This window comes from Paenibacillus sp. NAIST15-1, from assembly GCF_001894745.1.
Classification (GTDB): Bacteria; Bacillota; Bacilli; order Paenibacillales; family Paenibacillaceae; genus Paenibacillus_B; species Paenibacillus_B suaedae.
Map to the genome: position 1 here is coordinate 1 of NZ_BBYF01000016.1, position 57,671 is coordinate 57,671.

General features: G+C 47.7%; 54 protein-coding genes and 2 pseudogenes (1 of these 56 running past the window's edge). 35 read left to right on the forward strand and 21 right to left on the reverse strand.

Features of this window, described 5'->3' with window-relative positions; translation table 11 throughout:
• The 3 genes and pseudogenes from PBN151_RS32575 to PBN151_RS23875 form a co-directional block, all read left to right on the forward strand.
• Nucleotides 1-130: pseudogene (locus tag PBN151_RS32575) on the forward strand (ABC transporter permease); the annotation flags it as partial.
• Nucleotides 97-1,104, forward strand: coding sequence for an ABC transporter ATP-binding protein (locus PBN151_RS23870; RefSeq protein ID WP_072730994.1), 1,008 nt, complete (start codon nt 97-99; stop codon nt 1,102-1,104). The pseudogene PBN151_RS32575 and the gene PBN151_RS23870, both read left to right, overlap by 34 nt.
• Nucleotides 1,101-2,099 (forward strand): ABC transporter ATP-binding protein, encoded by a 999-nt coding sequence (locus PBN151_RS23875; protein ID WP_072730995.1) that lies wholly within the window; start codon nt 1,101-1,103, stop codon nt 2,097-2,099. Before PBN151_RS23870 ends, PBN151_RS23875 begins: the two co-directional genes overlap by 4 nt.
• 162 nt (nt 2,100-2,261) lie before the next feature.
• Here PBN151_RS23875 and PBN151_RS23880 read toward each other — a convergent pair whose 3' ends face one another.
• Entirely contained in the window at nt 2,262-2,600 is a 339-nt protein-coding gene (locus PBN151_RS23880) for a L,D-transpeptidase (RefSeq protein ID WP_072730996.1), read from the reverse strand.
• A 536-nt stretch (nt 2,601-3,136) separates the two neighbouring features.
• Here PBN151_RS23880 and PBN151_RS23885 point away from each other — a divergent pair.
• From PBN151_RS23885 to PBN151_RS23910, 5 genes are all read left to right on the forward strand, one after another.
• Nucleotides 3,137-3,838 (forward strand): response regulator transcription factor, encoded by a 702-nt coding sequence (locus PBN151_RS23885; protein WP_028533538.1) that lies wholly within the window; start codon nt 3,137-3,139, stop codon nt 3,836-3,838.
• The gene (locus tag PBN151_RS23890) at nt 3,802-5,271 is read left to right on the forward strand and encodes a sensor histidine kinase (protein ID WP_227775024.1); all 1,470 of its coding nucleotides are present in this window, start codon (nt 3,802-3,804) and stop codon (nt 5,269-5,271) included. The genes PBN151_RS23885 and PBN151_RS23890 overlap by 37 nt, the downstream gene beginning before the upstream one ends.
• Nucleotides 5,272-5,404: 133 nt before the next feature.
• Entirely contained in the window at nt 5,405-6,379 is a 975-nt protein-coding gene (locus tag PBN151_RS23895) for a diaminopimelate dehydrogenase (protein ID WP_072730998.1), read from the forward strand.
• Between the two features lie 286 nt (nt 6,380-6,665).
• A protein-coding gene (locus PBN151_RS23905; protein WP_139295416.1) for an IS3 family transposase occupies nt 6,666-7,783 on the forward strand; the annotation gives its coding sequence in 2 pieces (ribosomal slippage) (nt 6,666-6,912 and nt 6,912-7,783; 1,119 coding nt in all).
• Nucleotides 7,784-8,975: 1,192 nt separating this feature from the next.
• Entirely contained in the window at nt 8,976-9,737 is a 762-nt protein-coding gene (locus tag PBN151_RS23910; protein WP_072731000.1) for a hypothetical protein, read from the forward strand.
• A gap of 1,347 nt (nt 9,738-11,084) precedes the next feature.
• Here the strand turns inward: PBN151_RS23910 and PBN151_RS23920 are convergent.
• From PBN151_RS23920 to msrA, 3 genes are all read right to left on the reverse strand, one after another.
• Nucleotides 11,085-11,399: a hypothetical protein gene (locus PBN151_RS23920; protein ID WP_072731002.1), complete on the reverse strand. Its 315-nt coding sequence runs from the start codon at nt 11,397-11,399 to the stop codon at nt 11,085-11,087.
• The gene (locus PBN151_RS32580; RefSeq protein ID WP_083545316.1) at nt 11,384-11,728 is read right to left on the reverse strand and encodes an SMI1/KNR4 family protein; all 345 of its coding nucleotides are present in this window, start codon (nt 11,726-11,728) and stop codon (nt 11,384-11,386) included. Before PBN151_RS32580 ends, PBN151_RS23920 begins: the two co-directional genes overlap by 16 nt.
• Before the next feature lie 273 nt (nt 11,729-12,001).
• A complete protein-coding gene (msrA, locus tag PBN151_RS23930; protein WP_072731003.1) occupies nt 12,002-12,595 on the reverse strand; it encodes a peptide-methionine (S)-S-oxide reductase MsrA in 594 nt (197 codons plus the stop codon).
• Nucleotides 12,596-12,700: 105 nt separating this feature from the next.
• On the opposite strand from msrA, the gene PBN151_RS23935 reads away from it, so the two are divergent.
• Nucleotides 12,701-13,474 (forward strand): AAA family ATPase, encoded by a 774-nt coding sequence (locus PBN151_RS23935; RefSeq protein WP_072731004.1) that lies wholly within the window; start codon nt 12,701-12,703, stop codon nt 13,472-13,474.
• Between the two features lie 161 nt (nt 13,475-13,635).
• The gene (locus PBN151_RS23940; protein WP_072731005.1) at nt 13,636-14,148 is read left to right on the forward strand and encodes a dihydrofolate reductase family protein; all 513 of its coding nucleotides are present in this window, start codon (nt 13,636-13,638) and stop codon (nt 14,146-14,148) included.
• A gap of 146 nt (nt 14,149-14,294) precedes the next feature.
• On the opposite strand, the gene PBN151_RS23945 is transcribed toward PBN151_RS23940, so the two are convergent.
• The gene (locus tag PBN151_RS23945) at nt 14,295-15,374 is read right to left on the reverse strand and encodes a M42 family metallopeptidase (RefSeq protein ID WP_021256256.1); all 1,080 of its coding nucleotides are present in this window, start codon (nt 15,372-15,374) and stop codon (nt 14,295-14,297) included.
• Between the two features lie 198 nt (nt 15,375-15,572).
• On the opposite strand from PBN151_RS23945, the pseudogene PBN151_RS30845 reads away from it, so the two are divergent.
• A pseudogene (locus PBN151_RS30845) lies at nt 15,573-15,680 on the forward strand (cation:proton antiporter); the annotation flags it as partial.
• Nucleotides 15,681-16,052: 372 nt separating this feature from the next.
• Here PBN151_RS30845 and PBN151_RS23950 read toward each other — a convergent pair.
• Entirely contained in the window at nt 16,053-17,771 is a 1,719-nt protein-coding gene (locus PBN151_RS23950; protein WP_072731006.1) for a phospho-sugar mutase, read from the reverse strand.
• A gap of 475 nt (nt 17,772-18,246) precedes the next feature.
• On the opposite strand from PBN151_RS23950, the gene PBN151_RS23955 reads away from it, so the two are divergent.
• Nucleotides 18,247-18,918, forward strand: coding sequence for an N-acetylmuramoyl-L-alanine amidase family protein (locus PBN151_RS23955; RefSeq protein ID WP_227775026.1), 672 nt, complete (start codon nt 18,247-18,249; stop codon nt 18,916-18,918).
• A 129-nt stretch (nt 18,919-19,047) separates the two neighbouring features.
• Here PBN151_RS23955 and PBN151_RS23960 read toward each other — a convergent pair whose 3' ends face one another.
• The 3 genes from PBN151_RS23960 to PBN151_RS23970 form a co-directional block, all read right to left on the reverse strand.
• Nucleotides 19,048-19,767, reverse strand: a complete 720-nt coding sequence (locus PBN151_RS23960) for a pirin family protein (protein WP_083545305.1) — start codon at nt 19,765-19,767, stop codon at nt 19,048-19,050.
• Nucleotides 19,768-19,891: 124 nt separating this feature from the next.
• A complete protein-coding gene (locus tag PBN151_RS23965; RefSeq protein ID WP_175560787.1) occupies nt 19,892-20,290 on the reverse strand; it encodes a DoxX family protein in 399 nt (132 codons plus the stop codon).
• A gap of 129 nt (nt 20,291-20,419) precedes the next feature.
• Nucleotides 20,420-20,884, reverse strand: a complete 465-nt coding sequence (locus PBN151_RS23970) for a MarR family winged helix-turn-helix transcriptional regulator (protein WP_072731007.1) — start codon at nt 20,882-20,884, stop codon at nt 20,420-20,422.
• A 200-nt stretch (nt 20,885-21,084) separates the two neighbouring features.
• On the opposite strand from PBN151_RS23970, the gene PBN151_RS23975 reads away from it, so the two are divergent.
• The 5 genes from PBN151_RS23975 (at nt 21,085) to PBN151_RS32365 (ending at nt 25,595) form a co-directional block, all read left to right on the forward strand.
• Nucleotides 21,085-22,620 (forward strand): spore germination protein, encoded by a 1,536-nt coding sequence (locus tag PBN151_RS23975; RefSeq protein WP_072731008.1) that lies wholly within the window; start codon nt 21,085-21,087, stop codon nt 22,618-22,620.
• 95 nt (nt 22,621-22,715) lie between these two features.
• Nucleotides 22,716-23,906, forward strand: coding sequence for a Ger(x)C family spore germination protein (locus PBN151_RS23980; protein ID WP_072731009.1), 1,191 nt, complete (start codon nt 22,716-22,718; stop codon nt 23,904-23,906).
• Entirely contained in the window at nt 23,906-24,145 is a 240-nt protein-coding gene (locus PBN151_RS23985; RefSeq protein WP_072731010.1) for a hypothetical protein, read from the forward strand. Before PBN151_RS23980 ends, PBN151_RS23985 begins: the two co-directional genes overlap by 1 nt.
• A gap of 29 nt (nt 24,146-24,174) precedes the next feature.
• Nucleotides 24,175-25,278: a GerAB/ArcD/ProY family transporter gene (locus tag PBN151_RS23990; RefSeq protein WP_072731011.1), complete on the forward strand. Its 1,104-nt coding sequence runs from the start codon at nt 24,175-24,177 to the stop codon at nt 25,276-25,278.
• A 185-nt stretch (nt 25,279-25,463) separates the two neighbouring features.
• Nucleotides 25,464-25,595 (forward strand): hypothetical protein, encoded by a 132-nt coding sequence (locus tag PBN151_RS32365; RefSeq protein ID WP_265332130.1) that lies wholly within the window; start codon nt 25,464-25,466, stop codon nt 25,593-25,595.
• A gap of 126 nt (nt 25,596-25,721) precedes the next feature.
• On the opposite strand, the gene PBN151_RS23995 is transcribed toward PBN151_RS32365, so the two are convergent.
• Entirely contained in the window at nt 25,722-27,440 is a 1,719-nt protein-coding gene (locus PBN151_RS23995; protein ID WP_227775028.1) for a response regulator, read from the reverse strand.
• A 1-nt stretch (nt 27,441) separates the two neighbouring features.
• On the reverse strand, nt 27,442-29,301 hold the full coding sequence (locus PBN151_RS24000) for a cache domain-containing sensor histidine kinase (protein ID WP_072731012.1): 1,860 nt from the start codon (nt 29,299-29,301) through the stop codon (nt 27,442-27,444).
• Nucleotides 29,302-29,468: 167 nt separating this feature from the next.
• Between PBN151_RS24000 and PBN151_RS24005 the strand changes: the two genes are divergently transcribed.
• The 8 genes from PBN151_RS24005 to PBN151_RS24035 all read left to right on the forward strand — a co-directional run bounded on the left by PBN151_RS24005 (nt 29,469) and on the right by PBN151_RS24035 (nt 38,519).
• The gene (locus PBN151_RS24005; protein WP_072731013.1) at nt 29,469-30,350 is read left to right on the forward strand and encodes a carbohydrate ABC transporter permease; all 882 of its coding nucleotides are present in this window, start codon (nt 29,469-29,471) and stop codon (nt 30,348-30,350) included.
• Entirely contained in the window at nt 30,350-31,186 is an 837-nt protein-coding gene (locus PBN151_RS24010; RefSeq protein ID WP_021256242.1) for a carbohydrate ABC transporter permease, read from the forward strand. Before PBN151_RS24005 ends, PBN151_RS24010 begins: the two co-directional genes overlap by 1 nt.
• A gap of 60 nt (nt 31,187-31,246) precedes the next feature.
• The gene (locus PBN151_RS31495; RefSeq protein ID WP_175560788.1) at nt 31,247-31,408 is read left to right on the forward strand and encodes a hypothetical protein; all 162 of its coding nucleotides are present in this window, start codon (nt 31,247-31,249) and stop codon (nt 31,406-31,408) included.
• A gap of 34 nt (nt 31,409-31,442) precedes the next feature.
• Nucleotides 31,443-32,741, forward strand: a complete 1,299-nt coding sequence (locus tag PBN151_RS24015) for an ABC transporter substrate-binding protein (protein WP_072731014.1) — start codon at nt 31,443-31,445, stop codon at nt 32,739-32,741.
• A gap of 267 nt (nt 32,742-33,008) precedes the next feature.
• Complete coding sequence (locus PBN151_RS24020; protein ID WP_072731015.1) at nt 33,009-35,351, forward strand: glycoside hydrolase; 2,343 nt, start codon at nt 33,009-33,011, stop codon at nt 35,349-35,351.
• Nucleotides 35,352-35,503: 152 nt separating this feature from the next.
• Nucleotides 35,504-35,917 carry a DNA alkylation repair protein gene (locus PBN151_RS24025; protein ID WP_227775031.1) on the forward strand — a complete coding sequence of 138 codons (414 nt, stop codon included), beginning with the start codon at nt 35,504-35,506 and terminating at the stop codon, nt 35,915-35,917.
• Nucleotides 35,918-36,128: 211 nt separating this feature from the next.
• Nucleotides 36,129-37,517, forward strand: a complete 1,389-nt coding sequence (locus tag PBN151_RS24030) for a dicarboxylate/amino acid:cation symporter (RefSeq protein WP_083545307.1) — start codon at nt 36,129-36,131, stop codon at nt 37,515-37,517.
• A 144-nt stretch (nt 37,518-37,661) separates the two neighbouring features.
• Nucleotides 37,662-38,519 (forward strand): M15 family metallopeptidase, encoded by an 858-nt coding sequence (locus PBN151_RS24035; protein ID WP_072731018.1) that lies wholly within the window; start codon nt 37,662-37,664, stop codon nt 38,517-38,519.
• A gap of 90 nt (nt 38,520-38,609) precedes the next feature.
• Here PBN151_RS24035 and tlp read toward each other — a convergent pair whose 3' ends face one another.
• The 3 genes from tlp to PBN151_RS24050 form a co-directional block, all read right to left on the reverse strand.
• Nucleotides 38,610-38,834: a small acid-soluble spore protein Tlp gene (tlp, locus tag PBN151_RS24040; RefSeq protein WP_021256236.1), complete on the reverse strand. Its 225-nt coding sequence runs from the start codon at nt 38,832-38,834 to the stop codon at nt 38,610-38,612.
• Nucleotides 38,835-38,998: 164 nt separating this feature from the next.
• Nucleotides 38,999-39,682 carry a GTP pyrophosphokinase gene (locus tag PBN151_RS24045; RefSeq protein ID WP_021261278.1) on the reverse strand — a complete coding sequence of 228 codons (684 nt, stop codon included), beginning with the start codon at nt 39,680-39,682 and terminating at the stop codon, nt 38,999-39,001.
• 141 nt (nt 39,683-39,823) lie between these two features.
• Nucleotides 39,824-42,112 (reverse strand): ATP-dependent helicase, encoded by a 2,289-nt coding sequence (locus PBN151_RS24050; protein WP_072731019.1) that lies wholly within the window; start codon nt 42,110-42,112, stop codon nt 39,824-39,826.
• Between the two features lie 246 nt (nt 42,113-42,358).
• On the opposite strand from PBN151_RS24050, the gene PBN151_RS24060 reads away from it, so the two are divergent.
• The 3 genes from PBN151_RS24060 (at nt 42,359) to PBN151_RS24070 (ending at nt 44,670) form a co-directional block, all read left to right on the forward strand.
• Nucleotides 42,359-43,117, forward strand: coding sequence for a hypothetical protein (locus PBN151_RS24060; RefSeq protein WP_072731021.1), 759 nt, complete (start codon nt 42,359-42,361; stop codon nt 43,115-43,117).
• 220 nt (nt 43,118-43,337) lie between these two features.
• A complete protein-coding gene (locus PBN151_RS24065) occupies nt 43,338-44,120 on the forward strand; it encodes a TrmB family transcriptional regulator (protein ID WP_021256232.1) in 783 nt (260 codons plus the stop codon).
• 238 nt (nt 44,121-44,358) lie between these two features.
• The gene (locus tag PBN151_RS24070; protein WP_072731022.1) at nt 44,359-44,670 is read left to right on the forward strand and encodes a dipeptidyl aminopeptidase; all 312 of its coding nucleotides are present in this window, start codon (nt 44,359-44,361) and stop codon (nt 44,668-44,670) included.
• A gap of 133 nt (nt 44,671-44,803) precedes the next feature.
• Here the strand turns inward: PBN151_RS24070 and mscL are convergent, their stop codons facing one another.
• Both mscL and PBN151_RS24080 read right to left on the reverse strand, forming a co-directional pair.
• Complete coding sequence (mscL, locus tag PBN151_RS24075; protein ID WP_021256230.1) at nt 44,804-45,283, reverse strand: large conductance mechanosensitive channel protein MscL; 480 nt, start codon at nt 45,281-45,283, stop codon at nt 44,804-44,806.
• Between the two features lie 74 nt (nt 45,284-45,357).
• Nucleotides 45,358-46,281: a diacylglycerol/lipid kinase family protein gene (locus PBN151_RS24080; RefSeq protein WP_072731080.1), complete on the reverse strand. Its 924-nt coding sequence runs from the start codon at nt 46,279-46,281 to the stop codon at nt 45,358-45,360.
• 307 nt (nt 46,282-46,588) lie between these two features.
• On the opposite strand from PBN151_RS24080, the gene PBN151_RS24085 reads away from it, so the two are divergent.
• Nucleotides 46,589-47,371, forward strand: a complete 783-nt coding sequence (locus PBN151_RS24085) for a sporulation protein (RefSeq protein ID WP_072731023.1) — start codon at nt 46,589-46,591, stop codon at nt 47,369-47,371.
• Nucleotides 47,372-47,517: 146 nt separating this feature from the next.
• Here PBN151_RS24085 and PBN151_RS24090 read toward each other — a convergent pair whose 3' ends face one another.
• The 4 genes from PBN151_RS24090 to PBN151_RS24105 form a co-directional block, all read right to left on the reverse strand.
• Nucleotides 47,518-47,802, reverse strand: coding sequence for a hypothetical protein (locus PBN151_RS24090; RefSeq protein ID WP_021256227.1), 285 nt, complete (start codon nt 47,800-47,802; stop codon nt 47,518-47,520).
• Nucleotides 47,803-47,993: 191 nt separating this feature from the next.
• The gene (locus tag PBN151_RS24095) at nt 47,994-48,599 is read right to left on the reverse strand and encodes a TVP38/TMEM64 family protein (RefSeq protein WP_021256226.1); all 606 of its coding nucleotides are present in this window, start codon (nt 48,597-48,599) and stop codon (nt 47,994-47,996) included.
• A gap of 182 nt (nt 48,600-48,781) precedes the next feature.
• Nucleotides 48,782-49,957, reverse strand: coding sequence for an MFS transporter (locus PBN151_RS24100; RefSeq protein WP_083545309.1), 1,176 nt, complete (start codon nt 49,955-49,957; stop codon nt 48,782-48,784).
• Between the two features lie 78 nt (nt 49,958-50,035).
• A complete protein-coding gene (locus PBN151_RS24105) occupies nt 50,036-51,064 on the reverse strand; it encodes a serine hydrolase domain-containing protein (protein WP_072731024.1) in 1,029 nt (342 codons plus the stop codon).
• A 256-nt stretch (nt 51,065-51,320) separates the two neighbouring features.
• Here PBN151_RS24105 and PBN151_RS24110 point away from each other — a divergent pair, with 256 nt between their 5' ends.
• Together PBN151_RS24110 and map are read left to right on the forward strand one after the other, a co-directional pair.
• Entirely contained in the window at nt 51,321-51,509 is a 189-nt protein-coding gene (locus PBN151_RS24110; RefSeq protein ID WP_021256223.1) for a hypothetical protein, read from the forward strand.
• A 219-nt stretch (nt 51,510-51,728) separates the two neighbouring features.
• Nucleotides 51,729-52,523 carry a type I methionyl aminopeptidase gene (gene map, locus PBN151_RS24115; RefSeq protein ID WP_072731025.1) on the forward strand — a complete coding sequence of 265 codons (795 nt, stop codon included), beginning with the start codon at nt 51,729-51,731 and terminating at the stop codon, nt 52,521-52,523.
• Between the two features lie 138 nt (nt 52,524-52,661).
• Here map and PBN151_RS24120 read toward each other — a convergent pair whose 3' ends face one another.
• The gene (locus PBN151_RS24120) at nt 52,662-53,420 is read right to left on the reverse strand and encodes a hypothetical protein (protein WP_072731026.1); all 759 of its coding nucleotides are present in this window, start codon (nt 53,418-53,420) and stop codon (nt 52,662-52,664) included.
• A 542-nt stretch (nt 53,421-53,962) separates the two neighbouring features.
• Here PBN151_RS24120 and coxB point away from each other — a divergent pair.
• The 4 genes from coxB to PBN151_RS24140 form a co-directional block, all read left to right on the forward strand.
• On the forward strand, nt 53,963-55,036 hold the full coding sequence (gene coxB, locus PBN151_RS24125) for a cytochrome c oxidase subunit II (RefSeq protein WP_072731027.1): 1,074 nt from the start codon (nt 53,963-53,965) through the stop codon (nt 55,034-55,036).
• 64 nt (nt 55,037-55,100) lie between these two features.
• Nucleotides 55,101-56,951 carry a cytochrome c oxidase subunit I gene (gene ctaD, locus PBN151_RS24130; protein ID WP_072731082.1) on the forward strand — a complete coding sequence of 617 codons (1,851 nt, stop codon included), beginning with the start codon at nt 55,101-55,103 and terminating at the stop codon, nt 56,949-56,951.
• Nucleotides 56,948-57,568, forward strand: coding sequence for a cytochrome (ubi)quinol oxidase subunit III (locus PBN151_RS24135; RefSeq protein ID WP_021256218.1), 621 nt, complete (start codon nt 56,948-56,950; stop codon nt 57,566-57,568). The genes ctaD and PBN151_RS24135 overlap by 4 nt, the downstream gene beginning before the upstream one ends.
• Before the next feature lie 4 nt (nt 57,569-57,572).
• Nucleotides 57,573-57,671, forward strand: the start of a protein-coding gene (locus PBN151_RS24140; RefSeq protein ID WP_021256217.1) for a cytochrome C oxidase subunit IV family protein. It continues 222 nt past the right edge of the window; 99 of the gene's 321 nt are visible here — the first part of the coding sequence; its start codon is at nt 57,573-57,575; its stop codon lies beyond the right edge, outside the window.

Below are 57,671 nucleotides of genomic sequence, written 5' to 3' on the forward strand. Positions count from 1 at the left end.
TATTGTCGTGTTGGCGGTCAATTTTATTGGAGACGGCATCCGAGATGCATTTGATCCACGCAAGAAAGAGAAAATTCCACGTAGGAGGTTGCGGCAATGGCGGGAAAACTTCTCGAAGTCCGAAATCTGACAACAGGCTTTGTGACGGCGCAGGGCATTGCGAAGGCAACAGATCGAATATCCCTTAGCGTGGAGAAGGGTAAAACGCTCTGTATTGTAGGTGAATCCGGCAGTGGTAAGAGTGTCGCTTCTCTTTCGATTATGCGATTGATCGACTATGCAGGAGGAACCATTTTCGAAGGCAGCATTCGTTTTAATGGCGAGGATCTGTCAACCAAATCGCAAAAGGAAATGATCAACGTTCGTGGGGAAAAGATTTCGATGATCTTCCAAGATCCGATGTCGGCGCTTAATCCGGTGTTTACGATAGGCGATCAAATTGCGGAAAGCTTGCAGCTTCATGAGAAGATAAGCAAGAAGGAATCTTGGGAGCGGGCAATTGACATGCTGCGCATGGTAGGAATCCCGGATCCAGAGATGCGTGCGAAGCAATATCCGCACGAGATGTCCGGCGGCATGCGGCAGCGGGTCGTTATCGCGATGGCACTCGTCTGCAAGCCAGAGCTGCTCATTGCAGATGAGCCGACGACTGCGCTCGATGTAACCGTGCAGGCGCAAATTCTCGATCTGCTGCAGCGTCTTCAGCAGGAGCTCGGCATGGCGATTGTGCTGATTACCCATGATATGGGCGTAGCTGCGGAGATGGCTGACCGTATCGCGGTAATGTATGCCGGCAAGATCGTGGAGGAAGGAAGCGTAGCAGAAATATTTGACCATCCCTCCCATCCTTATACGATTGGTCTCTTGCAGTCGATTCCAGGCTTGGAAGGAGCAAGAGGCGAGGAACTCTATACGATTCCAGGAACCATTCCCGGAATTAACAACTTGCCTTCGGGCTGCCGCTTCAATCCACGCTGTGCGAAGGTGGAGGACAAATGCCGACATCACGAGCCTGCACTAGGGGAAATCCGGAGCAATCATCAGGTAGCCTGTTGGCTGTTCCACGGCGATAATGACGGACAAACCGAGGTGAAGCGCGCATGATGCAACAATCATTGATCGAAGTTCGCAACCTGAAGAAGTATTTCCCGATCAAGACGGGTCTCCTCAACCGGGTAGTTGGCCATGTGAAAGCAGTAGATGATGTTACCTTTAGCATTAATCAAGGGGAAACGTTCGGTCTTGTCGGCGAATCGGGCTGCGGCAAATCAACGCTCGGTAGAGCCATTCTCCAATTACAGAAGCCAACAAGCGGAGCTGTCTTTTTCGATGGGAAGCAGATTCAGAATATGAATACGAAGCAACTGCGACGGCTGCGGCAGGATATGCAAATTATATTCCAAGATCCGTTCGGTTCCTTGAATCCACGTATACACATCCGAGATATTATCGGAGAGCCGCTGCGTGTTCACCATAAGGCGTCACCGAGCGAAATCGATAAGCGTGTAGTGGAATTGATGGAGCTGGTCGGACTGGATCCAGTCCGACGCAACCGTTATCCACATGAGTTCTCTGGTGGTCAGCGCCAACGGATAGGCATCGCTCGAGCGATTGCGCTTAATCCGAGCTTTATCGTAGCAGATGAAGCCGTATCGGCATTGGATGTGTCGGTCCAATCCCAAGTGCTGAACCTGCTCATGAAGCTGCAGAAGGAATTGGGATTGACCTTCCTCTTTATCGCGCATGGGCTGAATGTCGTACGTCATATTTCTGATCGTATCGGGGTCATGTATTTAGGCAAATTAGTCGAAGTGGCCCGTACGGAGGATTTGTTCGCGAATCCTAAGCATCCTTATACCGCGGCGCTGCTGTCCGCGATTCCTAGACCGAATCCGCATTATAAGAAGGAGCGAATTGTCCTGCAGGGAGATGTGCCATCTCCGGCGAACCCTCCTTCGGGGTGCCGCTTCCATCCGCGATGTGCCTTCGCTCAAGAGAAGTGCCGGCTCGTAGCGCCGGAGCTGGAGACGGTTGGCGCAGACCGGCAAGTGGCTTGCCACTTCCCATTGGAGGTAGCTCCAGCATCAATCTTGGCATAATAGAATATACCCATAAAGGCCAGCCCAGTGTACCGGGTGTCATTACGGCATTATGGGGGACTTTTATAATGCTTCTTTCTTGCTGCGATATGAGAACACGCTTCTCTGCAGCAGGAAAGAGGCTTTATTCTTTTTTCGATGCCCGATTTAATCCTGTCAATGTTATGGACGTATGGTCACTCTTGTATGGATGGGGACAAGAGCTGCCAATTGGAGAACATCCTCATTGTACATGCGGATACAGCCGTGAGATACGTAGTGCCCAATGGAGGAAGGATCATTCGTTCCGTGAATGCCGTAATGGGGCTTCGACAAGCCCATCCAGAAGACGCCAAATGGGCCGCCCGGGTTCGGCTCTTTGTTAATGATCGTATATTCCCCTGTAGGGGTTTGGGTTAACATCTTGCCGACGCCCACAGGATATTCCCTTACAACGACATCTCCGTCCAGTAGGTATAACCTGCGATCAGACAGATCGACAATAATTAGATATTGTGGCATACGCCCAACTCCTCTTGATCAGCATATGCGATAGCAGGAATGGGGGTTCATTGAATGAATAAGCGTACAGTGGAAGTGCCTATCGGCGGTTCACAGTACGCTTATTCTGATTCATGTCGTCTTATTCTATCGAACTCATTGCTCTATTGAATCCATTGCATTATTGAACGATCCTGGCTTATTTGCCCTGTGTGAGAGAGTTGCATTAGACTAGATATGATGACTGTTATAAGAAAATCATAACGTAGAAGTGCAAAATTGCAACTAAGCGGGGGCAACGGTGTTTAACAGAGTAACTATTAATGCGGATCGTATTTCATAATGATCATATTTAACAATGATCATAATCAATAGAGCTCATAATCTATAGGGATCATAATTAATAGAGATCATAGTTAATAGAGATCATAGTTTGCGGAGGAAATTGAGATAGAAAGCGGCGATAAAGTAACGTGGCAATCCTCACTCCATTTACATAGTCGAAGAGAAGGAAATCATACAGGATTGAAATTTTGTCACCAAAGGGGAACAAAGGCATGGAACGGGCTAACATATTGCTGGTCGATGATGAGGAAGAAATGACGGTGTTCGTACGTGATTCATTGGAGGATGACGGGTATTCGGTACGCACGGCACACAATGCGGATCAGGCGCAGCGGCTTATTACGGAACAGTCGCCCGACCTAATTGTACTCGACGTTATGATGCCTGGCACGGATGGAGTGGAATGGTGTAAGCAGGTTCGAGAAGCGGTTGCTTGCCCGATTCTATTTGTCAGTGCGAGGGTGAGTGAAGCAGATCGTATATACGGTCTAGCGGCAGGGGGCGATGATTATATTAGCAAGCCATTTAGCATGCGTGAGCTGAAGGCGCGCATTGAAGCGCATCTTCGAAGAGAACGACGCTATGTGCGGCAGCAGGATAATCATGAGCAAGTACTCATATTTGGAGCATTTACAGTGGATGTGAAGGGGATGGAGCTTCGTTATGAAGGCAAGCGATTGCCGTTAACAAGCCGGGAGTTCGCGATCGTAGAACTGCTTGCTCTCCATCCGGGACAGGTATTTGCACGCGAGCATATTTACGAACAGGTATGGGGTATGGACGCCCTTGGAGATGATACGACAGTTACGGAGCATGTGAAGAATATTCGGGCGAAGATGGCAGCAGTTCACACGCCATCGCGCTGGATTGAAACCGTATGGGGCATCGGCTACAAATGGAAGGTGCAGGAATGAGCATGCACTCCTTTAAACGTCAGTTTATTACATACTTTGTATGGGTAATCGGTACGAGTCTGGCACTGACGATTGTTGTATGGGGAGCCTTCATATGGATGCAATCGTATGACGACGGCGTGTTCAGACCTGCCAATTACTATGAGAAGCAGATTCCGCCCATACGCAAGTTAGTAGAATCAGAAGGGGAACGCTTGCTGGATAAGGGAAATCAATCGCTCATCGAACGATTAGTAGATGAGAAGGGGATACGTTACGCAGTTGTTGATCGAACAGGTCAATATAGATATGGATCGCTGCCTGATCCGAACATACGTGGTGGGCGCGAACTGATTTCCCTACTCAATGCAAGCGGGATGACGGGAATGGGGCGTGCTCGCAACGTATTGCCTGTCGTCAATCAGTCAGGCGAACTGCAGGGAGCTGTAGTCATCAACTACACACTTTCTGTTGGCGTTACTGTGCGATCGAAGCTAGGCCCTTACTTCGGACTGTTAGTCATCGCGGTCTTATTTTCACCTTTTCTATTTGTCATTCTATTTGCATGGCTGTTCGGTCGAAGGTTCGGCCGCAAGCTGAGCCGCCCCATCGAGGAATTAATAGAGGGCACGAGACGGGTTCAGCAGCGGGATCTGGATTTTAGCTTCTCCTATGAAGGTACTTCAGAAATGGCTCAACTCATGAAGGCATTCGACGAGATGAGGCGGGAGCTATATTTGTCTCTGCAACGCGAGTGGAAGTTGGAGCAGCGGCGGCGCGAGATGGTAGCTGCACTCGCACATGATCTGCGTACCCCGCTCGCAATCGTGCAAGGTCATGTAGAGGGTTTGCTGGATGGTGGAATGAATCGTCCAGATCGTCTGCAGCGATATTTGACGACGATTGATAAGAATACAAAGCGGGCCATTCGCCTCGTGCAGGAAATGAATCAGGTGTCGGAAATGGAGTCACCGCAGTTCCGTTTGAACCGAAAGCCAGTAGAGATGAATCGATTTATGGAAGAGATCGCACAGGATATGCAGCAGTTGTGCGCAGAACAGCAGATTGAATTCCATTGCATCCCACCTGCAGATCAACAAGCAGAGGGAGCGCTGCTTCTCGATGGGGATCGTCTGAGACAGCTTATGGACAATCTGCTCGCTAATAGCTTACGCTTCACACCTTCAGGCGGCACAATTACGTGGAAGGCGGAATGGAAAGCGCATGAGCTGGAGATGTCGATTACAGATACGGGAACTGGATTCCCAGCACATATGCTGGATTCCGTATTTGATAAGTTCGTTCAAGGCGACGCATCACGTTCGCAATATCAAGGGCATGCCGGACTTGGGTTGTATATGGCGAAGCTCATTATGCGTAAGCATGGGGGAGGCATTCAAGCAGCGAATACGCCTGGGGCACGTATCACACTCAGTTTCCCATTACGTAGATAGCAAAAGAGTTGACAGCTGAAGAGCAGTAGCAACAGAATGCAACAAGTATAGCGAATAATCTATGTCATTTTGTGCAAATCTACTTTATATATTATACTAGTCCATGATTTTAGAAATAGAGAGGAGCAACCTCATGTCATCTATTCGTATAGGTATTGTAGGTTACGGTAACTTAGGCAAGGGCGTAGAGAAATCGATCCGCCAAAATTCAGATATGGAGCTCGTTGGCATTTTCACACGTCGCAGCCCAGAATCCATACAAGCAGAGGTTCCTGTCTTTTCACTCAATGATGCGGAATCTTACAAAGATAAAGTAGATGTAATGATTTTGTGCGGAGGTTCTGCAACGGATCTTCCAGAGCAAGGTCCTGAGCTTGCACGTATGTTCAACACGGTGGATAGCTTTGATACACATGCACGTATTCCTGAATATTTCGCATCTGTCGATGAAGCTGCTCAAGGAAACGGACATGTTGCAGTTATCTCGACAGGTTGGGATCCAGGCTTGTTCTCCTTGAACCGCTTGTTGTTCGAATCTGTTCTTCCAGAGGGCAATGAATACACATTCTGGGGACGTGGCGTGAGCCAAGGTCACTCCGATGCAATTCGCCGTGTAGAGGGCGTTAAGAACGGTGTACAATACACAATTCCTTCCGAGGAAGCTGTTGCGAAGGTACGTCAAGGGGAGAACCCTGAATTGTCCACTCGCGAGAAGCACCTGCGTGAATGCTTCGTTGTTGCTGAAGAAGGCGCGGACAAGGCTCGCATCGAGCAAGAAATCAAGTCCATGCCGAACTACTTCGCGGATTACGACACAATCGTGAACTTCATCAGCGAAGAAGAGCTGAAGGCGAACCACTCTGCCATGCCTCATGGCGGTCTTGTATTCCGCAGCGGCGTGACAGGTGAAGGCACATCGCAAATTATGGAGTTCGGCTTGAATCTGGGCAGCAACCCTGAATTCACAGCAAGCGTACTCGTTGCTTATGCTCGTGCTGTATCTCGTCTGGCGAAGCGCGGCGAATCCGGTGCTCGCACGGTATTTGATATTCCATTTGGCTTGTTGTCTCCGAAGTCTCCGGAGCAGCTTCGCAAGGAGTTATTATAATATCGTAGCCTAGAGCAAAAATGCTTTAAGGTGCAATAGTCTGGAAATATTTCAGGAAATAGACCGTTACCTAGAGCGAGGGGACGGTCTATTTGTTTTGTGTACATGTACGGACAAATTCGATGCTAAATATCAGAAAAGCGAGTATCCTAGACTAAATTATAGGGGGAAACATACGGTTACACCTCATAAGAACGTGTCTGATGACTAGATCGGCTACACTTAGTTGGACAGAAAAATTAAGGGCTAGTAGAATTAACACATCATAACAAGGAGCGGATCTACTATGCCAAGAATAAGACGAACATTTACAGATGATTTCAAGAAACAGATGGTTCAGCTATACGAGAATGGGAAATCAAGAGCAGACATTGTAAGTGAGTATGAGTTGAGTGCATCTGCATTGGATCGCTGGATTAAACAAGCCCACCAAACAGGTTCCTTCTCAGAGAAGGACAACCGCTCTCCAGAAGAAAATGAACTTATTGCATTACGGAAAGAAAACCAACGACTCAAAATGGAGAATGACATTCTAAAGCAAGCAGCGCTGATCATGGGACGAAAGTAAGTGTCATCCATCAAAATCGCGACAAATACTCGGTATCAGCAATGTGTGACGTCCTGCAAATAACTAGAAGTACGTACTATTATGAAGCAAAAAACTCCAGTAATGAAGATGGTATTACGAAGCTAATCGTTGAAATCTTCCAGAAGAACCGAAATGCATATGGTACAAGAAAGATTAAAGCAAAGCTTCACGAACGTGGACTTATCGTATCAAGACGTCGAATTGGCCGCATTATGAAGGAACAAGGCCTTGTTTCTACATACACCGTGGCTCAATACAAACCTCACAAAACAACATGCAACGAATCGCAACAGGTAAATGAACTGAACCGCAAGTTCCAGCAATCTGAAGCTAAGCGCGTCGTTGTAAGCGATCTAACGTATGTCAAAGTCAAAAACAGATGGCACTACATCTGTGTATTAGTTGACCTCTTTAATCGAGAGATCATTGGCTCAAGTGCAGGGCCGAAAAAGGACGCAGCTTTAGTCACACGAGCCTTTGCTTCTGTGCAAGGAAATCTAAGTCAAATTCAATTATTCCATACCGATCGTGGTAGTGAATTTAAGAACAAGTTGATTGATGAGACACTTGCTACGTTAAAGATCGGTCGTTCCTTAAGCATGAAAGGGTGCCCTTATGATAACGCAGTTGCAGAAGCTACGTTTAAAATTATGAAGACGGAATTCATAAATCAGATGAACTTCCAAAGTTTACATCGCCTAGAATTGGAGCTATATGACTACGTTAATTGGTTCAACAAACATCGCATCCATGGAACCTTAGGCTATATGAGTCCAGTAGATTACAGAAGATTATCCCTTAAAAAAGCTGTCTGATTTAGTGTTGACAATCCATGACATTAAAGTTAGTGTCAACAAAACAATTTATGCTAATGGCTTTGCCCTTTGTTATCGAGGGGTGAGGCCATTAGTTGTTTTAAGGGGTATCGGATCCAAAGGATGATTTATCGGGGTACAGGGGGGGATTTCTGGAGGTGATGAAGTTGTCTAAGCGAAGTGAAAGAAAAAAATTGCAAAGCAAATACATTAAGACAGTAAGAGGACAAGGTGTAGGAGAAGAACTATCAGCCGTTTATTCAAGCACATGACAATAAAATTACTTCAGGAGTTAACTCGACACAAAGGGTGGAAGACTGAACGAATTCATCATACTCTGTCCGAGTATGAGAGGATATATATATTACTGTGAATGGCTTGATGGGGTCATTGATATTCGTGTACGGTGTTTTTTTTACTATTCAAGAGTCCTGAATTTATTAAAATCAGCTAGACGGTTTGATTTCGATAGCATTATTAGAGCATTGAGGAGTAACGGTGTTGATGAAAGTAGTTTCCAATATATATTTAAGGTTTGGAGACACAGTAATTTCAATTATGTACTGAAAAAAGAGGAAGGCATAAGTTGGAGTCCAATAAGGATAGTAATGGTCAAAGCCTGATAAACAATAATTTTTAGGTGTTATATTTGATCAGGTTATAAATATCATCTACCCATCTTTATTAAATATCTGACTCAAAATTAGTTCAGTATGCTAAGTTTCATTTTGATAAGTTGAAAGAGCAGATTCAAGATGTGACTTTTATTCGCCCAATAATCGTCCGTAGACTGTTCTATACCGAGAGAAGTGAATGTTTGAGTAGTTATTCCTGATATTGATCCATGTGACATCCATATTATCCTTAGGGAAAAGGTCAGGCAATAATTACCGCAATGAGTGCCCTCTTGAAATAATACAGGGTGCCATCAGTTTCGAATATACATAAGAGATTCTTGGAATCGGGAACGGCTGCCCGCATATCCCAAAACTAAGAGTATTTGCCCCATTTCGAAAGAATCTAGTCCGATCCCTCATATTATCCAGGAAAATATAACCATATAATTTACAAATTGATAGATAAATGGTATTATTACCCATGTAAAAAAATACTTTCCTTGAAGGAGATGATATACGCGCTCTTGTGTAAATTTTTTTGTGGTTTTCGATTTATCTAATAGGAGGAAATACAAATGGCAAAGCGAATTCTAAGTATTATGGCTATACTTTCATTAGTGGTTTCTTTGAATACATCTTCAACATTTGCTGCGGATAATTCAGGAGACAACGCTAGCGATAATGTAGCTCAAGTAATGAATGTTGAGGGAAAAAATGAAGTGAGTCAACAATTTGTTGACTATATCGGTAAAGTTTTCAAGGATCTCGATGGAGTTAAAGTAGTAGATCCAAATGGAGTTAATGTGACAAAGGATTTTATCGAGAGTAATAAGAGTCATTTTTATAGTGGGGACTATAAAGAAATTAAACAAGCTATTCTTGACAAAAAATTATCTTTAACTTATGTAGAACAAATACAAGATACTCTTGGTACTGGAGAATCTAGTAAAAGTGCTACTTTAGCTAGTGGTGAGAGTGTGACAAAAAAATTTTACCATATGGCTTCAGACTCAAAAGGACATTTTACAAAAGAGTGGGTTGTTACTCTCAGTGGCAGCTTCTCTTATGGAAATGATTTCCGGATTACTTCAGTAAACGGGCCATACGCTGATCTTTCCGCAAATTTTGGATGGGGCATTTCCACCTCTCTTTCTAACATCAATACTGGTAACTCATATTCTGGCACAAGAGCAAGTTTTAATATTAGCTACAATATGACGGCTACAGTAGGAATCCCTGTTTGGGGTCCTTATACTTACGGCGTCAATGTAGATTTTGGAAGCTTTGTAGACTCCTTTGACGCTTATCCTTCAGGAATGCAAAATATAGTTCAATAACTCTAAGTCCCTCCACTGTTTAAGTCTTGACTATTAGGCGTGGCAAGACCCAAACAGTGGGGGACAATGGAGAATGTTCAACTTTTAAAGAGAAAGACTTGGGTGTATCTAAGATTAGAATCCCAAGTTAAATTTCAAAAGGTGACCCATTTACCACAAGGGATCGATTACCTGATGAATAGTGAAAAATAAGCGTCTTTAAAAAAATGAATTCATTTAATAGGAACTAGCTAAAGGGGGCGGGATAATGAATTTTTTCTCTGCAATTCGTAAAAATATATCTTTGTCAAAGACACTATTTATTGCTTACACTATTTTGCTTCTTTTATTTTACTACAGTTTTGGACTGCTAGAATATTATCGATTAAATCATTCGCAAGAGCTTGACTCAGCGATCCATTTTGAAAAATGGGTTTCTACATTCGCTAATCTATTTTCTTTTTTATTTTATATCGCGGTAATAACCTTACATATTGTTTTTCGTAATAACATTAAAGTTTTAATACGTTACTTATTATTAAACATTGCGCTATTTGTAGGAATGACATTCATAAACGTAATTATTTCTCTTGCCACCCCCTTACCTTATGATATATTTGCACAACCATTAATAATTATAATAATATTACTTTCAATTGACTCGTTAATAATGTGGTTTAGGAATAGAGAAATTTCTTGACGGATTATCCTTCGCAGAATATGACGGCTATCCCGGTATCAAAGAGTGTAAACGATATAAAGAACGAAAATTCCGATCTTATTATTGAGGAGGCTCCCAACGATTTCAAATCATCCTCTGAGCCCAATCAAAACGAGGTCAACAATTGATTGAGGGAATAAATTATCAAGTATGTTTTGAATTTTATTAAATTGTTTGAAATTATTAGCTTTCTTAAACTGCGATCAGGTGGCGTTTCCGGAGAAGTACAATTGAGGAATTAGTTCAGAACAATAAATCGATTAGTTTATATGATTGAACCCAATCTCACCAGAAATCGACAAAGTTCCAGATAAGCCTTTATAAAATGACATTCGAATAAGAAATTTTTGTCCTCATACCGTAGAATATTCCCAATGCAAACCCCTAACCCAATACCGCTGACAATTCGATAACATTTGGTTTATCAAACCATGAAGAGATATAAGCCACTGTAGTCCGGATGAACGAGAATTTACGGTTCATGAATATTGATAAAAGGAAATGGTGAGACACAGTGAATGATCGAACCTTTTCCGTTTTCCACCCCCATCCAATGCCCGGTCACCATCATTTAGGCGTTCTGAAAAAGAGTAAAATTTGTCCCTCCCATGTTAATGGCAAGGTTCCCAGCGATAAGAGCTAGTCAATCAAAAGTTTGACTGTGAATGAGAGCCGATATTCTCTTCTTTGCTGAAAATCGCGCAGCTAAATTCTATCTTTTGGCTCCAGTAATGCCCAATCATAATCAACTTGATTTCAGCTTTTGATATGTATAATTTCACTTGTTCGTTATTCTGATTCTTCCACCTTGTATCCCACCTGTTTACGAAGTGGATCAACTTGCCAAGCACGCGATTGATTTCCTGCTTCCACCGTTCATCTAAGCCACTCCACTTGTTAGCAAGATCAGCTTCATCCGCGGAGTGAGAGGGAAGAAGGGGCTCCTTCAGTTCATCGAACAAATGGCCCGTCTTCCATACGATAAAGTACTTCTCCTGATCGTATCCGCAGCGCTCTGTTTGGAAAACTTTTCGATGATTAATGAATAAAAGGTTCCCAGAGAATCGGCAATGACGACCGTTTCCTGTTCATCGCGGCCGGAGTTAATGGCCTGTCCCTTCGTGCCGCTTGGGCCAGGAGCGAGATCAAGCGCGATATAACTGACTGAACCATTGGCATTGATCGGAATCCAGCCGGGACTCCAAGTGACTTCTTGAATATGGTCCTTCTGATACGAGATTGCGTCGAACTCATATTCGGCGGCAATCCCCAGTAGAGGACGATTTCGTATTCAATATATTGCAGAGTCATCCAGTAGAACCCTAGCATCAATAGATGCTCTCCAGGCAGTTCTCCATTATAGAAGCTGTATAATTGCTTGAAATTATCGGGGAGCACGCATCCTGTAATGGTTTCAATGGACTTGGAATCTTCTACTCGTACCCCATCGGCCATTGCTTGGTGTGGTCCCAATTGAGTAAAGTCACGCACAAATTGTTCGGTATCGATCGCTTGTCCCTCCGTTTCTTTTCATATCGAATAAAGATGAATCCGCAGCATGCTTCTATACTTCTATATCTGTTGCTTTCCAATAGTGGGAAATGAATTCATCGCGTCCTGACTTGGAGCGATCCTCCTTATAATGCTCGGGCTCCTTGCGATAGTAGTCTTGATGATAGTCTTCCGCAGGATAGAAGGGTGCAGCATCGCGTATTGGCGTCACGATAGGCTTGTCGAAGCGTTCACTCTCAGCAAGTGCCAGCTTGGATGCCTCAGCTAGTTGGCGCTGTTCCTCATTGTGCACAAAGATAGCCGCCGTATACGATTCACCGCGATCTTGGAATTGGCCGCCGTCATCGGTTGGATCGATTTGCGCCCAGAACAGTTCAAGCATCGTGCTATACGAGATGATGTCTGGATTGTATGTAATTTGCACGGCCTCCAGATGACCGGTCGTCTGCTTTTTTACTTGCTCGTATGTAGGATTCGGGATATGCCCACCCGTATAGCCAGATACGACGCGATAGACGCCATCCCATTGGTCAAATGGCTTCACCATACACCAGAAGCATCCCCCCGCGAATGTTGCGGTAGCGGTTCTATTGTTCTGAACTTCAGACGTGCTGGATGTGGATTGATCGGCAGACGTTGTCATCATAGTTGCCCTCCCTGTTCCTAATCATAGATAATGTGGTTGTACTTCTCGCAGCCTTGTCTAACAGTGTACCGCGAGACGATTCACCTGCCAAGGAGGAATGAGCCTATGAATTCCCTATTTGAATCTTCGCCACTCTATTTGCGGCAAATAACGTTATTGCGTGAACAAGTGCCTTCCTTCCATCAGTATCCCTTTGATCTTACCGCGATTCGTTCTCTCGACCAGCTTGCATTTCGCAAACCTGTTACCTTTATTGTCGGGGAGAACGGTACAGGGAAGTCTACCTTGCTGGAGGGGCTTGCTGTTGCTTGGGGCTTCAATCCGGAAGGCGGATCGATGAATTTTTCATTTTCGACATCTGCAACACACTCTGAACTATATCGCTATCTGCGGCTGTCTCGGGGGGTTCAGCGCCCGAGGGACGGTTTCTTCTTGCGTGCGGAGAGTTATTATAATGTGGCGACAAATATTGAAGAACTGGATGCAATTGTATCTCCAGGCCCGAAAATTAAGGAATCGTTCGGGGGGAAATCACTCCATGAGCAGTCGCACGGGGAGTCATTTCTGAACACGTTCCTGCACCGCTTCGGCGGGCACGGAATGTATATGATGGACGAGCCTGAAGCGGCTCTGTCGCCGCTCCGCCAGATGACGCTCCTTGCACGGATGCACGAGCTTGTGAACAAGCAGTCGCAGTTCATTGTCGCAACTCATTCTCCGATCTTGATGTCCTATCCGAATGCGGAGATCTGGCAGCTCAATGAAGATGGGATTCATCGGGTGGAGTTGGAGGAGACAGATCATTATATCATTACGAAGAGCTTCATGAACGATCGGGAGGCTATGATTCGTACGCTGTTCGAAGCGGATGAGGATTGATTTGTAGAGAGGCATCCATGTGTTGTGTGCGGGATCATCGGGGGGATATAGGGAAGTGAGTGGATAAGAACCGATTCCTGAAGCCGTGAATGAGTATATGTCCATTGCCGTATGCTATGTATAGTGAAGCCTGCTGTAGGTATGGAAAAGGAGATGCAAGAATGGCGTACACTTCGCGTTATCATGTCTATATTGCGATAAGTCTGGACGGCTATGTAGCACGTGACAATGGAGATGTCGATTGGCTGTTCACCGATCAAGACTACGGTTACGAGAATTTCTACCGTTCAGTCGACACGCTTATCATGGGCAGACATACTTATGATCAAGTGCTGACAATCGGTGCCTATCCTTATGAAGGCAAGGAGACCTATGTGCTAACGACAAGCCGCCAAGGCCGCGATGATTACGTTACTTATGTTCCCGATATGGCTTCCTTGTCGGCAAAGCTCGGTGATAAGGAGCGTCAAGTATGGATTGTAGGCGGTGCGCAGATCATCGGCAGAATGCTGGAGGAAGGATGGGTAGACGAACTTCGTCTCTTCATTCACCCTATACTGCTTGGAGGGGGCATCCCTCTATTTCCACAGCATCATACGATGCGTACCTATCATCTGCTTGGCACGCACAGCTATTCTTCGGGGCTCGTAGAACTGCATTATTCCCGTTCATAACAGGGAATGAATCCTTCATTTCTTGGGATTCAGCCTTACAACAAGAGCGCAGACGCTGTTCATGCGAACAGTGTTCTGCGCTCTTGTTGAATCCATCTAAGTACAATCTCGTTTACATATTGCCGATTTTGGTTTAAGAAATAACGTTACGAACGCTCTACAATCGTGTTGTATGTTGTACGGTCAGTATGCTTCACCAGTTGAACAAGCAGTTCTTTGGCTGCGTCGATATCGTCTGTATGAACGATCGAAGCAGGTGTATGGATGTAGCGGCCGCATACGCCGATGACCGTCGAAGGAACACCCTTGTTGCTCAAATGCACTTGGCCAGCATCTGTCCCGCCTGGAGATACAAAGTATTGATACGGAATGCGATATGTATCCGCAATATCTTGGATGAATTCCACGAGACCGCGATGTGTAATCATCGTAGGATCGAGGATGCGAAGCAATGCACCTTTGCCGAGATGGCCGAAGGAATTCACGTCACCCGTCATATCATTCGCTGCGCTGCAATCCAGTGCATAGAAGATATCGGGCTGAATCAAGTTGGCAGATGTACGGGCTCCGCGAAGACCAACCTCTTCTTGAACAGTTGCACCGCAGAACAATGTATTTGGAAGCTTGAATTGCTCACGATGAAGTTCCTTCATCAATTCAATGGCAAGTCCAACACCATAACGATTGTCCCATGCTTTAGCCATAATTTTCTTCGGATTAAGCAATGGAGTGAATTTGCAGACCGGAACGATTTGTTGTCCAGGGCGAACGCCCGCCTGTTCAGCCTCTTCACGGCTGTCTGCACCGATGTCGATGTACATATGCTTCACGTCTACAGGCTTGTTCGCTGTAGCTTCGTCAAGCAGATGCTTCGGAATGGAGCCTACAACACCTGGAAGTGGGCCGTTTGGCGTAATAACTTCAACCTGCTGGGCGAGTACAACTTGTCCCCACCAGCCGCCAAGCGGTTGGAACTTCAACATCCCGTTTGGTGTAATTTGCGTGATCATGAAGCCAACTTCATCGAGATGGCCGGCTACCATAACACGAGGGCCTTGCTCGTCGCCGCGCATAACGCCGAAGACACTGCCGAGTGCATCATGCACGAATTCGTCTGTATATTTGGATAATTCAGTTTTTACCAAGGCACGCAGTTCCCGTTCGAAGCCGGGAGCGGAAGGGAATTCCGTCAGCGTGCGGAATAATTCTAACGTTTCCTGTTGCATGGGATTGCTCCTTTCATCACTAAAGCCTGTTCATCATTTTAGTATGAACCGATTTGATGCAGGATGCAAGCGTGTATCACGAGGAAGATGTCTTGCTGCTGAGGTATGAAATGGAAAGAAAGAGATGAACATTTTCAACACTGTTTCATGATGCCACACTAAGTAAGCGCATGAAGCTAGAGATAAGGAGGAATTGAATTGGATCATCATTCGTTAACATCACTGGTTATCGTACTGATTGTTGCCTTCCTTACGCCAATTGCTCTGCACCGATTCAGGCTGACGATTATTCCGGTCGTCGCTGATTGTTACAGGCTCGGTTGAGTACGTGGAAGAGCTGAAGAGGTAAATTGAGCTTACCGTATAAGGGAAGCATAATGGTGTATCGTGTCAGAGTGTCGCAATGGAGACGTATAAAGGCATACCAAATCGGGGTTACGTAACGGAAAAGAATAAAGGGACGCCAAGGCGAGCAAGGCAACGGATTAGTATATTAGAACACACTGCAAGAATATCTAATCGGAAACGCATACGGATAAAGAAAAACAGCAGCTCCAGAGCACCTGTGCTCCGGAGCTGCTGTTTTTTTGTTCGATGCTGCGTCATGATAACGCCATCCCGCAGAGAAAGCCGAGACGGCGGCGCAAATTACATCTATTTGATAAACAATAATGGATATTAGGATTGCGCTTGAATAAATGCATCAATACGTGACATTACGTCTTCCGATACGCGCTGCAAGCGTGCCGCAGCATCTTCGCCAGTCGAGCCCTTCACGGCGAAGTACATCTTAATCTTCGGTTCCGTTCCGGATGGACGGAGGCAGAACCAGCTGCCATCCTCGAGGTGGAACTTCAGCACATTTTCCTTCGGCAGATCATATAGGCCTTGTGCGAAGTCTTCTGTCAAGGTGATGGCCACACCGCCTGCTATAGAAGGAGCATCTTCACGCCAATTATTCATGATGCCTTGAATGATTGCTACGCCTTCCACACCTTTCAACGTACGTGTTTGCAGGCCTTCGAGATAATGACCATGCTGCGCATACAAATCTTGCAGAACCTCGTACAATGTCTTGCCTTGTGCTTTGTAATAAGCGCCAGCTTCACTGATGAGCATAGCTGCGATAACAGCGTCCTTATCGCGTGCATAGTTGCCTGCTAAATAGCCATAGCTTTCTTCGTAGCCGAAGATGAAGGTATGCTCGCCTGTGCGATCGAATTCTGTCATCTTCTCGCCGATATATTTGAAGCCAGTGAGCGTGTTGAATACCGTCATGCCGAAGGATTGAGCGATTGCTGCACCGAGCTCACTCGTTACGATTGTTTTGATCACAGCTCCATTCGCTGGCAATGTCCCCTTGGTCTTCATCGCGTCCAGCAAATAATGTACCATGATCGCTCCGGACTGATTGCCGGTCAGTACGACATATTCACCGTCCGCATTCTTCACAACAGCACCCATGCGGTCTGCATCCGGGTCTGTACCCATGATGATGTCCGCATCCCAAGATTTAGCCTGCTCAATGGCAATGCTGAATGCCTCACGCTCTTCTGGATTCGGTGACTTCACGGTAGGGAAGCTGCCGTCTGGAAGCTCTTGTTCCGCTACGACGCGAACCTGCTGGAAGCCGATGCGATCCAATACAGCACGTACAGGTTTGTTGCCTGTACCATGAAGCGGTGTGAAGAGTACACGGAATGAATCGCTGGATGCGCGAATGATATCTTCATTTTGGCTGACGGAAGCAACGGCATTTATGTATGCTTCATCCATTTCCTGTCCAAGCCACACGAGGAGTCCTTGTGCTTCTGCTTCCTCACGGGTTAGCTTCTGAATGCTCGCGAATGATGCGATGCCGCGAATTTCAGCAATGACGCGCGATGCTGTATGTGGTGTAATTTGTCCACCATCGTTGCCGTATACTTTGTACCCGTTGTACTCTGGCGGGTTGTGGCTTGCCGTTACCACGATGCCTGCGCTTGCCTTCAGGTTCCGCACAGAGAAAGACAGCTCAGGAGTAGGGCGTAGACTTTCGAATACGTATGCCTTTACGCCATTGCCTGCTAGAACCAAGGCTGCTTCAAGCGCGAACTCTGGAGAGAAGTGGCGAGAGTCGTAAGCAATCGCGACGGAAGGAGCGGCTTCTTCTGACTTCAAGTATTGGGCAAGACCTTGAGTGGCTTTGCCTACTGTATATACATTCATGCGGTTGCTGCCCGCGCCAATAACGCCGCGCAAGCCACCTGTACCAAATTCCAAGTCTTTATAGAAACGGTCTGTAATTTCTCGTTCGTTGTCAGCAATCTGCTGCAATTCTGCCTTCGTCGCCTCATCAATGTGTGCATCGTTCAACCACGCATCGTAGGCTTGTTGTGCATGCAGTGCAGTGTCCATTCGTGAAATCCTCCTTCAAAAGAATCATTTACCTGACGGTTACTTTCCCTATTGTACTGGATAATGAAGGTTCATGCATGTGTAAAAATCATAGATTCCTTTTTATTCCTAATCATGTAGAGTCTGTTGAACAATGAAACAAATATATGATTTACAAACCAAAATGATGCTTGAAGCAGCTCGTCTGAGGTCAGAAAGCGTGTATCGAAGATGAATATCCCGTTATCTGTGAACAGGCTGCGAACAGACTGCAGGAGGCGCTTCTGTGACCAGATTCAATGCAGTTCGTTCTTGGTAATTGTTGTGTCAATTTTACTAGTATAAGAGGCAGCAATAACAATGAAAGCGCTGCTGTAGCCACTTTCTCCAAGAAAGTGGCTTTTTTCTTTACCCGATCTTTATCTCATCTTGATATGAGGCTAGTAAACTAGTTTCATCAACGAGATCGATAGAGAAGGGAAGAGGTAGTCTACGAATGAAAAGATTGACTATGGTATGTTTATCGGCGCTCCTATTTTTGGGGCTCTCGACTTATGTTTATATGCAGGATGTACACGGTTCGCAGGAAGAGCATGTCCTTCTACGAACACCAGAAGGTGGAGGGCAGCAATTAGTAGGAAAGACGATTGTTCTTGACCCCGGGCATGGGGGACACGATTCAGGCTCGGTTGGCCAGCAGGGCACACTGGAGAAGAATGTGACGCTGCAGACCGTTCAGGCGATTAAGCGCGAACTTCAGCGACGGACAGGCGCACAGGTTGTGGTCACAAGAGAGCAGGACGAGACGGTATCTTTGCAGCAGCGAATTGACGTCGCTGAAGAGAAGTCAGCAGATCTCTATGTGAGCGTTCATTATGATGCTTTCGATACGGGAGAAGCAGAAGGAATGACGACCTACTATTACGATGATAACAATTGGCAGCTTGCCAATACGATGCATGAGCATCTGAAGCAGAGCTTCAATATGCGAGATCGTGGCGTACATGTGGGGGATTATATGGTGCTGCGGGATAATTCAAGACCGTCGATCCTACTTGAGCTTGGATACATCTCCAATCATGATGATGAGAAGCGAATGAAGTCGCAGGCTTTTCAAGAACAAGCGGCTAAAACAATTGTTGATGGAATCATAGACGTGCTGCGTTAATACGGAATGTAAGAGAGCAGGGTACAAATTGAAAAGTAGATATAAAAAGAACAAGGGCTGCACCGCAGTGTATCCCTTGTTCTTTTTATTATATATGAATTGGGAAGGAGGCAAAATAGAGAAAAATGATTAAGGCAAATCGATGACCATCACATGAGTGCCTGGTCTGAAGTGGAACTTCATCGTATCGGCATTCTTGATACGAGCTGCATCACGACGATGTAGTACTTCACCGTCCTCGAAGCCAACTTCGCCTTCCATCACGAATACATACAGGGAGCGGTTCGGTCGTAGTTCGATAGTCACTTCTTCTCTCTCTGGGAATTGGCCCAAGTACATCGTCATGTCTTGATGAATATGGGCAGTTCCAAGCTCTTCTGCGTGATTGGATACGACCGGAAGCAGGCGGTTCTGGATAGATTCCAAGCCGTAAGTATGCGTCTCATAGGATGGGTCGATCCCGAGTCGTTCCGGCATAAACCATAATTGCAGCAATTCAAGCGGCTCAGAGCTGGACGCATTCGCTTCACCATGGTAGATCCCTGTTCCGGCGCTCATGCGTTGAATTTGACCAGGCACAATAATTTCGCGGTTGCCCGTGCTGTCCTGGTGCTCCAGTTCACCTTTCAAGACGACGGTTACGATTTCCATGTTTTTATGGGGATGTAGACCGAAACCAGTACCCGGCGCAATATGGTCATCATTTAGTACACGCAGTTCGCTGAAGTGCATATTTTCTGGGTCATAGTAATCAGCGAAGGAGAAGCTGAAGTATGTCTTCAACCAACCATGGTTGTTATGATAGCGGTCTCCAGCCCGTTGGATGGAACGTTTCATTGTCGTGTTCATTGTAGAGTCCTCCCACTATGGTTCATATTCTGTACGATTAGGTTCGGCAGTTGTATGCCTTGATGAACAGAGTCTTTGATTAATTGCGTTAGTGAACGATTAATAATTGGATAATGCTGAAAAGTTACAGCAGTGCGTCCAGAGACAAGGAGCCTGCGCCAATCAGTGCAACACCGATAGCAGCTGCAATCAGCATCACGTTGTATTCAATCCCGTTCGACGTTACCCAGTAGCCGTTCGCCCCATGGACCTTCACAATTGCTACAAGCATCGTACCGATAATAAACGCTGCACCGAGCCATGTGAGGAAGCCGAGTCCGAACAGCAAACCGCCAGCAAGCTCAGTTAATCCAGCCATCAGTGCCATGAGTGGGCCAGGACGCATTCCGATGGACTCGAACCATCCGCCTGTACCTTTAATTCCGTAGCCGCCAAACCATCCGAACAGCTTCTGTGCTCCGTGTCCCATCATCGTCAATCCAATAACGAGACGAATAATCAATAAACCATAATCTGCCAACATATAGTATTCCTCCTAATAATGTAAGGTAAGAACGTTTCTTCTTACCTATTTAGCTGTTAAAGTACTTGCACCAAGAATCTCGAATTCGAGATATTAGTTCAAAATGAAACCCTTCTCTGATGAAAAGGGCTATTTTGGTGAAGGGACGCTCTGCCCCAATTTTTTCAATAAGCCAATAAGTTGCTCCTTGTCTTCCGAAGACATTCCGTTGACGGCTTCGTGAAGAGCCTCTGCGTGCCTTGGGAATATGTCGCCAATGACGGCTTCTCCTTCAGGTGTCAGTTCAGCGTATATGACGCGACGATCTTTCTCGCAAGGTCTTCGCTGCAGCAGTCCCTTCTTCACGAGCTTGTCGATCACATAGGTCATTGTGCCGCTTGCCAGCAAAATCTTGCCGCCAATCTGCTGGATAGGGGTAGAACCCTTATGATAGAGCAATTCCATGACCGCAAATTCGGACGGATTGAGCTCATAATGCTTCATATCCTGCTGGGCGTAATCCATTAGTGCCCTAGATGCGCGGGATAGGACAACGAACAGCTTCAATGATTGTTGAATCTCGGGATCGAATGCATCCGTACGAGGTCTGGTCATCTGTCATTCACCACCTTTATGGTAAGGAGTTTTGATATCTTGAAAATTAATATCTCTAATTCGAGATAAATATATCATGCCCAAAACTCTTTGTCAACTCATAATTTTCAGTTGAACATGTAATCCTATATTGGGAGAAGACGGAGACTCGGTACAGAGTCAGTATTCAGTGTAGGGAACTTCGAAGGAGGAGGGGTTATATGCCTACAACAGAAGAGCAGCATAACGGAACTGCACAAGCAGGTATGCCGCAAAATGTAGAATGGTCCTCCTATGGAGAGAACAATGTTGTCTTCTTGAAGGATTGCTTTCGGCAGTGTGAAGACATGATTTTTTACACCTTCGAGTTGCAGGGAGGCAAGAAGGCTACCTTATGTTATCTGGATGGGCTGACGGATACGGCGATGCTGGATGAGCATATTATTGAACCGCTAAAGCAGCGTTATCCGGACAAGCCAGACTCCGCTAATGTACTGGCAGAGGATATTCTGCGAACGGTTACGGCTGTGAAGGTGACGCCGACTCATTCAATGGAGGCGGCAATGGAAGCAGTATTAGCAGGCTTAACCTTGCTTATTCCTCACCGTTCATCTGCTGGATTTACGATTGATGCGATCAAGTTCGATCAGCGGGGCGTATCAGAGCCGTCTGCGGAATCGGTGGTACGCGGCCCAAGGGATGGATTCGTAGAAACGTTGCAGACAAACGCAGCATTGCTTCGTCGTCGTGTTCGAACACCGAGGTTGAAGATGGTGTCGCTAAAGCGTGGTGAATTGACTCTCACAGAAATCCGGTACGCCTATATAGAAGGCATTGTGGATCCCCGATTGCTGGAAGAAGTGCGGAAGCGTCTGGAAGGCATGTCCTTGCAAAGCGTGCTGGACAGCGGTTATGTGGAAGAATGCTTGGAGGATATGCCGGCATCTCCATTTCCCCAGTTACTTACTACAGAGCGTCCAGATGTAGCTGCCTCCCATTTACTTGAGGGACGTATCGTCATATTGGTTGATGGGTCGCCAGTTGCCCTCATTGCGCCAGGACTGTGGGCATCGTTCTTGCAATCTCCTGAGGATTACTATGAGCGCCACCACTTCGGCACCATCATCCGCTGGCTGCGCTACATTTGCCTCGTGATTTCATTAATTGGACCCTCTCTTTATGTAGCCATTATCACCTACCATCAGGAGATGATTCCAACTGCTCTCATATTAACGATGGCTAAAGCCCGCAGCCAAGTCCCATTTCCAGCGCTTGTAGAGGCGTTCTTGATGGAGATTATGTTCGAGGCGCTTCGTGAAGCGGGCGCGCGGCTGCCACAGCAGGTTGGTTCTGCAATCAGCATCGTCGGTGCTCTCGTTATTGGTCAAGCCGCAATAACTGCAGGGCTCGTCTCTGCTCCAATGGTTATGGTTGTTGCGATTACAGGGGTATCCTCATTTTTAGTGCCGCATTACAACTTGGGAATCGCTGTGCGGCTGCTGCGCTTTCCTATGATGATCCTCTCGGGCATGCTTGGCATGCTGGGATTAATGATGGGGATCATATTGCTGATGACACATCTGTTTACATTGCGATCGTTCGGTATCCCTTATATGTCAGGAATTGCACCAATGCGCAAAGAAGAGCTCAAGGATATTTTTCTTCGTGTCCCTGTATGGACGGAGAATACCCAAATGGAGCGCGATGTATCTGCGCGAATGGAAGTCGGGGGTAACAGAGGCAGAGGGGGAACCTAGAAGGCAGCTTGATTGGCAGAGAATAAGAAGCGGGATGCTGTCATATCAAGAAAGCCTTTAGGGTTGATTATTCTCATGGAGAATAGAGGTGAAGTATGCGTTGGACTTGGGTGATTCGATATATAGCTAGCATAATTCTTCTCTGTCTGCTGGTACCCCTGCTTGCAAGCTGCTGGGATCGGACTGAAATTGAGCAGCTCTCCATTATTCTTGCTGCCGGATTGGATCAGGACGGGGATGGGGGGATAAAGACGACATTGCAGGTATATGTCCCTAAGGAAGGAGGAGCTTCGGCTACGTCCAGCGGGGGCAAGGAGGGGGGAGGAGGCTCAACGACAGTATTCTCGGCAAATGGGAAAACACTTGGCGAGGCCGTATTTGAGCTGCAAAATAAGATGCCGAGATATATATTTTGGGGACAAACGGAAGTGTACGTAATTAGCAAAAAGCTGGCACAAGAGGGGCTGCTGAAGCATTTCGACTTCTTCCTGCGATATCAGAATCCGCGTGAACATGCGCTTATATTTATTACAGATGGGGAAGCAAGTGATTTTCTCAAGTCGATGCCTCAGCTCCATCAAAACGTTGCAGAGATGTTCAAGGATCTTGGCAAGTCGCGTTCAATATGGGATGTTACGCTGCTTGATTATATGAAGATGATGGCTGGAGATTCATCGATGGGGTTTGCACCGTATGTGGAATGGAAGACGAGCGAACTTGGTGTCCGTGTCCCTTCGATAGATAAGCTGTCAGTCTTCAAAAAGGATCATTATGTTGGCGAAATAGGCGGTAAAGATGTGGTTGGTGTGATGTGGCTGCGTGGGGAGAAGAAGCGTTTAACGGTCTCTTTGTGCAAGGAAGGGGATGGAAAGGACTGTTTGTCGCTTCGAGTTCGCCGCAATACGTTGACATTCGATCCACATTGGGATGGGAAGCAGTTGACAATGCAGATGAAGCTGGTTGCCTTCATGGATATGACGCAAAATAGCACCAAGCTGGACGTATCTGATTCGGATCAAGCGCGTCAAGCGGAAACCCGGATAGAAGCGAACATTGAGCAGCTGATTAAGCAATCTATTAAGACTTCACAGCAGAAGCTGACCGCCGATGTGTTCGATTTCGCAGCACGTGTGCATCGAAAGTATCCTTTACAGTGGAAAGATCAGATCGGGCCAAATTGGGATCATATTTATTCCAACATGAAAACCGAAATTCGCGTACATGCTCTGATCGAGCGGCCAGGAAGCATCACAAGCACCATTGAGCAGAAGGCGGGTGTGCATTAATGGGGAACTATTTTCTAGCGGGGATGAGCCTGCTGTTGATTGTTAATCTAATCTGGGAATGGAAGATTGGTACTTTCTCCAAGCGGAATGTCAGAGAGGAACGGGCGTTTCTTGTGTTGTGGGGTCTCGCCTGGATCGTTGTCATTTCTATAAGCCAGTTCCCGCCGTGGACGTCGCCCCGGCAATGGATTGATTTCGTATACAAGCCGCTGTTGTTATGGCTGAAGCATCCAGCATGATCCTGTAAAAAGAAGGAGTTGGCAAGGGTATGGAACGAGGGCGAATAACTTGGCCGCAGCTGTGCATGCTGACCTATTTGATGGTGTGCGCCACAGCCGTGCTCGTGATTCCAACGGTAGCTTCCCAAATCACGGGTCGAGATGCGTGGATGACATCGATCATCGGCTCAGTGGCGGGGTTTATCACACTGTATATTGCCATGCGTCTAAATCAGTACTACCCCGAGATGACGATGGTCGAATATGCACCCAAACTCATTGGACGCTGGGCTGGTATGATAGCGAATGGAGTGTTTTTATTTTTTCTGCTGCATAGTGTAGGGCTAATCGTAAGGGAATATGGAGAGTTTATCGTTGGGTCGCTGCTCATTCGCACTCCTGAGACGGTCATTAATACAGCCCTTATATTTGTATGCGCCGTAGCAATCCGTGGAGGAATCGAAGTCATCGGTAAATTCGCCTTGCTCATTGCACCTTTATTTATGATTTTATTGCTCTGCATCCCGTTGTTCCTCCTTCCCGAATTGAATGCGACAGAGATGTTCCCGATTTTGAACAATGGATGGAGGCCTGTATTGGAAGGTTCGATTACGCCAGCTACTTGGTTTTTGGAATTTTTGCTGATCGGATTTTTCCTGCCTTATGCAATCGGCAAACGCAGCCGAATAAAATGGAGCTTATCACCGCTAATCCTTACGCTGCTTACTATGGTGCTCTCAAATTTAGTTTGCTTGTTTTTATTTGGCCCGCTGACATCGATGTTTACCTTCCCTGTATTTGTGGCGTCTCGCTATATCAGCCTTGCAGGGTTCTTTGAACATGTGGAATCGATGGTAGTCGTTCTGTGGGTAATGGGGGGCTTCGTGCAAATTGCCGCCTGGTATTACGTGCTTGTACTTGGAACCGCTCAGTGGCTGAGGCTCAAGGATTATCGGCCAATTATTTTTCCGATTGGCGTTCTCATCATCGCGATGAGTTTCTGGATTTCCGATAATTTGCAGGATATGGTGGATTTATTTATGACAACGGAGCCTCTTTTTTCTGCAACTGTGCTGCTCGTGTACCCACTGCTTCTGCTTATCATTGCGTGGTGGAAAAAGAGACGGGCCTTACATAAGGAAACGCGTGATTAATGCCGTAATTTCTAACTAATAAGCGAATGCTTCCCTTTGAGATGGATCGTGCCGCAACTATGTTGAAATTTCGGTGCTGCAACGCAGCAGTCTTAATTGACGATGATGGTGCCAGAGGGTAGAATGACGGTGATTTCGCAAAGTAACCGCTTTCGGGAGGTACCTGACACCTATAAGGAGTGTGCATGATCATTCTTACTACCAAGTCTCGTCATAAGCGCAAATTCTCCGATAGTCGGAAGTATTTGTGGATAGGCACACTGGAGGGAGCTAACGCGGTCGTTACCCTTACTTTGCTGGGCGGCCCTTTCCGCTGATTAGATGCATAGCATAGCTATGCCCCTAGAAAATAGCTGTGTTTTTAAAATAAAAGATGGGGCGTTCTATGAGGGTAGCTTTTCGCTTCTATTCATGGGACGCCCCTGTTCTACAATATAGTACGGTTACGGATTCATTTGCTGCTTGCGATATGTGTTTGGTGACATGCCTTGTGTCTTCTTGAATACTTTACTGAAATATTTCTCATCCTGATACCCAACCATCTCGGCCACCTGAGCGATGCGCAGGTGGGGGTTGAGCAGCAGCCGGAGTGCCTTGTCCATGCGAATATTTGTTATATAGTCAGACAGGTTAATGCCGAGCTGCTGCTTGAATTTGCGAGAGATGTATTCGCGGCTTACATAGAAGCGCTGCGCGATATCCTGCAGCGATACCTCCTCATGATAGTGCTGCTCCACGTACTTGGCGATATCATAAATGATGTGCTGTTCTTCCTTCTTCTGGTGCATCAGCAGGCCGGACAGCTGAGTAAGAGAAGACAGCCAGGCCTGCTCCCAGTCGCTCCATGAGAAATCATCCATACATTCGGGACAATGGAAGTGAACAGACAGCTGATCTGGTGTACCAGCGTGCATCTCCTCAACTGAAGCGGCATCTGGAGCGGCAGCTTGCTCCATCCGCACACGAAAGCCTTCCCACTCCTTCATCCACCCAATAAGCATATCCGGGGTTAGCTGCGACAGCTGCTTCTGTGCTTCGATGAAGGCGTGCACGGCCTGGCGGAGCTGTTCTTTATGCCCGCTTAACAGAGCAAGTCTCCATTCCTCCTCGAAGGAGGCAAGTCGGATCTGCTTGGAGACTCCCGTATGCTGAGGGGGAGAAGCGATTCGCGCGGTCTCATCCGCTAATGATTCCGTTGTAACCTTAGACTTATGGATATGCGTTCTGTGCTTGAGCAAATTGCGGTGCATTAACGCATGCTTGGCTTCGGCATATCCGGCGGAGATTCCTGCGGGTAGGGAGAATGAACTCGATACACCGAAGTGCAGTCGGTGCTTGAAGGTCTGTTCCAGCCCGGCATTCAGTTGATCCAGCACAGCCTCCAGCCGCATGGGAGAATCCCACATGACGATAATAAGCTCGCCTTCCGGGGCGCCATAGCGGAAAGCGGTGCCGCAAGTCGATACGTGATTACGCTGCCCATCCGATGTGTTGGTCTTGCCGTTCAGCAGTTCATCGGCGATATTGACAAGCGAGTAGAATAGCAGCTGTCTATTATCGCCGAATCTACCACGCCAATTGACATGTCCTGCGTGAATTCGAGCTACAGCAAGCCGAGCGCACGTGATGGCTTCGGGGAGATAGAACTCGCGCTGCAATCTGCGCACATTTCCTTCATAGACACAAGGATCGTCCAATAAACCAGACCACAGCTTCTCAGCCAGCATCGGCTTGAATTCGTTGGCTTGCATGCGCTGCTGCTGGCTTGATTGGCGAACGTCCTCTTCTTGCATCCATGCGGCGACCGCCTTGCCGATGGCGTTATTAACTGCATCGGGGTCGATTGGTTTCAATATATAATCCATGCCACCATGCTGCATAGCATGGCGAACGAGTGAGAAATCATCATGCCCGCTGATGGCAATGATCTTGCTTGAAGGAGCATGGCGGCTCATCCACTCCATAAGAGCTGTTCCGCTCATGGTCGGCATCATCATGTCGGTCATGACCAGTTGAGGCTTGTGCTGTTGAATCAGTTCGACAGCCTGCTCACCGTCCGCAGCCTCCATAATCGTATCAATTCCGTGTGTATCCCAATCTACAAGCAATCGGATTGCATCCCGTACGTGCTTCTCATCGTCTACGATTAATGCCTTCATCATGTTAGTTATCACGCTCCAATTCCAGCTCTATCACAATACGAGTGCCTTGTGGATCCTGCTCCTCGACTCTCATCGTAGATTTGCCGTCGGTGAACAGTTGCAGCCGGGCGAGCACATTGACCAGTCCAATGCTGGACGGCGAGCCAGAGGAGGAATCCGAGACGAATTCGTCCCGTGACAAGGTATGGCTTGTTCGTGTGCCCAGCAGCTCTGGATGTACCTCCTTCAGCCTCTCGTTCAGTTCGATTCTACGCATCAAGGTCATGCCTCGACCGTTATCTTCAACGATTAGCTGCAGACAGGGGACAACTATGCCTTGTGCTTGTTCTGTCCGCTCAATATATCTGGTACGAATGGCAAGCTGCCCACTCGGTACGGAACGGTCTATTCCGTGCTTGAAATAGTTTTCGACGAGAGGCTGCAGCGTCATCTTCGGCACTTGAGTGTCCAGCGTTCGTTCGTCAATATCGAATACGGCTTGGAAAGTGTCTTCGAATCGCTGTAATTGCAGCTGCAAATAGGCCTTCACATGTTCGAGCTCTTCTTGCACGTTTGCTGTGCTCTTGTCCGTATACATGCTGTAGCGCATCATCTTACCCAGCGCGGTGACAAGCTTATAAATATGCGGCGCATTATGCTGCAGCGCCAGTGTTCCAATCGATTGCAGCGCATTGTTCATGAAATGCGGGTTAATCTGGGCCTGCAGCGCTTTGAGCTGGTTTGATTTGTTCGCAAGCTCAAGCTGATATTCCCGCAAAATAAGGTTGTTGATCATATCCATCATATTGCGGAATCGCTTCAGGACGACGCCGATCTCATCGTTGCTGACAGGCTGGATATCTACGCGCAAGTTCCCCGTTTGCACTTGGTTGATGTAGCGGACGAGCTGACGTATCGGCTTCGTAATGCGGAACGATACGACGATCGTAGCAATAATGATGACAATCAGTGACAGGGCGATGAGCATCATGTTAATGACTGCGGCCTGATTCGCCTCCTGCAGCAAGTACGATTTCGGTATCTTCTTCACGAGCGTCCAATTCGCCAGCGGCGTCGCAACGCGCTCATGAATGAAAATGGCTCCATCCTGCTCGAAGTGGCCACTTTCTTTCTTGTTGATTTGTTCGCGGTCGTACCAGCTTGCTTCGAGCTGCTGTCCAATGATTTGTCGGTCATCTGCGTAGAAGACGTGTCCGGAGTCATCTAGCAGATAGATGCTTTCCTGCTCCAGCGTGTACAGCTGATCCATAATTTGAGCGAGTGATTCAAGCTTCACATCGACTGACAGCATCCCAATTCGATCGTTGGCCGGGATGCGGTAAATCGGCCGGTGCAAGGTGAATACCTGTACACTCGGGAAGTAGAACGGTGACGAGGAGAACCCGTACGTATGGCTTAAATGTGTAGGCTGCATCTGAATGCCGTTCTTCGCATAGCGGGCTGTATCCTCATAGAGCTTCGCATCGTAGATGCGCCGAGGCACGCTCTGAATGACCAGCGAGGCGCGCTTCGTTTCGGTGCGATAGAAGTACACCTGCCATATTCCGTTCATGGATGATGCCATATTTTGCAGCGTGACATAGGTGTAGGAATCGAACGTGTAATCGTCATAGCCTCTGTCCAGCTGGCGATAAAATTCATAGTCGGTATAGATCGTTAAGGAGGCACGGTTCAAATTGTCCACGAAATTCGCTAAATTCGTCTTCCCTTGGAACATTAGCTGATGGCTCTGCTCAATGGCGCGCTTCTCTAGTGAATCCGTCGTATAGCTGTATGAAATGATCATCGTCGCTACAGTCGGGACGATAGTGGCAATGAGCATAAATAAAATAAGTTTGGTACGGATACTGTTCCAACGCATACATTCGCCCCCTCAGATTCACAGTGTAACGCTTACATTGGGAGGGGGTCAATATATTCCACCTTTTCGTTCAAGACCATCTGTGGTAACCGTTTACATTCGCGTGCATACTGAAAGCAACAAGAACGAATAACCTCTATTATTTCTGTTGAAAAGGAGAGAGTCGGATGTCGCGTAAACGATCATCTCAAGCCCTGCAGCAAGTCTTTTTCATCGGACCTGCGGCATTCTTTTTTACCCTTATCGTCGCAATTCCTTTTGTGCTCGGCATGTACTATTCCTTCACCGATTGGAATGGAGTCGCGGGTACTGTGAAGTGGGTAGGGCTCGATAATTTCATTCAAATATTTGCGAAGGACTCGGATTTCTTCCCAGCATTCTGGTTTACGACACGCTTTACGGTCGTCGGCATTATACTAACGAACTTATTCGGCTTCGCGCTGGCTTACATTTTGACCCGACAACTGAAGCTGCGCAACGTGCTGCGGACGGTATTTTTTATGCCGAATGTCATCGGGGGGCTGCTGCTTGGCTTCATCTGGCAGTTCATTTTCATTAAGGGATTTGCAGCGGTAGGAGAGATGACGGGGATTGAATTTTTCAACCTGCCATGGCTCGGTGACGAGACAACGGCCTTCTGGGGAATCATTATCGTATTTGTCTGGCAGACTGCCGGTTACTTGATGGTTATCTATATTGCAGCAATGATGAATGTGCCCAGAGATGTGCTGGAAGCCGCAGAAATTGACGGGGCAACCCGGGGACAGGTGCTGCGCAACATTATCATCCCGCTGATTATGCCGGCTGTAACGGTATGCTTGTTCTTGGCGATCTCTTGGTCGTTCAAGATGTTCGATCTGAACTTGTCCCTGACGAAGGGCGGCCCGTTCAAATCAACAGAATCGGTTGCGCTTAACATTTACTTAGAAGCATTCCAGAACAATCGATACGGCCTCGGCACAGCGAAGGCGCTCGTATTCTTCTTGATTGTCTCTGCCATTACGCTCATCCAAGTGCGCATCACGAAGAGCAAGGAGGTTGATATGTAATGGAAGCCATTAAATCATACAATATGCGAACCTTTATTTTAGAAGTCCTGATGGTTATTGTGGGGCTTGTCTTCCTTGTCCCGTTCTACTTCTTGCTCGTGAACTCGGTGAAGTCCTTCGGAGATCTGCTGTCCAACGCGGCAAGCTGGCCGGCATCGTTCGAATGGGCGAACTATCAGAAGGCATGGGAAATGACGAAATTCCCGCAAGCATTCACCAATTCATTGCTTATTACGGTAGTAAGCGTTCTGCTCGTAGGCTTAACGAGCGCTATGGCGGCATATCGGATGGTACGCCATAATACGCGCTTCAACCGAACGTTATTCATGCTGTTCGTTGCGGCAATGGTCATCCCGTTTCAATCGATCATGATTCCCCTCGTGAAGGTAACGGGAACGTTGAAGCTAACCGATAGTATGCTAGGGCTGGTTGTATGTTATCTTGGATTTGGCGCGCCGCTGTCGGTATTCCTGTTCCACGGCTTCATCAAATCCGTTCCGCTTGAAATTGAAGAAGCTGCTGTCGTGGATGGTTGTTCACCCTATGGCGTGTTCTGGAAGGTTGTATTTCCGCTGTTGAAGCCGATGTTCGTTACGGTTGCGATTCTGAACAGCTTATGGATCTGGAATGACTACTTGCTGCCTTCACTTATGCTGCAGAGTGCCAGCCTGCGGACGATTCCGCTCGCAACATATGCATTCTTCGGACAGTTCACGAAGCAGTGGGATCTCGCACTGCCAGCACTCGTGCTTGGTATAACGCCGATCGTAATCTTCTTCTTGGCGATGCAAAAGTATATTATCGAAGGGATTACTGCCGGATCGGTCAAAGGGTAATTAGTAAACGAATCGATCAATGAATTCCACCTGATCGGTCAATTCTCTCTCTGTAACCGTTTGCAAAACAAGAGCTATAATCAAGATGCAGCAAGCGATAAGAGCCACTGGCAGTTCACCTTAGCGAATAATGCTTCTGGGATATTGTTGATGGTTCCGACGGATGAGTTGTGGAACATGTGGAAATGGTACAGTGAGAAGATTGGTATAGCAACCGAATGAATGAAAAGGGAAGCAGACAAAGGGAGGTCTTGCAATGAAGCGAGTTGCGAAATGGTCTTTGTTAATGATGTTGGCAGTATCCGTCATGCTGGCGGGCTGCGGATCGAAGGGCGATGGAGGAACAACGAGCTCTGGCGGCGATCAAGGAAAAGGCAATCAAGAAGTAAAGACAGTTAAAATATTTCAGTTCAAAGTCGAAATTGCTGAGGCACTCAACCGCCTAAAGGGCGAGTTCGAGAAGACTCATCCGAATATTAAACTCGATATTCAGACTGTGGGCGGCGGTGCGGATTACGGCGCAGCATTGAAGGCGAAGTTCGCAAGCAACGATGCTCCTGATATATTCAATAATGGCGGCTATCAAGAGATGACTACGTGGTCAGATCATCTAGAAGACTTGTCTGCGGAGCCATGGGTGAAGGATGTCATTCCTCTTGCTAAGGAGCCTATGACGAAGGACGGCAAGCTGTACGGCATGCCGATGAACTTAGAGGGATACGGCTTCATCTACAATAAGGATCTATTCCAGAAGGCAGGCATTACAGAGATGCCGAAGACGCTGACTCAGCTTGAAGACGCAGCGAAGAAGCTTCAGGCAGCGGGCATTACGCCTTTCTCGAATGGTTATCAGGAATGGTGGATTCTCGGCATTCACAACTTGAACGTGCCGTTTGCACAACAAGCAGACCCAAATGCATTTATTAAGGCGCTTAGTGACGGCAGTGCGAAGTTCCAAGGCAACCCGGAATTCGAGAAATGGGTGAAGCTGCTCGATCTGACGGTGAAATACGGAAATAAAAATCCGCTCACTACGGACTACAATACACAAGTAACGCTGTTTGCTAAGGGTGAGACGGCGATGATGCAGCAAGGCAACTGGACACAAGTGCAAATCGACAGCATTGATCCAAAGTTGAACTTGGGTGTACTCCCAATGCCAATCGATGATGATGCAGCGAAGAACGATAAGCTCCTCGTAGGCGTACCGAACAACTGGGTAGTGAACAAGAACTCGAAGGTAAAAGAAGAGGCGAAGACCTTCTTGAACTGGATGGTATCTTCTGATATCGGGAAGGAATACATTGCGAAGCAGTTCAAGTTCATTCCTGCGATGTCGACGATTCAGGCGACAGCGGATGACCTTGGCGACATTGCCGCAGAAGTGGTGAAGTACAGCCAGGACAACAAAGTGCTTAGCTGGAACTGGTTCAAGTATCCGGACGGCGCAACGCAAGAATTTGGCAATGCAATTCAAGCCTATATTGCCGGCAAGTCGGATAAGGACAAAATGTTCGCTGACTTCCAGAAGGCTTGGGATAATCTGAAAAAGTAACAATAAATGCGGCGGCCTCTATCCATGTAGAGGCCGCTTTGCTGTTGCACAGGTTAGCGTTTTCATCACAGGTTTGACTTAAAAGGCAGTCAATTTGGGGCAGGTGATCTCACAATACCTGCATTTCGAGGTTTGTCACACTGGTGTAACAGAGGGACGATATGATGTGGCATGCATTCAATTCGCTACCTTCGTGCCCGAGGGCATACTTCTGTGTTCTATTGATGGTATGGGGGAGTAGCGGTAATGAAGGAGGCATGCACACAGATGAGAAGAGGATTACTAACAACGATTGCAGCAGCTATGGCTGTAAGCATGTTCACAGGCTGCAGTCAACAAGAGGTAGCCAAGGTGGAGGATAGTGCAGTAGCGGTATACAACCCGGTTCAAGCCATACAGGCTGCTTATCGTAAATTCACGTACCAGGTTGACCCGGCAACATTTGATATCGTGATCGAGCATGGCGGCGTTAAGGAACACGCTTCTGTCCCGATCAAGCCACGGAATGTACGTGATATGAAGCAGATGATTGACCGTACAGAATGGACGTATCCGGATGATAAGGTCAAGGTAATTCTACAGAAGAAGGAGGGGTATCTGGACATTCGCATTCAATCGATCGGAGCGGAGCAATTCGCATGGCCGACGGTACAAGCAGACAACTACATGCTGCCGCTATGGGAAGGCAAGCGAATCCCTGCCCAAGATCCGAATTGGAAGAAGTTCCTTCACGAAGAGACGATGACATGGGGCGAGTCCTTCTCGATGAATTTCATGGCGCTCAATAAGAGCAAGTTCGGCCTGCTCTATGTGGTCGAGAATCCCTTTAACAATGAAGTCTCGTTCCATACAGACCCGAGCATTGAGATGGCGTTTACGCATGAGTTCCCATCGATTAATCCAAGCAAAGAATATGGATTCCGTTTATATGTAACGGACAATGATCCGGTAGCTGTTGCGAAACTGTACCGGGAATATGTGAAGGAGCAGCATGACTTCAAGACACTTGCGGAGAAGGCGAAGGACAATCCGGACATTGAGAAGCTATATGGCGCTCCGCATATGTATATGTGGAACAGCCAAGCGCTGGATGAGACGAATATCCATTGGCCTGTCATGAAGAAGAAGCTTAATGAACCGATATGGTCATGGATTGCGAAGCTGGCGGATCAATTTACGGAGGATGGCGGTCAAGAGCTGCGTAATGCACTTGCAGAAGGCAGGCAGGATGGTGTGTATGCATACCAGAAGCGGGTCATGGTCAGAGCCTTGAACCAGGTGATGAAGCTGGAGCAGTTGTATCAAGCGGATCAATTCCCGAAGCTGGATGCCGAATCACAGCAGCTTGTCTCTGCTGGTGTCAGCAAGCTAAGTGAACAGAAGCTGTATGAACTGAACAAGCGCTTATTGAAACATGCATTCGGAGAAGCGCTGGACGATCCTTCAGCATGGGGAGAGGATAAGTCTAATGCGATCATTTCTGAGATGAAGCAGTCCGGTATTGGTAAGGCGTGGATTGGATTGCCGAACTGGGCAGATGGATTAATGAATCCAACTTTCGTCGAGAATGCTTCGAAGCTGGGATACTTAATAGGGCCTTATGATTCGTATCATTCGATCCAGAAGGAAGAGAACAAGGACTGGAATACAGCGTACTTCCCAGATGCCTCGCTGTATGAAGAAGCTACGGTTACCAATAAGAAGGGGGTCAAGATCGGAGGATTCCTGAATCGCGGACGCAAGTTGAATCCGACCTTATCACTTCCTAGTGTGAAGCAGCGCATGGAGCTGATTCTGCAGGATCACATTCTGTATAATACGTGGTTCATTGATTGTGATGCAACAGGGGAAATTTATGATGACTACACACCTGGACATATCACGACGCAGGAGCAAGATCGGAAGGCACGCCTTGAGCGCATGAATTATATTGCGAAGGAGAAACATATGGTCATTGGCTCCGAGGGTGGGAACGACTTTGCCAGCAGCGTGATCTCTTTCGCGCATGGCTTGGAAACCCCGGTCATCAAGTGGAACGATAAGGATATGCGCGAAGATAAGAACAGCCCCTACTATGTAGGAGCCTATTGGTCACCGGACGGCGGTATTCCGGGCAAATATGCGAAGCAGGTCCCGATTAAGGAACTGTACCAGCATATTTATATTGATCCGGTGTACTCCCTGCCTTTATTCAAGCTGGTATACAACGATTCGGTCATTACAACCCATCACTGGGAATGGGGAAGCCTCAAGATAAAGGATGGGGTGGCAGCACGCATGCTGTACGAGCTGCTGTACAATGTACCGCCACTGTATCATCTTGATAAGCAAGAATGGGATAATCATAAGGCGCTGCTCACGTCATATTTGAAGGTGTGGTCTCCATTCCATGCGAAGGCTGTGCAGCGGGAGATGACCGCATTTGAGGTGCTGTCATCGGATCGCCTTGTTCAGTCGGCTCAGTATGGGGAGGATTTGAAAGTCGTCGTTAACTTCTCCAGTAAGAATTTTTCTTACGGTACAGATACTGTGAAGGCGATGTCGGCGCTTATTCTCGATGGGAAGCAGCGCGTTGTCTTCGAGGCAGGTTCAGCTGTCATGGCGAAATAATCTATTAGCAAAGTAACGGAAAATACGAAGCAACGGAGCACAGGGATTGTATGCCTGCCGCCATGCGCAAGTTGTATGCCAACTGCCATGCGCATGCTACAGTTCCTGTGCTATAGGTACAGATGAGTTGCAATGGGACTATTAGAAGGTGGGTGAAGTTTTACAATTTGGCACATATACATAGAATCGAGCAATTCATTGTAACCCGATCTTGGTGGGATACGGTTGATGGACTGGCAACCTGCACAGTGGGAGGGGTGATGAAGCGATACCCTGAGGCTTGGGCGGAATATGCCGATCGCTGGATTCATTCGGATCAGATGTGGCTGAACCGCACAGGGATACTGTTCCAGTTGAAATACAAAGATCAGACGAATACGGACTTGCTGCATCTTGCGATCCATACGCATATTGCATCGAAGGAATTTTTCTTGCAGAAGGCCATTGGCTGGGCATTGCGTGAGTATGCGAAGACAAATCCAGAATGGGTAAGGGATTATGTAGAGCTGCATGCGCTGATGCCGCTAAGCCGGCGTGAGGCATTGAAGAGATTGGAGAGCAGGTAATACAGCAGTGAGTGCGGCAGTGTGGCAAGCAGTTTGGTCTAGTTGTACAGATCCGTATTGGAGGCAAGCTAGTTCATATCTATCCAGCAAATACATTCATATCCAGTACATCCATTCATATAAAAAGTATTGACGAGTTCCGTCCCTATTTTTATAATACCAATTAAACAACTTGGAATTATTATAATAAATAGACGAAGGGGTTATGATGATGAAGGAACAGAACTGGATCACCCTGCAAGACTGGAATGTCTATGCGAGCTGGGGGGCTGCATTGCTGCTCGTTATCTTGCTGTGGTGGCTTGCGAAGAAGAAGGTTGGGTTCGGCCTTCGCGTACTGCTGGCCATGGCGCTTGGCTTGACTCTCGGCGCGGTATTCGGAAAGTCTGCGGCAGATGTTAGTATTCTAGGCTCTATCTATGTCAGCTTAATTAAGATGGTTGTCATGCCGCTCGTATTTGCTGCTATTATTTCGAGTATTACCTCTGTGAAGGATCCGAATGTATTGAAGAAGCTTGGAACGAAGACCATCGCGTTGTTCCTGATTACGACCGCTATCGCGGCTGTTATCGGTCTCGGAACAGCTCTCGTTATTGATCCTGGTTCTGGTATTGCTCAGAGCTCGGAAGCGGCGCAGGGGTTCGAACAACGTGAGATCCCAACTTTCAAGCAAGTGCTGCTTGATCTCGTACCTTCCAACCCGATCAACGAGATGGCACAGGGCAAGGTCGTACCGGTCATTATATTTGCGGCCTTCATTGCAGTGGCAATTACACTAGAGGGGCTGCGCAATCCCGAACGAGTACAGCCGATTCGCGCCTTCTTCCAATCTTTCTCCCATGTTATGTTCCGTGTGACGAAACTGGTTATTAAGCTTACTCCGTACGGTGTATTCGGGCTTATGACCTCGATGGCCGCCAAGTATGGATTATCGACTTTGAAGGAGCTTGCTTGGTTCATTATTGCGGTCTATGTAGCGTGCTTGATCCATATGATTGTGACTTTCGGATCGCTTGTCACCTTCGGTGCGCGTGTGAATCCAATCCGCTTCTTCAAGAAGGCGTATCCGACCATTGCAGTCGCCTTTACGACACGCAGCAGCTACGCAACTCTGCCTGTGAATCTGGAAGTGATTACGAAACGAATGAAGGTGTCGGATCGGATTGCCAGCTTTGTGGCTCCGCTTGGTGCTACAATTAATATGAATGGTTGCGGCGGGATTTACCCGGCCATTGTTGCCGTGTTCATTGCACGCGTATACGGCATTGATTTGAATATTGCCGATTACTTGCTCATCATTGGTGCAGCTACGTTAGCTTCTGTTGGCGTAGCGGGTGTTCCGGGTCCAGCGTCCATCTCAACGACTGTCGTTCTCGTTCAGGCAGGCCTGCCGATTGAAGGATTTGCACTTGTTCTTGGCGTAGATGCAATCGTAGATATGGCGCGTACGGCAGTTAATGCGACAGGTACGACGGTTGCGTCCTTGCTGGTTGGCAAAAGTGAAGGTGAGTTCGATCGAGAGGCCTTCAATCGTGATGAGGATGATGATATTGAAGTTGGACGGGAAGCGAAGAACAGTCATAACACTGTAACCGTATAGCATCGAGGAAGAGGAGAGTCTTCTAGTCCTCAGCTAGAAGACTCTAGCATCTGTATCGCATCTCTACTATTCGCAATACCAATTCTATTGCGATATAATAGACTCTCAATCTGCAATTGATAGATTGGGAGAGGGGAAATACCAATGAGTCAGCATAGTATGACTGCGAAGTGTCTTGTATTTGCTCTGGGAACAGCAATTCTGCTCAGCGGCTGCCAAAGCACGGACAAGGCAGCAGTAACATCTGGACAAGAACAAGTTGACCCGGCATTGACACCAGCGCCGGATAATAATAAGCAGGGAGAAGGAAGCGGAGAGGGTCAAGGAGAGAATGGCTCCGCCAATACCGATGACGCATCATCGGTTACAGCCAAGCTAAAATCGGAATACGGACTCAGCTCCACGATTGAACAGCAAGGCGATAAGGCGGTTGTTACGAATCCGGAGTCCATCCTCGTTGTGGTCAATAAGGAGCGTTACTTGCCAGATGGTTATGAGCCGCCGGATCTTGTGGAGCCGAATGTGAAGTTCTCCTTCGAAGAGGCACATGAGAAGCGTCATATGCGCAAGGAAGCGGCAGAGGCGCTTGAGGAGATGTTCAAGCAGGCCAAGGAAGAGGGCGTGACGCTGCATGCCGTATCGGGTTACCGTTCTTTCAAGCGTCAGGAATCCCTATTCAATCATTACGTGAATACGCAAGGGAAGGAATATGCGGCCCGCGTTAGCGCAGTTCCTGGAACGAGCGAGCATCAGACGGGCCTCACGATGGATTTATCGAGTCCAAGTGTAGGCGATGTACTGGAAGAGGTATTCGGTGATTCGGATGAAGGGAAGTGGGTGGCTGAACACGCTCACGAATTCGGATTCATGATTCGCTATCCGAAGGACGGGGAGAGCATTACCGGTTATGTGTACGAGCCATGGCATGTCCGCTATGTTGGCAAGGAAGCAGCCAAGGCAGCTTATGACGGAAAATTGACGTTAGAACAGTTACTGCAATAATACAAATTATATTACTTAATACGAGAGGCTGAGCTTGGATTTCAAGCTCAGCCTCTCTTCATTCGATTCATCTGTCAACGATTGGGTGCACTACGAGGAAGCGTTCGATTGCTCGTCACGCTTCTCAGCCGCAAACCCTTCGATGCTGTGGCGGCGGCGCTCATTCTTGGCTTGCAAGTTATGACGCTCTGTCGCGCTAATCTCTTCAGCATGCTCAGTTAAATACTGCTCAGTTTCATGCAGTTTGCTCGATGTGTTATCAATTGCATTCTGCAGACGAGCTGCGTTGTTAGAGCGATCATCGGGTTTGGCCATGTTCGTGGTCCTCCTTCGTGATGACAGTTATCGGTTGACGCCGGTGAACATGATAGATCAAGTCCTCCGGCGTCATCGTTACGATGTGCAAATGGTGCGTGTTTTATCCAACCATTTCTCATCCCAGAGATGAACATCATCACTGCCTATGGGGAGCATTAGCACTATTGAGCATTCTCCCAAGGCAAGCCCTTCTGAATCGTGTTCGCCCAATCCTCGTGATTGTACGATAATATTTCTTTGCGCAGCTCCAGCATCTTCCGATCCAACTGATCGACTGCTCTTGCGGCCTCGGTTAACTCTTCTGTTACATGAGCCGGAACCTGCTGTTCGAACTTGTAGTAAATAATGTGTTCCAGACTTGCCCAGAAGTCCATGGCAAGCGTACGAAGCTGAATTTCAACATAGATCCAGCGTGTATCCTCGAATAATACGAGCGGCACTTGAACGATGACATGGAGACTCTGGTACCCATTGCTCTTCGGATTTTTAATATAATCCTTGATTTCCACGATACGAATATCTTCACGAGTCTTTAAATGTTCGAGTATGAGATAAATATCCTTAACGAAGGCGCAGACGATACGCATGCCCGCTACGTCATATATTTTGTCCACGATGGAATCGAGCGTTAATGGGAAGCCCTTGCGCTGCAGCTTGCTGAAAATGCTGTTAGGCTCCTTCAGACGCGTCTTAATATGTTCGATGGGCGGATAACCATTGCGTATTTTCCATTCCGCTTGAATGACCTTGATCTTAGTCTCCAGTTCTTCTAATGCAAGCTGATACAAGGTAGGTAACTGCTTTACCTGTTCGTATTGCTTCATAATCATATCGGTTTTGGACATGAAATATCCCCTCAATTTAGCACGGTATAGTAATCGGTTATTCGTCGTTTTTCTTCTATTCCTAAATAACAACATAGCATCTGATCCTATTGTACTGGATAAAGGGTGTGTATTTCAAAACTCAACTTTCGGTGCGCAACCCTATATGACGATGTTCCAAGCATCCAGGAGCAGTTGGCTTACTTCAGCCTTCTGTCCATGCACGATTGCTGGGGAACTGATGTACAACTGCTCGCGTGCCCTCGTTACGGCCACATAAGCAAGCCTGCGTTCCTCTTCAAGGAGCATATCATTCGTGCTTGCGTTCTCCGCCTCAGGACGGGAGATGTCATGCATCTGTTCTGCTCGTGGTCCTGTTCGCAGTGCCGCTGAGCGGTCTGGCGGGGCTCCCTTGCGAAGCGCTGTGCGGTGAGGGAGAATTCCATCGGCCGCACCGATTAGGAATACTTCAGGGAACTCCAGGCCCTTGGCGCGATGAATGGTCATGCAGGTGACGGCATCCTCCAGATCCCCATCCTCTGCACGTTGCATCGCGGAAGGAGCTCTTGTCCCTGCCTGCATTGGTGCTCGTCCAGAAGACAGAGAGCTGCTTGTTCGATGCTGTGCTCCATACTCAGGGTTCATCGCAACATACTTCTCCTTCAACTCGTCAATATGCTTCAGGAAGGCCTCGACAGTATCGAAGCGCTTGGCTGAGGACTCCAATTCCTCAAGCGTATCCGCTGCCCCTTCTTGATGAGCGGTTGATCGTTCTCCAGAAGATGCAGCCGTGAACTTGTCATAGAATTCGCGTCGCATCTCTCGTAGCGCGATATATGGCTTCATCGCAGCCAGCTTCTTAATAAGCTTAATGCGTGGCTTGACGGCCTCGCGCTGGAAGGAGGGCAGCTTGTCCCAGCTCTGCAGATGGATAAGCGGATATTTCTTGGCCTTGCTCCGCTCTGCTCCCATCAGATATTGCATGCCTGTCTCCCGCGGGATATATAGTGCGGCAACAGCGCTGTCCAGTGCGCTGAACTCACGCGGGGCAAGCGACAGCCGAAGATGGTCGATAAGCGGGCGAACAAGATTATGGTCATAGAAAAACGGCTCGGCTCCGAACTGGCGAAATGGAATGCCCTGTATTGTCAAGCATTCAATGAGTGCGCGGCTGGTATTCGCTGTTCGGTACAGGATAGCAAAGTCTCGCCACGTATGCGTACCGGCACTAACAGCTGCTTGAATATGATCGGTGATAATCTGTGCCTCTTCCTCCGCATCGCGGGGGCGAAGATAGCGCGGCGCACTTGGTGCATGCTCCTTATCTGTCACGACATGAACGCCAGTTGGAGTTCTCATCTGCTTCGGCAGCCGCTCTTCATTATGGGCAATGACCGCATTGCCTAGGCCAACTATGGCTGGTGTAGATCGGAAGTTAAAGTCGAGCGTAACCTGCTTCGCTGCAGGGTATTGATTTTTAAATTCCGTGATATAACGATGGCTTGCTCCATTAAAAGTGAATATCGTCTGATCATCATCACCGAAAACGGCTAAGTTTTGGTGCCCGTCGGTAATTCGTTGAAGTAGTTCATACTGCACAGGCGTCGTATCTTGAAATTCATCTACAAGCACATATTGGAAACGGCGGCGGAGACGCTCAAGCAAGTTAGCGTCTTCCTCCAGCAGCCGTAGAAGATCGATTAGGAGATCATCGAAGTCTTTGCACCCTTGCTGCGCTTTTTGTTCTTCGAAACGAATAAGCGCACGTCGCATATCGAGTTCACTTGCATTTGTTGTTTTCCAATCAGTAGGCATCAGGCGGCGCGACTTGAGCGAGGAGAGCGCAGCGAGCGCCGTCTCGGCTTGCAGGGTATCATGCAGCCCGAGCTCTCGCAGTATACGCTTCATCAAGCCATGCCGTCGGCGTTCCTCTGCCATCAGTTGGAAGGGAGGCGCATAAGCCTGCAGCAGCCTGAGAGCGAAAGAATGAAAGGTGCGTGCCTGAACCTTGCGAGCCATATCGCGTGTAACGCCGGGTAGCTTGGCAAGGCGCACTCGCATCTCTTGCGCAGCTTTATTTGTGAAGGTGACCAGCCATAGCGACTCCGGTGATACTCCACCGACGGTCATCAAATAGGCAGCGCGTGCGGTCAGCACGGATGTCTTGCCAGATCCAGCTCCTGCCAAGCAGAGCAAGGGCCCGTCTATATGGCGTACTGCATCCCGCTGTGCGTCATGCAGACGTATCCCTTGTCGCTCTAACGCAGCGAAGAAGTTTGCAGATGCAGGAAGGGCACCGTTGCCGTCATTGCTCGGTTGAGCGCGATCATGGCGAGAAGCTGTGTATGGGTCTGCCGATCGCGCTGTAGGTACGGGTTGTTCCCTCTTTGTACCAACTGGACGAGAGCGCCACTGGGCCCTGACCGTTTCTGATGAAGAAGGAGTGGTCATGATGGTGTATCTCCTTTATGATAGAAATAAGCGTTACATGATATTATACATGTTCAAGCAAGGTAGCGGACAGGGATACATGTTTTGCCTGAGCCATGCATACGTTGTTGTTGAAGACGTTGTAATGACAAGTTCAAGGCAGAGAATAGCGCATGGTTGTGGCGATGGGTTTCACATCGCTAATACTGCGTTTATTAGTTTAACAGAGGAATTCTGCCGTAATGGCAGTTGAAAGGAGATATTGGGATGAACCGCTTTATACAAGTAATTAAAGATGGTGCTTCCAAAGCATCGGAAAAAGCGCATAACATGATGGAAATGAACCGGGTTCAAGCCCAAATAGTAGCTAAGCGCAAAGAATGGAAGCAGAATGTCTATGATATCGGCGAACTCGTATATGATGCCTATAAAAAGAATGACTTAACACTTGCGGAGGAAGGTTTGAAGGAAATTGCTAAGCTGAATCTGCTCGTTGAAGAAGAGATGAAGCTTCTGGATTGGAAGGTAAGCGAGCTGCGTAAGCAGAAGCGATGCGAATGCGGCGAAATTGCCCCATTTTCGGCTAATTATTGTTCGGTATGCGGACGCAAGCTGCCAGAGCCGCCACAAATGGAGGAAGAAGAGATTGATGAACTCGGCATGGCCTTCCTGAAGGCCAAGCGGGAAGAGCAAGAGGAGGCGGCTGCTGCTCAAGAGGCTGTGCGTTATCCGGAACATACCGATTATAGGGAGCATGACTATACGTACGAGGAAGAGGAAGAAGATGAGCATGTATTGGAGCCGCATGCGGAAGACTCTCAGAGCAGTGCATCTTCCGATCAAGGCCGGCTTAAACAAGGTGGAGCGGCCGATCGGGATCATGATGACTTGAACGTAACGGTCGGCGGTCGCCGAATTACCATTATGAAAGAAGAAGAAATAGCGGGTCGACGCTGTTCGAACTGCAACAGCACGGCAGACGAGGAAGCCAAATGGTGTGAACGGTGCGGGACGCCATTCGTATAAGCATCTGGTTCCGTTGCACCATTCACTTTGCGTAAGTTGAGGCAGTACAGACTGACAACAACCCAGCTGCAAGAAGTCTAAACTGGGAATGGAAATGTGTATCAGTCAGCTTATATGCATGGAATGACAATAGGGGCCTGCCATCTATGGAAATACGGCGGCCTCTTTTTCATTGTACGAGCAATACGAGTAAGGAGACACCTAGAGCAGGAGGAGTACGATGGAAGGTCAAGGTCTAATTACACATTTACGTTCATTGGGATTTACCGAGATGGAAGCTAAAATTATTGTCAGTCTATCCGAACAAGGTGCGATGACGGGGTATGAGGTTGCTAAGAAACTAGGCGTGTCGCGCTCCAATGTATATGCAGCATTACAGCGGCTCGTTGATCATGGAGTCATTCTGCATCGGGATGGAGAACCCTCTCACTATGCGGCATTGCAGCCGGAGGAATTGACGCGCATATTAGCCTCTCGATTAGATTCATCGCTTCACTATATTCGGGAGCACATGCCCGTGACAGAAGCGGATGAGACTTCGTTCTACAGTATCGAAGGTGAGCGGGCGGTTATCGAGACCGTGAAACGCGTACTGCAGGAGGCTAAGCTGGAAATTATCGCAGATGTGTGGCCAGAGGATGCGACCTTAATTCGGGAGCACTTGGCACTTGCTGAGGCGCGGGGAGTGAAGGTGCTGTGGTCTATCGCGGGTTCGGAGGACAATGCAAGTATGCGGGTGCCTTCCTTGTTCGATGCAGATGGCATGCGTCACACGCGTCCTTTTGCATTTATTATTGATCGTAAGGAAGCATTGGTTGGGTCAATGGGGGAAGGTGTGGCAACGAAGGCGCTGCTTACAGAGCATGCAGCGATCACCCGGCTTGTCTTAGGGAAGTTCGTACAGGATCTCGTATTGTACGAATGGCAAAGCGAGATGGGGGCTGAAGATGCAGAGGCATTTAACAAGCGGATCCAAGCGGTCATCTCATCGTATTTTGATTAACATCAATCGTGACAGATAAGTGAAAAATGACCAAAACCCGAAACCGGTCAAAGTATCTTTACGTATAGAAACATATCGGAACGACTAGTATACCAGCAAGCCAAATCGGTGTTTGACATAGATACATGTAATGGATGTTGAAAGACTTCATATGCATGTAAAGTATGTGCCGATCTTCTTTCGGAGAAGATACGAGGAAGGACAGCTTCGCTAAGAGACAGCAAGAGGAGGGCATCGTATGGAGTGCATTGTACATTTTGAAGTTGTTCATCACGGAACTGACGAGATCGCGAAGCTTCGCGGCCTAGTTATGACACCGGATAAAGAGAAGCCAACTGTGGATGATATGCAGGAAATGCTGCGCATGATGGGATATGAAGTTCATTGTACGGATGAAGCAGCGCTTCGCTTCGAACCAGATCACGCGGGTACAGATGTAGAAGAAATTCGGATTAAAAAAGTGGATATGGGAGAGGAAGTATATACGCCAGATATGCAGCTTCGCGCGATTGCGGAGCAGCTTATGAGCAAGCCGAACCGCTCCATATAGCCATGTAGTCTCGTTATATCCGATTGGACAAAAAAGGCCTTCTTCCTACAGACATCATCACGAGGATGGTGTGGTGCAGCAAGAAGGTCTTTTGTTGAATGATTTTAAATGGAGAACTTGCCGAACGTGCTCGTTACGCTTTGGCTTCGGACTCGTTCAGGATAGAAGTACAGTGTCCGCAGCGAGTAGCTTCTTTCGGAATTTCCGACAGGCAGTATGGGCAAGACTTTGTTGTCTCCTCTGCAGGTGCTTCGGGCTTCTTGCGATGAAGCGCATTGATCCCTTTAATAAGCAGGAACACAGAGAAGGCCACAAGGATGAAGTCGATAATAATACTAATAAATTGGCCGTATGCGATAACGGGAATTCCCGCTGCTTGTGCTTGCGCCAATGACGATACGTCTTGATCACTCAAGTTAAGGAACAAATCCTTAAAGTTGACTCCGCCCATCAACAGACCGAGTGGAGGCATAATGAGATCGTTGACAACCGAAGTCACGATTTTGTTGAAGGCGCCACCGAGAATAACACCGACTGCTAGATCGATAACGTTGCCTCGCATTGCAAATTGCTTAAATTCTCCGAAAAATGATTTGACTTTTGATTCTCCCACGAATGGTTCCCCTTTCTCATGTAGGCATTACCATGTAATACTTACCCTTAATCGCGATACAGAAACAGTTTTTTTTAGACAATCTTCGATTCGTAATGATGACTTGATGAAGGCTGAAGCATGAGCAGCTTATGTCTACCAATTGCAGCTTGGAGCGGAGTAGTGCCAATCCGTTCCCCATCACCATAAGCAACGCGAGCGTTCGATGAAGTGATATGAACATCGTGTCCGCGCAGCATCGAGACATAAGGCAGATTCACATGCTTGCCGGAAAATACGGTCGGGAATAGCTTCATTAAGGTCCAACGGGTGCAGCTGTGTACAATGCATATATCCAGCTCTCCGTCATGTGGGTCAGCTTGTGGACTGATACGGATTCCTCCCCCGTAGGAAGAGGAGTTGGCGATAGCCGCTAGCCACACGTTGTCAAAATGATGTATGGTACCGTTGATTGTAATGGAGGCTCTTGCGGGCTTGAACGTGAACATCGCGATGACCGCACCGATCAAATAGGCAGCGGAGCCTATTCGAAGTTGGTTGCACCAACGCTTATAACGGCTCCGGTTGACGGCTTCTGCTACTTCCGCATCAAATCCTGTCGCCAAAGCGGTCAATGTCCACTTGTCGTTGATCTCGATCAGATCGACAGCATTTCGCTGCCCGTGAAGAATGGTATGCAATGCTTGCAATGGTTCAGTAGGTATATGAAATCCTCGAGCGGTATCATTGCCTGAGCCAGCAGGAATAACTCCTAATGCAGCTTGGGTACCTGCTAGAATTGGCAGTAGTCGATGAATCGTTCCATCTCCGCCGAGTACCACTATCGTAGAACGAGGGTATTTCGTAAGATGAGCACTTACGTGCATCTCTGCTTCTTCGGGTGTTGCTGTCACGCAGGAGGTATATTCGATCTTTAGCTGCTGCATGCGCGACTCTATCAATTGCCATGTGCGCAGCCCTTTTCCATTGCCTGCATGTTGATTGATTACAAAGAGCATCAAGATTCCATCTCTCCCATGTTTGCCGAATCCAAGACGTTTCATACGGGCACTATATTGAGATTGCAACTGACTATTATTCTGTTTACTGCTATTCCATAATAGCAGAACGTTCTCTGTTTGGGGTGATTTTCGGGCAGGAAGTTTATATCAAATGTAAATGTTTGTGAGAGAGATTCATGAACATCGTTCAAAATTAAGTATTTCTTGCTCGTGTCGAAAAGGGAAAATGGGGAAGCTGTCGAATGGGTATAAGAAACATTTTCCATATTTGCTCATGTGAATAGTTCAGGGGAGGGACAAGGTAATGTCCATGTTCAACCGTTTCCTAGGGAGCATTGGTCTTGGCACGGCCCAGATCGATACGCTTCTGGAACGTGGAAGATATGCACCGGGCGAGGAATTACGTGGAATTGTGAAGCTGCGGGGAGGCCATATCCCACAGTATGTCGAGCGCCTTGAGCTTGTATTAATGACGGAGTATGCGCGCCAATTGGATGGTCGAAGCGAGCGCAGTTATTGTGAGCTTGAGCGCTATACAATCCGTGAATCCTTCACGCTAAGTACGAGTGAGACGAAGGATGAGTCATTCTCCATTGTATTGCCGAATCGGGTTCCACTTACGATTGATAACACCCCTGTATGGCTGATGATAGAGCTAGGCGTAGACCGTACTCGTAACATCGAGCCAAATGACCACGATCGAATCGAAATTATCCCTACGGTTGAGCAGAGCATTGTAATTGACGGTGTGAACCGACTTGGCTTCCGACTGCGGACTGCGGACTGTATTCATGCCCCACGAATCGGCGGTAAATTCCCATTCGTACAGCAATTCGAATTCATTCCTACCTCTTATTTTCGCGGAGAAGTTGAAGAAATGGAGCTCATCTTTTTGGCGGCAGAACACCAGACAGAACTGCTCGTCTATCTCAATGGACGTGCGCGTAATGTGCGGGGGATACTTGTGGATACGGATACGACAGTTGATCATTTCCTTCGCTTTCCGCTTACGAACCTCGAATGGCGCAGCATGGGGGCTGAAGGCTTCGCGGGTGAACTGGCGGAAATGATCCGACAGCACTTGTAATTGTTCCAGATGTGCAAGGTAAAATTGCCTCACGCTTCATCGATTGGCTATATGAATCGAATATACATAACGAAGGGAGAGATTCGGGGCTGTAGGCAGCTTTGAATCTCTCCCTATCATTTTAAGGAAGCATGAACATATGCGGCTTATTTGTCGCCACGGTCGGTATGCTTGCGTGGACTCGTTTGCTTGGATTGCTTCTGCCTTGTCTCATCTGATTTGGCAATAAGCCGCTGATCCGTCTCACCCGTGTGGTGATTGTCGAACAAATATTGCTGGAGCTCCCACTCCGACGCACCAAGCTGAGGATCAGATGGGAAGGTCTGACCGCGGTGCAATACTTCCTCGCGTCCCCATTCATTGGCATAGATGCCGTCCACTTCAACATGCTCCCTCGATATCGGATTCATCTTATGGTCATTTTCAGTCATGCAGGTCATGAGCTCCTTTCGTTTGCTGCGTGCAAGCGGCAAGCTTCAGGTGATGGATCATCACCTCATTGAATGCTCTTATTAAGGTGCCCTGCCTACTTGAAAATATCCTGTGATGAATACAAAGGAAAAGAATCAGTTATTTCAAAGAATGAGCGATTCGATTCCTTAGTAAATGATGTCTACAGCTTCTAGAGTTGATAATGAGCTTCGAGCTTCTTCCCGCCGAGCCAGAGCAGGAACAGAACAGCAACCGCAACTAGAATGCGCCATGGCTGATGGATAAAACCCTGCCAGTCGTGGCCGATGAAGGCCATGATAAATATGACGACCGACTTCCCGGCAAATACGGCACAAATGAATGTACGAAACGGGATCGTGCTAATTCCTGCTGCGATATTGATTAGCGCTGATGGTGTGAATGGGAAACAATATAAGATGAACAACGGTGTGAATCCTTTGGTCTCCAGCCATGAGAAGAATCGCTGCGATGAAGGCATGTTCTTCTGCAGGTAAGCGCTGAACCGGCCGCCGAACTTACGAGCCAGCCAGAATACAAGGCAAGCCCCAAGGCTTGCGCCAATCCAGGAATAGAGGAAGCCAAGCCCTAAGCCGTAAGCTGCTGCATTTGCCATAACAAATACGATAAGCGGTAAGAAAGGCAGGATGGCCTCCACGAGCGGGAGCAATATGCCAGGTAACGGCCCCAAGTTCGAATATTGCTGCATCCAATGCTCGACTTGATTGATATCCAAATGTTTAAGCCAACTGATGGTGTTATGTATCCACTCCCACAAAACAAGTTCCCCCCGATGTTGAAACTACAGTTCCTTACGCTGTTGCTTAGTACATGTAACGTATGAGCGTTCTAATAGTTTCATTGTCTTGAATCTACTGCGGTTCATGAATTAGATAAAATAGAAACCTCATTACAATTTCCGGAACTCACCGGAACTCGCTGCATAATGGTTCGTTGAAGCTATTGCTCTGCAAACCAGCGTGATGGAAATAGCAAATACACGATGGAGACGATGCCGAACAATGCTGCGCTAATCCATACGACCATGCTGGCAGACGTAGCGCTCGCAATAAAGCCCCCGAGAACGGGGCCAATGAGGACGCCAATGCCCTCCACAGTGGATAACAGACTCCATCCCAGTCCCTTCTGACCAGATGGGACATAGAGGGCGAGCAGTGCATTCCACGCAGGAAGCACTGCGGAATATGACAGGCCAAGAACCACGGCAAGTCCGTAAGCCACCAACTTCGACGGGTGCAGTGACAATGAGGCTAGCGTTAAGGCGAATATGCCGAATCCAATCACAAGGAATGGCTTGCGGCTGCTCTTATCTGACCATTTGCCCATCGGGACTAGCCCAAGTACTGTACAGCCGCCCCCGAGGAGCAGAAGAAGTGAGTATTCTCTGTGCTCGGTGAATGATAAAGACTCTGCAACAAATGTGGGCAGAATCGGCACGAGCATGCTTGCTCCGAGTGTTTGCAGAATCATGCCGGGCAGCAGCGGCTTGATCGCCTTCAGCTTCTCGCGCAGTGCCTCCCACTGCTCGCGAAATGGAACGGAAATACGTTCGGCTTGCTTGCCGCCTGCGACGAAAAAGCTAAGCAGCCAAGCGACAGTGGACAAGGCAACAAGCAGCCAATAAGAGATTGCAGGCTTATAGTCTAGGATGAGGTTCAACACGACAGGGCCGGCGCCCATCCCAACCAGCCATATCATATAGAGGAAGCCCATTTGGGCGGCTCGTTGATCTTCTTTTACCTTCGTTAAGCAGACAATCCATACGGGAGATATTCCAACGCCATATAAGGCAGCTGCCAAGATGAACACCCATGGAATATTTCCGTAATGGAACAGAGCAATCCCTGTCAGTGAAATAAGCAATCCTATATTAATAATCAATCTGGCGGGGAAACGATCCAGCAAATATCCGATAGCTGTCTTAAGCAGCGTATCCGTCAAGTAATGTGCGGTAGTCGCGGCCCCGATAATGGCAAGGCTAATGTACAGTATGTTCTGGCCATAGATAGGGATGAATGAAACGAGCGCTGCTCCTCGCACAAATTCAACGAAGAATAAGATGACGGCTAGCAGCACGATGTCCCTTCCCATGCCTAATGCACGAATTTTTTTCACATACAACGCCCCTTTCCTGATTGTACCATTATATCGTGCGGCACAAGCCCTCGCCAGCAGCGATAGTCGGATTGAATATTAAGAAAATGTAGCAGCAGACAACAGCTGCTCTTCCATCCAACGCTTCGGATGTCTCCACCGGCATACATGTGGATTGCCAGCGAACACGGCAGTAAGGGAGCGCGACGGCACTACATATATCACTTGTCCGCCATGACCAACTGCACAAGCTGCCTCCTCGCTGCCTAATTGGTGGAGCCACCATTGGTAGCCGTAGGCGCCAAAAGCAGGCATGCCAGGTGAATAGGGGCGATGCGATTCCGTAATCCATGTAGAGGGTATGACGTGAAAGCGCTCGTCTGATCCTTCATTACCAGCAGGTTGGATGGAACCACCGTCTAGTATGAGCTGGCCGAATCGAAGCATATCTGGTCCAGTCAGCCAGAGTCCAACATGGCCTGCTGCATGCCCGTCAGGGGATAAGTCCCAGCGGTAATGATCGATGCCTATTGGAGATAGGAGATGCGCTCTTGCATATTCATCTGCACGTATCCCGGTGCAGGAAGTGAGCAGGATCGATAACAGATGGGAATCAATGCTCCGATATTGAAATTGTCCGAACCGTTCGGGATGGACGGGCAGTCGCAGCGCATACTTTACCCAGCTGCTGCTGTTATGGAAGCTGCGTATCCAGCGCTCTCCGAGTCGATTGCCTGTCTCCCATAGCAAGCCCGATGTCATTGTAAGCAAATGCTTGAAGGTAATGCGGTGCCACCAAGTATCTTTCTGGCGTTTGCCCACGATGTCTTGCGGCAAATAGTCAGCGATTGGTTCATGCAGCGAAGGCATGTCCCCGCGATGAACGGCAATGCCCACGAGTGTTGAAATGAAGCTTTTGGTAGCGGAACGCAGATCATAGAATTGCCCAGGTCTTACTCCTTCGGCATACACCTCAGCGATTACTTGTCCATGACGCGCACACGCGAAGTAATACATACGGGGGAACAATTTAGGCAGCGTATCCAATGCCTGCTGCAATTTAATGTGGTCAAATCCAGTCTGTTCTGCTGCGTCAGCTTGAATCGGACTCGAGGAATGCTGATTCATTGAGATTGCTCCTGTTTATTGTAGTAGTAATGGAATTTCAGCCTTACGACAGCATGATTACGCGTTGTATGTTAACTCTATGTTGTTACTAGCATACCCAATGGAGAAATGATTAAGATATGTTGGTGTGATTTTGCAGCTCGGCTGAATATGATATACTAGAACTAAAAGGTTGCAAATTCCAGTAAGTGAAGCGATAGTCCAATTGGTTCTCCGTTGCGGGGCATGATCTACAACGCTTTGGGAGGGAATTTTCATGGCAACAAAAGGTCACAACGAAGTGAAAGAAAGCTTGTTGGAGATGACACGTATTTTCCGTCCGAAGAATCCTCGGAAATTCGTGAAGGAGTACATCCGGAAGTACCGGATTATGGGCGGCTATGAAGATGAATTAACTCAGCTTGTAGAATTGGAAATGTGCAAAATGGATTCCAGTGTGTCGTAACGTCATAACCGTCTCTGATCAGACATTACGAGGAACTGAAGTGCTAACCTGCGAATGTAAGGAATAACTGAGAATATGTACAGAGTAGGCGCGCCGGTAATCGGGGCGCCTTGTTTGCGTATGGATGAGTGAAATGAAGGGGTTCCAATAGTGCTTCTATAATAGATGATCCCGTGCATATACTTATCATTGGGACATGTAACGCTGGAGGAGTATGCAATGGAGAATACAAAGACTGCTGCGCAGCTAGAGCTGATGCAGAAGGCAGGATACTTGGCAGCCCGCTGCCATCGTGAAGTGGCGTCAAGGCTCGCACCTGGCGTTACAACGGTGGAAATTGACCAGTTCGTAGAGAACTGGTTATTGCAGCAGGGAGCAACTGCTGAGCAGAAAGGGTATTATGGATATCCGTATGCAACATGCGCATCAGTGAATCAGGTTGTATGCCATGGATTCCCGTCTGCAAAACCTCTTAAATCAGGTGACCTCGTTACGATAGATTTTGTGGTGAATTACAAAGGATGGCTCGCAGATATGGCATGGACCTATGGAATTGGCTACATACAACCTGAGGCCAAGCGTCTTATGCAACAGACACTTCATGCATTACGATATGCAGCGAAGTTGGCGACCCCTGGAAGGCCGGTTGGAGATATAGCGGCTGCGATCGGACGCATGGGGCGTGATGCGGGCTATGGAGTCGTAACTGCGCTTGTGGGGCATGGTATCGGGCAGTCTATTCATGAACCTCCTGAAATTCCGAATGATGGATGGCCTGGACGCGGGCCTAATTTGGAAGAAGGGATGGTCATAACGCTTGAACCGATATTTACGCTAGGTACATCTGGTGATGTGATTCTGGGTGCAGATGGATGGTCTGTTGCTACATGTGACGGTTCCTGGGGAGCGCACTTCGAGCATACCGTAGCGGTGACTGCAGATGGACCGCGTATTTTGACTTGTCTTCCATTTACATTAGGGGGAAGGAATAATTCGTCAGGGACATTAGGATAGGGCTGAACAACTATTTACCATAATTATATAGGTAGAAATATGAGGGAGTGATGCGGCTGCATCTCTCCCTAAAACTAGGTGCAAGTAACATCCCTCATTCTCATCGTCAGTTAGATCTGTTCAACGTCTCATGAGTTGTTAGTGCATTGTGCGGTGTATAAGCTTCATAATATCCGCCTCTGCGAATTGCAGAGAATCTCCAGGATAAGCGTGCATGACATAAGGAGTTAATCCGTTGAATAAGTCCATATTGGCGCTAATTCGAACATGCTTCACTCCAGAGGTCTGACTCCGAACTGTCTTGTCGATGGTATGAAGGAGCTCATCTGATAATTTGTCGCTCTGCTTCACTGTACGTACCGGACTATCCGATGTAATGAAGCGCGGGGGCCAGCGACTCGCCTCGCGTTCCATATGTCCAGCTGTATTTGGGGCGCCGATTCGGGATTGCTCATGCTTGCCTCCGCTGCCGATTGTACCTAGGCCTGTGCCATCAAGCGTGAGTGCGACATAAGCGGCATCCTTATGCTGCAAGACATAGGCTACACTGATTCCATCCAGATGTCCGACAGCATCGCTGACAGATTGATTGATGAACAGGGGACGCGGATTAGACAATGCCTGCGGCTGAGATGTGGAATGGGACTGCTTTGTGTTCTGTTTCGTACGATGGTTGCTTTCGGTGCCCATTTGGGGCAACGGGGTTCCAGAAGGTGCTGATTGCTCCTTAACCTTCCGATCTGCATAGTTCGCCTTCGTGTTGCCTCCCGGCGACCTTGACTTCTCAGCCTCCATTCCAGCACAGCCGGAAGAGACCAGCATGACAGCGGCGATTATAAATGTGACAATCCAGTGAACGTGATTTGCGTTGTTGTGAACATCATTTGACAACTCCATTCAACCTCCTTATTTACTTCCATTAGTGTTCAAAAATCAACATGCGAGTATGCGGAATATAGATTTTTGTGATCAAAACAGGCAGGAAACTGCCAGAAATTGAGTGGTTTCGACAAAGGCAAGCAGTCTCATTTTGTATTTTGTAACCGTTTACAAATACTGATATAAAGCCGTTTTTCAGAGTATTTGAACACTTTGTGAACTGACCGGGAAACATTGACAAATAAATATATGGAAATTATATTTAGGTAAGTGATTGTAGTAATTGACAGGATTACGACATCCGTGTTTAAACCGGGGCCTGCCTGAAGGCATTCGAACATGAGAATGACTTCCGAAGAAGGATTCTTACCGGTCTGAATTCGAATATGCATGCGCCTTCATTGCGCAATGGATTCTCTGCGCGATGAATGATTGGTTAATATTGGCTTATCTGGATGGCAGCTTGTACTCACTTCTAAGCCATAGGGGCACTTGCATTGAGATTTCGACACAGCATGCGATGGGGTAATCAGCGAAAACGTACAAAGTGGGGTTGATCAATGATGAATCGGTGGCACGCAGTGAAGCGACTACTTCCACTGTTCGCCGGACTCGTCCTGCTCCTAAGTGCTTGCGGTCGTGCTGATATATCGGCTCTCAATCCGCAGGGGCCCATTGCAGACAAGCAGTTCGGATTAATGCAGTTGGCGATTACGATTATGACGCTAGTCGTTATTGTCGTTTTCGGTATTTCCATTTATGTCGTCCTTCGCTATCGCAGACGACCGGGACAGAACGAGATTCCGAAGCAAGTCGAAGGGAACCACAAGCTTGAAGTGATTTGGACGGTCATTCCGATCATCCTCCTCATTATTTTGGCAGTTCCAACGGTGAAGTATGTATTTGCCTTCGCTGAGGACTATAGCCAAGACAAAGATGCAATTAAGGTTAAGGTAACAGGTCATCAATATTGGTGGGAATTCGAATATCCTGAGTACGGGATTACAACAGCACAAGACATGATTGTTCCGAACGGGAAGAAGATTGCGCTTGAGTTGAAGACAGCTGATGTCCTTCACTCCTTCTGGCTTCCATCCATTGCGGGCAAGATGGATACGAACCCATCCGGCAACGTCAACAAGATGTACATTGAGACGTATGTGGAAGGCGTGTATCGAGGGAAGTGCGCTGAGCTATGCGGATACTCCCACGCATTTATGGAATTTAAGGTAAAGGCAGTCAGTGAAGCTACATTCACGGCTTGGGTGAATGAGATGAAGGCCGAACCAAAACCGTTCGTAGGTGACACACAAGTTGCTGAGAGCTTCAAGCAGAACTGCTTGTCTTGCCACGCTATCGATAATAAGCCGTCCATGGGACCTAACCTGAAAGGGATAGGTAGTCGTGAGGCTATAGCCGGCATCATGCTGAACCGTGAAACCGCTGATGAGGTGCTGGATCAGAAGAAGATCGAGGATCATCTCCGTCAATGGATTCAGGATCCGGAGAAGGTGAAGCCTGGCAATAAGATGCCAGCATTCAAAGATAAGTTGTCCGAGCAAGAACTCGATGGCATCGTGAAATACTTGGCAGATTACAAGCTTGATTCCTTGAAAGCAATCAATAAGCAGTAGATTTCAGCATCTTCTAGGGGAGGTAACGACCTTGGCTCACACGGTGAAGCGACATCGCGGCTTGATGGATTGGCTGACGACGGTCGACCATAAGAAGATCGGCATTCTGTACCTTATCGCCGGGGCTTTATTCTTCGGTATTGGCGGTATTGAAGCCATCTTGATCCGGATACAATTAATTCAGCCTATGAATAATTTCGTAGACGCAAAAACTTTTAATGAATTGATTACCATGCACGGCACCACGATGATTTTCCTCGGTGTAATGCCGATTATCTTTGCACTAATGAATGCCATTATCCCGCTGCAGATCGGGGCTCGTGACGTTGCGTTCCCGTTCTTGAACGCACTCGGCTTCTGGACATTCTTCTTCGGCGGCTTGCTGCTGAACTTGAGCTGGCTGATGGGCGGTGTGCCTGATGCAGGCTGGACATCTTACGTGCCGTTATCAAATACGGATTATAGCCCAACGCACGGTGTGGATTTCTACACCATCGGCTTGCAGATTTCTGGTTTGGGTACACTCATCGGGGGCATTAACTTCTTGGCAACAATTATTAACATGCGCGCGCCGGGAATGTCCTTCATGCGCATGCCGATGTTTACATGGGCGTCCTTTATTACGTCTGCATTAATTCTGTTCGCTTTCCCTGCTGTAACGGTAGGATTGATCCTGCTCATGTTCGACCGCTTGTTTGGCGGGAACTTCTTCTATGTACCGAATGGAGGAAGTGTGGTGCTCTGGCAGCACATCTTCTGGATCTTCGGTCACCCGGAAGTGTACATTCTGATTTTGCCGGCGTTCGGGATTATCTCCGACGTCATCAGTACGTTCTCTCGCAAGCGCCTATTCGGGTACAGCTCCATGGTATTCGCAACGATCCTGATCGGTTTCTTAGGCTTCATGGTATGGGCTCACCATATGTTTGCAGTTGGTCTTGGGCCAGTAGCGAATGCGCTGTTCTCGATTGCAACGATGCTTATCGCAGTACCAACCGGTATTAAGATATTTAACTGGCTATTCACGATGTGGGGCGGTTCGATTAAGTTCACCGCGGCCAATCTGTACGCAGTAGGTTTCATTCCAACATTTGTTATGGGTGGGGTTACAGGCGTCATGCTGGCATCTGCGCCTGCTGACTTCCAGTTCCATGATACGTACTTCGTCGTAGCGCACTTCCACTACGTTATTGTTGGTGGTTTGGTGCTTGGCTTGTTCGCAGGGCTCCATTTCTGGTGGCCGAAGATGTTCGGACGCATGCTTCGTGAAGGACTAGGCAAAGCTACCTTCTGGATGTTCTGGATTGGATTCCAATTGACATTCTTCGTTCAGCATTTCCTTGGTTTGATTGGAATGCAGCGTCGGGTCTTTACGTACTTGCCGAATCAAGGCTTCGACCTCATGAACTTGGTAAGTACGATCGGGGCAATCATGATGGGTATCGGGGTTCTTATGTTCTTGTACAACATTGCAATTACATCAAGAGATCCGAAGAACCTGGGCAACGATCCTTGGGAAGATGGACGTACGCTGGAATGGACAATTCCATCTCCACCGCCAGAGTACAACTTCAAGCAAACTCCGCTTGTGCGCGGCTATGATGCTTGGTGGAAAGAAAAGATGGAGGGCAACACGGAAATGCCGGCTGCAGAGCCGATTGGTTCCATTCATATGCCATCGCCATCTATTCTCCCGTTCATGATGTCTGTTGGCTTGTTCGTGGCAGGCTTCGGCTTCATGTTCGCGAAGGATGATTTCAATAATGCACTGCTGAACGGTTTGTTCAACAATCATATCGTGGCAGGTTTCGGCCTGCTGATTACATTCGGCTGTATGTTCCTGCGTTCGATTAAGGACGACCATGGATATCATATCGAACCGGAAGAGTTGGAGCAGAAGGGGGTTAAAGCATGAGTGCACATGCACATCACGCAGAAGGCGAATGGCCACATGAGCCGGAAAAAGCAACCCTAGAAGGCCGCAATAAGGTCGTCGGCTTCTGGTTGTTCCTTGGCGGAGAGGCGGTATTGTTCGGTACGCTGTTCGCAACATTCCTTGCGCTGCGCAACCAAATCGGTGATGGTCCTGCCGCTTCCGAGCTGTTCAAGCTTCCAATGATTGCGGCTGCTACAATGATCTTGCTGACCAGCTCCTTGACGAGCGTGTTCGCTATTCAAGCGATGCACCGCAAAGAAGTCAAAGCCATGCTCAGCTGGCTCGCAGTAACGGTTGCATTGGGACTAGGATTCTTATGTCTTGAAATATACGAGTTCGTAGAATATGTGCATGAAGGTCACACGTTTACAACGAGTGCGTTCAGTTCATCCTTCTACACCCTGGTCGGCTTCCATGGCGCGCACGTTGCCTTTGGTGTCGTATGGATCACACTTGTTATTTTGCAAACAATGAAGAAGGGCTTGAATTTGGTTACAGCACCGAAGATTTACGTCTCCGCACTGTATTGGCACTTTATCGACGTTGTGTGGGTATTCATCTTCACAGTTGTATACCTCATGGGAAAGGTGGGTTAACCAAGTGACAACACACCAAGTAACATCAGACAACTCGAAGCGTCGACATAAGCATGAGGGCAAGCAGAAGCATATTATTGCATTCATCTTCTCTATTGTGCTT

Coding starts and splice junctions, on each gene's coding strand:
- PBN151_RS23870 (WP_072730994.1), top strand. CDS start 97: ATGGCGGGAAAACTTCTCGAAGTCCGAAATCTGACAACAGGCTTTGTG.
- PBN151_RS23875 (WP_072730995.1), top strand. CDS start 1,101: ATGATGCAACAATCATTGATCGAAGTTCGCAACCTGAAGAAGTATTTC.
- PBN151_RS23880 (WP_072730996.1), bottom strand. CDS start 2,600: ATGCCACAATATCTAATTATTGTCGATCTGTCTGATCGCAGGTTATAC.
- PBN151_RS23885 (WP_028533538.1), top strand. CDS start 3,137: ATGGAACGGGCTAACATATTGCTGGTCGATGATGAGGAAGAAATGACG.
- PBN151_RS23890 (WP_227775024.1), top strand. CDS start 3,802: ATGGGGCATCGGCTACAAATGGAAGGTGCAGGAATGAGCATGCACTCC.
- PBN151_RS23895 (WP_072730998.1), top strand. CDS start 5,405: ATGTCATCTATTCGTATAGGTATTGTAGGTTACGGTAACTTAGGCAAG.
- PBN151_RS23910 (WP_072731000.1), top strand. CDS start 8,976: ATGGCAAAGCGAATTCTAAGTATTATGGCTATACTTTCATTAGTGGTT.
- msrA (WP_072731003.1), bottom strand. CDS start 12,595: ATGATGACAACGTCTGCCGATCAATCCACATCCAGCACGTCTGAAGTT.
- PBN151_RS23935 (WP_072731004.1), top strand. CDS start 12,701: ATGAATTCCCTATTTGAATCTTCGCCACTCTATTTGCGGCAAATAACG.
- PBN151_RS23940 (WP_072731005.1), top strand. CDS start 13,636: ATGGCGTACACTTCGCGTTATCATGTCTATATTGCGATAAGTCTGGAC.
- PBN151_RS23945 (WP_021256256.1), bottom strand. CDS start 15,374: ATGCAACAGGAAACGTTAGAATTATTCCGCACGCTGACGGAATTCCCT.
- PBN151_RS23950 (WP_072731006.1), bottom strand. CDS start 17,771: ATGGACACTGCACTGCATGCACAACAAGCCTACGATGCGTGGTTGAAC.
- PBN151_RS23955 (WP_227775026.1), top strand. CDS start 18,247: ATGAAAAGATTGACTATGGTATGTTTATCGGCGCTCCTATTTTTGGGG.
- PBN151_RS23960 (WP_083545305.1), bottom strand. CDS start 19,767: ATGAACACGACAATGAAACGTTCCATCCAACGGGCTGGAGACCGCTAT.
- PBN151_RS23965 (WP_175560787.1), bottom strand. CDS start 20,290: ATGTTGGCAGATTATGGTTTATTGATTATTCGTCTCGTTATTGGATTG.
- PBN151_RS23970 (WP_072731007.1), bottom strand. CDS start 20,884: ATGACCAGACCTCGTACGGATGCATTCGATCCCGAGATTCAACAATCA.
- PBN151_RS23975 (WP_072731008.1), top strand. CDS start 21,085: ATGCCTACAACAGAAGAGCAGCATAACGGAACTGCACAAGCAGGTATG.
- PBN151_RS23980 (WP_072731009.1), top strand. CDS start 22,716: ATGCGTTGGACTTGGGTGATTCGATATATAGCTAGCATAATTCTTCTC.
- PBN151_RS23985 (WP_072731010.1), top strand. CDS start 23,906: ATGGGGAACTATTTTCTAGCGGGGATGAGCCTGCTGTTGATTGTTAAT.
- PBN151_RS23990 (WP_072731011.1), top strand. CDS start 24,175: ATGGAACGAGGGCGAATAACTTGGCCGCAGCTGTGCATGCTGACCTAT.
- PBN151_RS32365 (WP_265332130.1), top strand. CDS start 25,464: ATGATCATTCTTACTACCAAGTCTCGTCATAAGCGCAAATTCTCCGAT.
- PBN151_RS23995 (WP_227775028.1), bottom strand. CDS start 27,440: ATGATGAAGGCATTAATCGTAGACGATGAGAAGCACGTACGGGATGCA.
- PBN151_RS24000 (WP_072731012.1), bottom strand. CDS start 29,301: ATGCGTTGGAACAGTATCCGTACCAAACTTATTTTATTTATGCTCATT.
- PBN151_RS24005 (WP_072731013.1), top strand. CDS start 29,469: ATGTCGCGTAAACGATCATCTCAAGCCCTGCAGCAAGTCTTTTTCATC.
- PBN151_RS24010 (WP_021256242.1), top strand. CDS start 30,350: ATGGAAGCCATTAAATCATACAATATGCGAACCTTTATTTTAGAAGTC.
- PBN151_RS24015 (WP_072731014.1), top strand. CDS start 31,443: ATGAAGCGAGTTGCGAAATGGTCTTTGTTAATGATGTTGGCAGTATCC.
- PBN151_RS24020 (WP_072731015.1), top strand. CDS start 33,009: ATGAGAAGAGGATTACTAACAACGATTGCAGCAGCTATGGCTGTAAGC.
- PBN151_RS24030 (WP_083545307.1), top strand. CDS start 36,129: ATGAAGGAACAGAACTGGATCACCCTGCAAGACTGGAATGTCTATGCG.
- PBN151_RS24035 (WP_072731018.1), top strand. CDS start 37,662: ATGAGTCAGCATAGTATGACTGCGAAGTGTCTTGTATTTGCTCTGGGA.
- tlp (WP_021256236.1), bottom strand. CDS start 38,834: ATGGCCAAACCCGATGATCGCTCTAACAACGCAGCTCGTCTGCAGAAT.
- PBN151_RS24045 (WP_021261278.1), bottom strand. CDS start 39,682: ATGTCCAAAACCGATATGATTATGAAGCAATACGAACAGGTAAAGCAG.
- PBN151_RS24050 (WP_072731019.1), bottom strand. CDS start 42,112: ATGACCACTCCTTCTTCATCAGAAACGGTCAGGGCCCAGTGGCGCTCT.
- PBN151_RS24060 (WP_072731021.1), top strand. CDS start 42,359: ATGAACCGCTTTATACAAGTAATTAAAGATGGTGCTTCCAAAGCATCG.
- PBN151_RS24065 (WP_021256232.1), top strand. CDS start 43,338: ATGGAAGGTCAAGGTCTAATTACACATTTACGTTCATTGGGATTTACC.
- PBN151_RS24070 (WP_072731022.1), top strand. CDS start 44,359: ATGGAGTGCATTGTACATTTTGAAGTTGTTCATCACGGAACTGACGAG.
- PBN151_RS24080 (WP_072731080.1), bottom strand. CDS start 46,281: ATGCTCTTTGTAATCAATCAACATGCAGGCAATGGAAAAGGGCTGCGC.
- PBN151_RS24085 (WP_072731023.1), top strand. CDS start 46,589: ATGTCCATGTTCAACCGTTTCCTAGGGAGCATTGGTCTTGGCACGGCC.
- PBN151_RS24090 (WP_021256227.1), bottom strand. CDS start 47,802: ATGACTGAAAATGACCATAAGATGAATCCGATATCGAGGGAGCATGTT.
- PBN151_RS24105 (WP_072731024.1), bottom strand. CDS start 51,064: ATGAATCAGCATTCCTCGAGTCCGATTCAAGCTGACGCAGCAGAACAG.
- PBN151_RS24110 (WP_021256223.1), top strand. CDS start 51,321: ATGGCAACAAAAGGTCACAACGAAGTGAAAGAAAGCTTGTTGGAGATG.
- map (WP_072731025.1), top strand. CDS start 51,729: ATGGAGAATACAAAGACTGCTGCGCAGCTAGAGCTGATGCAGAAGGCA.
- PBN151_RS24120 (WP_072731026.1), bottom strand. CDS start 53,420: ATGGAGTTGTCAAATGATGTTCACAACAACGCAAATCACGTTCACTGG.
- coxB (WP_072731027.1), top strand. CDS start 53,963: ATGATGAATCGGTGGCACGCAGTGAAGCGACTACTTCCACTGTTCGCC.
- ctaD (WP_072731082.1), top strand. CDS start 55,101: ATGGATTGGCTGACGACGGTCGACCATAAGAAGATCGGCATTCTGTAC.
- PBN151_RS24135 (WP_021256218.1), top strand. CDS start 56,948: ATGAGTGCACATGCACATCACGCAGAAGGCGAATGGCCACATGAGCCG.